The organism is Agaribacterium haliotis (assembly GCF_002312815.1).
GTDB classification, from domain to species: domain Bacteria; phylum Pseudomonadota; class Gammaproteobacteria; order Pseudomonadales; family Cellvibrionaceae; genus Agaribacterium; species Agaribacterium haliotis.
On sequence record NZ_NKQJ01000014.1, the window covers coordinates 57,672 to 115,342 of the forward strand.

Annotated in this window: 42 protein-coding genes (1 of these 42 only partly in view); 28 read left to right on the forward strand and 14 right to left on the reverse strand. The window is 49.7% G+C overall.

Going from position 1 to position 57,671, the window contains the following annotated elements; all coding sequences use genetic code 11:
- Positions 1–599, forward strand: the 3' portion of a protein-coding gene (locus tag CFK45_RS15730) for a hypothetical protein (protein WP_143247617.1). It extends 250 nt beyond the left edge of the window; only the last 599 of its 849 coding nucleotides appear in the window; its start codon lies beyond the left edge, outside the window; it ends in the stop codon at positions 597–599.
- Positions 600–673: 74 nt separating this feature from the next.
- Here CFK45_RS15730 and miaB read toward each other — a convergent pair whose 3' ends face one another.
- The 5 genes from miaB to CFK45_RS15755 form a co-directional block, all read right to left on the reverse strand.
- The gene (gene miaB, locus CFK45_RS15735) at positions 674–2,071 is read right to left on the reverse strand and encodes a tRNA (N6-isopentenyl adenosine(37)-C2)-methylthiotransferase MiaB (RefSeq protein WP_096087405.1); all 1,398 of its coding nucleotides are present in this window, start codon (positions 2,069–2,071) and stop codon (positions 674–676) included.
- Positions 2,072–2,273: 202 nt separating this feature from the next.
- Complete coding sequence (locus CFK45_RS15740; RefSeq protein ID WP_096087406.1) at positions 2,274–2,732, reverse strand: DUF2147 domain-containing protein; 459 nt, start codon at positions 2,730–2,732, stop codon at positions 2,274–2,276.
- Positions 2,733–2,745: 13 nt separating this feature from the next.
- The gene (locus CFK45_RS15745; RefSeq protein WP_096087407.1) at positions 2,746–3,117 is read right to left on the reverse strand and encodes a hypothetical protein; all 372 of its coding nucleotides are present in this window, start codon (positions 3,115–3,117) and stop codon (positions 2,746–2,748) included.
- Positions 3,118–3,135: 18 nt separating this feature from the next.
- Entirely contained in the window at positions 3,136–3,960 is an 825-nt protein-coding gene (locus CFK45_RS15750) for an outer membrane lipoprotein-sorting protein (protein ID WP_096087408.1), read from the reverse strand.
- Positions 3,961–3,972: 12 nt separating this feature from the next.
- Positions 3,973–6,267, reverse strand: a complete 2,295-nt coding sequence (locus tag CFK45_RS15755) for an efflux RND transporter permease subunit (protein WP_096087409.1) — start codon at positions 6,265–6,267, stop codon at positions 3,973–3,975.
- Between the two features lie 182 nt (positions 6,268–6,449).
- On the opposite strand from CFK45_RS15755, the gene CFK45_RS15760 reads away from it, so the two are divergent.
- From CFK45_RS15760 to CFK45_RS15845, 18 genes are all read left to right on the forward strand, one after another.
- Positions 6,450–7,160, forward strand: a complete 711-nt coding sequence (locus CFK45_RS15760; RefSeq protein WP_096087410.1) for a TetR/AcrR family transcriptional regulator — start codon at positions 6,450–6,452, stop codon at positions 7,158–7,160.
- Positions 7,161–7,373: 213 nt separating this feature from the next.
- Entirely contained in the window at positions 7,374–7,997 is a 624-nt protein-coding gene (locus CFK45_RS15765) for a thermostable hemolysin (protein ID WP_096087411.1), read from the forward strand.
- The gene (locus tag CFK45_RS15770; RefSeq protein ID WP_096087412.1) at positions 7,994–9,631 is read left to right on the forward strand and encodes an AMP-binding protein; all 1,638 of its coding nucleotides are present in this window, start codon (positions 7,994–7,996) and stop codon (positions 9,629–9,631) included. Before CFK45_RS15765 ends, CFK45_RS15770 begins: the two co-directional genes overlap by 4 nt.
- Positions 9,615–10,532 carry a TauD/TfdA family dioxygenase gene (locus CFK45_RS15775; protein WP_096087413.1) on the forward strand — a complete coding sequence of 306 codons (918 nt, stop codon included), beginning with the start codon at positions 9,615–9,617 and terminating at the stop codon, positions 10,530–10,532. The genes CFK45_RS15770 and CFK45_RS15775 overlap by 17 nt, the downstream gene beginning before the upstream one ends.
- Positions 10,533–10,537: 5 nt before the next feature.
- Complete coding sequence (locus CFK45_RS15780) at positions 10,538–10,870, forward strand: darcynin family protein (RefSeq protein ID WP_096087414.1); 333 nt, start codon at positions 10,538–10,540, stop codon at positions 10,868–10,870.
- 9 nt (positions 10,871–10,879) lie between these two features.
- Positions 10,880–11,794 carry a diiron oxygenase gene (locus CFK45_RS15785; protein ID WP_096087415.1) on the forward strand — a complete coding sequence of 305 codons (915 nt, stop codon included), beginning with the start codon at positions 10,880–10,882 and terminating at the stop codon, positions 11,792–11,794.
- Positions 11,795–11,796: 2 nt separating this feature from the next.
- Positions 11,797–13,245, forward strand: coding sequence for an MFS transporter (locus CFK45_RS15790; protein ID WP_096087416.1), 1,449 nt, complete (start codon positions 11,797–11,799; stop codon positions 13,243–13,245).
- Between the two features lie 37 nt (positions 13,246–13,282).
- Positions 13,283–14,536 carry an aminotransferase class III-fold pyridoxal phosphate-dependent enzyme gene (locus tag CFK45_RS15795; RefSeq protein WP_096087417.1) on the forward strand — a complete coding sequence of 418 codons (1,254 nt, stop codon included), beginning with the start codon at positions 13,283–13,285 and terminating at the stop codon, positions 14,534–14,536.
- Positions 14,533–15,900 carry a class-III pyridoxal-phosphate-dependent aminotransferase gene (locus CFK45_RS15800; protein WP_096087418.1) on the forward strand — a complete coding sequence of 456 codons (1,368 nt, stop codon included), beginning with the start codon at positions 14,533–14,535 and terminating at the stop codon, positions 15,898–15,900. The genes CFK45_RS15795 and CFK45_RS15800 overlap by 4 nt, the downstream gene beginning before the upstream one ends.
- Before the next feature lie 36 nt (positions 15,901–15,936).
- Positions 15,937–18,420, forward strand: coding sequence for an aminotransferase class I/II-fold pyridoxal phosphate-dependent enzyme (locus tag CFK45_RS15805; RefSeq protein WP_204378495.1), 2,484 nt, complete (start codon positions 15,937–15,939; stop codon positions 18,418–18,420).
- Complete coding sequence (locus CFK45_RS18515) at positions 18,338–18,586, forward strand: acyl carrier protein (protein ID WP_349677403.1); 249 nt, start codon at positions 18,338–18,340, stop codon at positions 18,584–18,586. Before CFK45_RS15805 ends, CFK45_RS18515 begins: the two co-directional genes overlap by 83 nt.
- Positions 18,586–20,241, forward strand: coding sequence for an AMP-binding protein (locus tag CFK45_RS15810; RefSeq protein ID WP_096087419.1), 1,656 nt, complete (start codon positions 18,586–18,588; stop codon positions 20,239–20,241). Before CFK45_RS18515 ends, CFK45_RS15810 begins: the two co-directional genes overlap by 1 nt.
- Before the next feature lie 14 nt (positions 20,242–20,255).
- On the forward strand, positions 20,256–20,663 hold the full coding sequence (locus CFK45_RS15815) for a gluconate 2-dehydrogenase subunit 3 family protein (protein ID WP_096087420.1): 408 nt from the start codon (positions 20,256–20,258) through the stop codon (positions 20,661–20,663).
- 121 nt (positions 20,664–20,784) lie between these two features.
- Positions 20,785–22,452, forward strand: a complete 1,668-nt coding sequence (locus tag CFK45_RS15820) for a GMC oxidoreductase (protein WP_096087421.1) — start codon at positions 20,785–20,787, stop codon at positions 22,450–22,452.
- A complete protein-coding gene (locus tag CFK45_RS15825) occupies positions 22,449–23,732 on the forward strand; it encodes a phytoene desaturase family protein (protein ID WP_096087422.1) in 1,284 nt (427 codons plus the stop codon). The genes CFK45_RS15820 and CFK45_RS15825 overlap by 4 nt, the downstream gene beginning before the upstream one ends.
- Positions 23,733–23,744: 12 nt before the next feature.
- Complete coding sequence (locus CFK45_RS15830; protein ID WP_096087423.1) at positions 23,745–24,482, forward strand: SDR family oxidoreductase; 738 nt, start codon at positions 23,745–23,747, stop codon at positions 24,480–24,482.
- Between the two features lie 376 nt (positions 24,483–24,858).
- On the forward strand, positions 24,859–25,188 hold the full coding sequence (locus tag CFK45_RS15840) for a DUF1820 family protein (RefSeq protein ID WP_096087453.1): 330 nt from the start codon (positions 24,859–24,861) through the stop codon (positions 25,186–25,188).
- 5 nt (positions 25,189–25,193) lie between these two features.
- Complete coding sequence (locus tag CFK45_RS15845; protein WP_096087425.1) at positions 25,194–25,955, forward strand: alpha/beta fold hydrolase; 762 nt, start codon at positions 25,194–25,196, stop codon at positions 25,953–25,955.
- Positions 25,956–26,029: 74 nt separating this feature from the next.
- Here CFK45_RS15845 and CFK45_RS18595 read toward each other — a convergent pair whose 3' ends face one another.
- The 5 genes from CFK45_RS18595 to CFK45_RS15875 form a co-directional block, all read right to left on the reverse strand.
- Positions 26,030–27,361: a hypothetical protein gene (locus CFK45_RS18595; RefSeq protein WP_192870770.1), complete on the reverse strand. Its 1,332-nt coding sequence runs from the start codon at positions 27,359–27,361 to the stop codon at positions 26,030–26,032.
- 216 nt (positions 27,362–27,577) lie between these two features.
- The gene (locus tag CFK45_RS15855) at positions 27,578–28,210 is read right to left on the reverse strand and encodes a bifunctional 4-hydroxy-2-oxoglutarate aldolase/2-dehydro-3-deoxy-phosphogluconate aldolase (protein WP_096087426.1); all 633 of its coding nucleotides are present in this window, start codon (positions 28,208–28,210) and stop codon (positions 27,578–27,580) included.
- A 245-nt stretch (positions 28,211–28,455) separates the two neighbouring features.
- On the reverse strand, positions 28,456–29,838 hold the full coding sequence (locus tag CFK45_RS18770; protein ID WP_096087427.1) for a LamG domain-containing protein: 1,383 nt from the start codon (positions 29,836–29,838) through the stop codon (positions 28,456–28,458).
- 289 nt (positions 29,839–30,127) lie between these two features.
- The gene (locus CFK45_RS15865) at positions 30,128–31,981 is read right to left on the reverse strand and encodes a carbohydrate-binding protein (protein WP_096087428.1); all 1,854 of its coding nucleotides are present in this window, start codon (positions 31,979–31,981) and stop codon (positions 30,128–30,130) included.
- A gap of 517 nt (positions 31,982–32,498) precedes the next feature.
- The gene (locus tag CFK45_RS15875) at positions 32,499–33,899 is read right to left on the reverse strand and encodes an OFA family MFS transporter (RefSeq protein WP_096087430.1); all 1,401 of its coding nucleotides are present in this window, start codon (positions 33,897–33,899) and stop codon (positions 32,499–32,501) included.
- A 336-nt stretch (positions 33,900–34,235) separates the two neighbouring features.
- Between CFK45_RS15875 and CFK45_RS15885 the strand changes: the two genes are divergently transcribed.
- Positions 34,236–35,285, forward strand: a complete 1,050-nt coding sequence (locus CFK45_RS15885) for a hemolysin family protein (protein ID WP_096087432.1) — start codon at positions 34,236–34,238, stop codon at positions 35,283–35,285.
- A gap of 29 nt (positions 35,286–35,314) precedes the next feature.
- On the opposite strand, the gene CFK45_RS15890 is transcribed toward CFK45_RS15885, so the two are convergent.
- Both CFK45_RS15890 and adhE read right to left on the reverse strand, forming a co-directional pair.
- Complete coding sequence (locus tag CFK45_RS15890; RefSeq protein ID WP_096087433.1) at positions 35,315–36,322, reverse strand: magnesium transporter CorA family protein; 1,008 nt, start codon at positions 36,320–36,322, stop codon at positions 35,315–35,317.
- Between the two features lie 278 nt (positions 36,323–36,600).
- Positions 36,601–39,294, reverse strand: a complete 2,694-nt coding sequence (gene adhE / locus CFK45_RS15895; protein WP_096087434.1) for a bifunctional acetaldehyde-CoA/alcohol dehydrogenase — start codon at positions 39,292–39,294, stop codon at positions 36,601–36,603.
- Between the two features lie 376 nt (positions 39,295–39,670).
- Between adhE and CFK45_RS15900 the strand changes: the two genes are divergently transcribed.
- On the forward strand, positions 39,671–40,501 hold the full coding sequence (locus CFK45_RS15900; RefSeq protein WP_096087435.1) for a formate/nitrite transporter family protein: 831 nt from the start codon (positions 39,671–39,673) through the stop codon (positions 40,499–40,501).
- A 373-nt stretch (positions 40,502–40,874) separates the two neighbouring features.
- A complete protein-coding gene (locus CFK45_RS15905) occupies positions 40,875–42,287 on the forward strand; it encodes an ABC transporter substrate-binding protein (protein WP_096087436.1) in 1,413 nt (470 codons plus the stop codon).
- 54 nt (positions 42,288–42,341) lie between these two features.
- Here CFK45_RS15905 and CFK45_RS15910 read toward each other — a convergent pair whose 3' ends face one another.
- A complete protein-coding gene (locus CFK45_RS15910) occupies positions 42,342–45,041 on the reverse strand; it encodes a hypothetical protein (RefSeq protein ID WP_096087437.1) in 2,700 nt (899 codons plus the stop codon).
- 349 nt (positions 45,042–45,390) lie between these two features.
- On the reverse strand, positions 45,391–46,932 hold the full coding sequence (locus CFK45_RS15915; protein WP_096087438.1) for a cellulase family glycosylhydrolase: 1,542 nt from the start codon (positions 46,930–46,932) through the stop codon (positions 45,391–45,393).
- A gap of 437 nt (positions 46,933–47,369) precedes the next feature.
- Here CFK45_RS15915 and CFK45_RS15920 point away from each other — a divergent pair, with 437 nt between their 5' ends.
- From CFK45_RS15920 to CFK45_RS15945, 6 genes are all read left to right on the forward strand, one after another.
- The gene (locus CFK45_RS15920) at positions 47,370–49,169 is read left to right on the forward strand and encodes a fasciclin domain-containing protein (protein ID WP_096087439.1); all 1,800 of its coding nucleotides are present in this window, start codon (positions 47,370–47,372) and stop codon (positions 49,167–49,169) included.
- Positions 49,170–49,535: 366 nt separating this feature from the next.
- A complete protein-coding gene (locus CFK45_RS15925; RefSeq protein ID WP_096087440.1) occupies positions 49,536–52,274 on the forward strand; it encodes a hypothetical protein in 2,739 nt (912 codons plus the stop codon).
- 400 nt (positions 52,275–52,674) lie between these two features.
- Positions 52,675–53,115, forward strand: a complete 441-nt coding sequence (locus CFK45_RS15930) for a DUF2780 domain-containing protein (RefSeq protein WP_096087441.1) — start codon at positions 52,675–52,677, stop codon at positions 53,113–53,115.
- Positions 53,116–53,469: 354 nt separating this feature from the next.
- On the forward strand, positions 53,470–55,869 hold the full coding sequence (locus tag CFK45_RS15935) for a cytochrome P460 family protein (RefSeq protein ID WP_096087442.1): 2,400 nt from the start codon (positions 53,470–53,472) through the stop codon (positions 55,867–55,869).
- 18 nt (positions 55,870–55,887) lie between these two features.
- Positions 55,888–57,018 (forward strand): hypothetical protein, encoded by a 1,131-nt coding sequence (locus CFK45_RS15940; protein ID WP_096087443.1) that lies wholly within the window; start codon positions 55,888–55,890, stop codon positions 57,016–57,018.
- Positions 57,019–57,095: 77 nt separating this feature from the next.
- Positions 57,096–57,419 carry a c-type cytochrome gene (locus CFK45_RS15945; protein ID WP_096087444.1) on the forward strand — a complete coding sequence of 108 codons (324 nt, stop codon included), beginning with the start codon at positions 57,096–57,098 and terminating at the stop codon, positions 57,417–57,419.
- The last annotated feature ends 252 nt before the right edge of the window (positions 57,420–57,671 follow it).

A 57,671-nucleotide genomic window follows, 5' to 3' on the forward strand; every position in this document is an offset into this window, starting at 1 on the left:
TGCGCCTGCTGCTCGATGGCAAAGTGGATGTGGCTGCCGAGAGTGTCTGGGCTAACGATGTGGCCGAGCTTGAGCTCTATGTCAGCAGCGCGGTGCTTGCCGAAGGGCAGATAGTCAAAGGCATATACACGCGTTTTGATCACCCGCTTAGGCAGCTGCCGGCCGAAAAAATTGATCTTAGCCTTTATCGCGGTGTCACCATGCAGAACTGGACCTACGACTGGCAGGCGGTCAGTGAGCTGACACCGCACGCTACGGGGGCCTTAAATACGTATTCTGTGCATAAGATTATCAACTCCGGCCGGGCCGACTTCACCTTGTCGGAATTTCCCTCGGGGCCCGGTTTGGAAATCAACTGCTCCGGTGAGAAGCTCTACCCGGTGCCGGGGCTTAAAGTGGCGATGCCCGGTTCACGCCATTTTGCGGTTTCCCAAAAATCTGCAAATGGCGCCGCGGTATATAGCATGCTCAATCGCGGGCTAGCGCTAATGAGCAACACAGGGCGGGTGCTTGCAGCCTATGAGAGCATCGGCTTTTTTAACGCATTGACCAATAACTGGGAGTTTATGACTGCGGAGCTTAGTCCTAATACTGACTAGCCCTAACACTGACTAAGCCCAAGCACTGAGTCGAGCTTACTGTGCCGGCTATTTACCTGGGTTTAAGCTCGGTTTTAATCAAGCTCTGAGCCAAGCAGGCTGCCGCGCAGGGAATTTGGCAGAGCCTCTTCAATCAAGACATCGGCAAATTTGCCTATCAATTCCGGTTGCTCACAACGGAAGTTGACCACACGATTGTTTTCGGTGCGACCGGCGAGCTGGCCGGGGTCTTTTTTACTGTAACCGGTGACCAGTACACGCTCGGTATTGCCAACCATGCGCCGGGCAATCGCCTGAGCCTGTTGAGTAATACGATCCTGCAGAATCTTTAAGCGCTGCTTTTTCACCTGCATCGGCGTGTCGTCTTCGAGCTCTGCCGCGGGGGTGCCCGGGCGGGCGCTGTAGATAAAGCTGAACGAGTTATCAAAGCCGATATCGGCGATCAGCTTCATTGTGGCTTCAAAGTCGGCTTCGCTTTCACCGGGGAAGCCAATAATAAAGTCCGAGCTGAGGCTGATGCCCGGGCGGATTTTCATCAGCTTGCGCAGCTTGCTTTTGTATTCGAGCGCGGTGTGGCCGCGTTTCATCGCCATTAAAATACGATCGGAGCCGCTCTGTACCGGCAGGTGCAGGTGGCTGACAAGCTCGGGTACTTCCGCATAGACATTGATGAGGCTGTCGCTGAACTCAACCGGGTGGCTGGTGGTGTAGCGTATGCGGTCGATGCCGTCGACCGCTGCGACCATGGTGATAAGCTCGGCCAGGTCGACAACCGCACTGACACCGTTGGCGCGCTTATCTTCGCCGCGATAGGCGTTGACGTTTTGGCCAAGCAGGTTCACTTCGCGCACGCCCTGAGCGGCGAGGTGTTCAATTTCCGCCATCACATCGGCCACCGGGCGACTGACCTCTTCGCCGCGGGTGTAGGGTACAACACAGAAAGTGCAGTACTTTGAGCAGCCTTCCATAATCGAAACAAAGGCGCTGGCACCGTCGACTTCGGGCTCGGGCAAGTTGTCGAACTTTTCTATTTCGGGAAAGCTGATATCGACCACAACGGCGCCGCTATCTTGTTTGCTTTCCATCATTTCCGGCAGGCGGTGCAGGGTCTGCGGGCCAAAAATCAGGTCGACGTAAGGTGCGCGCTCGGCGATGGCTTCGCCCTCCTGGGAGGCGACACAGCCGCCGACACCAATAACGAGCTCCGGGTTTCTCTCTTTCAGATGCTTCCAGCGGCCGAGCTGGTGGAAGAGCTTTTCCTGCGCCTTCTCGCGAATGGAGCAAGTATTGACCAGCAGCACGTCGGCTTCTTCAGGGTCGTCGGTGGCGACCATGTCGTGACTCTCGCCGAGCAGATCTTTCATGCGCGAGGAATCGTACTCGTTCATCTGGCAGCCGTGAGTCTGGATAAAGAGCTTCTTCGGGCCTTTGTCTAGCGCGGTTTCGGTGCTGGTGTTTTGAGTCTCGGACATGGTTACTGCTGGCTTGGTCAAAAAACGAGCGCGGATTATAGCTGCGCACCCGCGACTTGCCCAGCACTTCGCTCAGTTCCATGCTGTTGTGTTTCGCGCGCTTGGGTTTCTAGCTATTGAGTTTTAAGTCGCTCGATTTCTGTGCGTGTCTTAGCGGCGCACTCTGTCGCCTGAACGGTTCGGCGACAAAGTGCGCAGAGCGTTAGTTAAGCTGGTTTTGCTCTGCCCGGTGCCAGGTCTGGCTGCGCCCCAGCAGTGACACACCCAAATAACCTCTGAGTTTTAAACTTTGGCCGTCGTCGGACAGGCTGAGTTTGGCGCTGTAGGTCTTGCCGCTTTTGGGGTCCATAACGTAGCCATCTCGCCACTGCTGCTCTTGTTGGTGCAGGCCCCAAATGATCTCCATGCCCTCAATTGGCTGATTGTGCTTAGCGCCCTTACATTTGCCGCACAGTTTGCCGCTATCGGCCGGGTTTAACAGTTTGACGACTCTGCCTTTGAGCTCGCCTTGATCGAGCCAAAGCTCAACGAGGCTGCCTTTGTGTTCATTTTTATCGTCGACGGTGATCCAGGTGCCGACGGGTGAGCTAAGCGCTGAGCTGCTGAGCAAAAAGCTTGTTAGCGCGGCGAGAGTGACTAAAACATAAAATCGTATTTTCATGGTGAACTCCTTGTCATGGGCAGGTCTTTAGGTTGGCAAAGTGATTGGCAAGTAAAAATGCGGCGATGCCGATGCCGTAAAACGTGAATAGATACTTGCTTTTATGGCGCAGCCAAAAAAGCGCAACACTGCAAGCTAAGACAACCAGTAGTGCGCCGAGCTTAATATTTAGCCAGCACAATTGCCCGGGCCAGACCCCGAGCTGGACCAGCATATTGATAGCGCTGACAAAAAAAACGGCGAGGCTTAAGAAAAACACCAGGCTGAAACAGTTAACTAATTTAGCTTTATTAACAAAGCGGTAGCACGGGGCTGATAATAGGTACATTAGCGCAGCAAAACTGGCCAGATGCATATGAATGAGTTTCGCGCTTTGATAATCCATATCGTCGATTTTGCTTATTTATTGGCGTCGGGAAATTTTTTGCTTGCTGAACTGTTGCTGATTTAAACCCGCGTTTAGCGTGATTGAGCTTGCATCGAGCGTGGTGTATTTGCCGGTCACGTGATTGGTCATGGTCATGCGATAGGCTCTCCAGAACTTGTCGTGTAGCAGGCGATAGTCTTCGGCTTTCAGGGTTTTTAACAGGCTTTTTTTGCGATCGTAATACTGGGCTTGTACTAAACGAAAATTATCTTTGGCGACCCAGCTGATAATTTTGCTGTACCCCGAGTTTGGATATAGTGGCAGCAGTTCCACAACATACGTGCCAATGCCATCAATTTTTTCTTCGTTTAGATAATTGTGTTGATACTTTTCAAGCTCAAATGAACTTAAATCTTCATAGGCAAATTCGCTGCCCATAAATGGGCCCGACTTGCTCTTGGAAGAAATTCTTTTGGTGCGTTTTAATTTGGGCAAGTACAGCCATTGATCATCGGGCTCTAACAGGTGGGAATGATTTAAGAAGGCGGTGCCTTTGACATCGGCTGGCATTTGAAAAACCGTCAGCGATTTATTGCCATCATCATTGACTTCAATTTCGTCAATGCTCATCTCTCGTGTACTTTTACTGCCGTTGGGTTTAAACAGTGTCATTTCATAGAGGCTGCGGCTGCTCTGCCAGCCGCTGTTGGCGAGTTTGCGCTTGCTGGATATTTCCAGCCCCCTGGCGTTTGACTGCTCGTTGTTTATATCTGCATGTAACGCAGTTGAGCTAGCCACCGAAGTACAAGTGGCGATTATTAAAAGCAAAATGTTTCGATAAAACGGTTTGACCTGCAGCATAAGAGATGGCTCCTAGTTCGTTTGCAGCGATAGTTTGGTGGCCGTGTGTCTTTGTTTTTTAAATGCGATAAGAATAAGGGCTGGAATAAGGCTTAGGTCAATAACTAGGGCGACAATTAAAATGGCACTGGTTAGCAAACCCAGGTTTTGGTTGACCAGATAGCTCGATGCCGTGAGCACAAGAAAACCGCTGGCTAGTATAAATGTGGTGCAGATAAGCGCCCTGCCAACGCTGGCAAAGCTGTGCTCTATCGCCTGCTCAACACCGGCGCCGCTGCTGCGTTGCTGTTTGTATTTACTTAACAGATGCACAATATCGTCGACCACGATGCCAAGGGTCATGCTTGCAACAATGCTGAGGCCGAGATTGATTTCTCCGCTGTAAATTGCCCAGAAACCAAAGCAGATAGTCGAAGGCACCAGCATGCCCAGAAGTGCAATGGAAGCTAAACGCAGCGAGCGAAGTGGCAAGGTTAACAGTGCCGCGATCAAGATAAAGGCGATAAGTGTACCGATGGCAATGGTTTCTATATTGCGTGTACTTATATGAGCAAACATCAGGTTGGGGCTAGCGGCCTGTAGCTCTATGTCGGGTGCATTTTTTGTTATCCAGGCCTGTGCTTGTTGTTCGATATCAAGCAGTTCTTTTGAGCCAATGTTGCTAAAAATAGCACTGATGCGTGTTGATTGTTTGTCGATACTTATTCTGTTGTTCAGGTCAAGACCGTAGGGCAACGACATTTCGTAGAGCAATAAATACTGCGAGGCCAGTTCGCTGTTGCCGGGCAGTTGGTAAGCGCGCTGTTCGCCGAGCATCATATTTTTATTGAGCTCTTTCATAATGTCTGAGTACGTGTTGACGTAAGCGGTTTGTTTGAGTGTTCTAAGCCATGAACTAAAGTCGCTGGCACTTTGCATAAACTCGGTATCGGTGACACTGTCTCCAGATTTATGTTTAAGCTTAAAGTCGATAAAAACATAGCCGCTTAAATTTTTTTCCATATACGTCGATGACTGCCTAAAGGCGACATCTTCGGAAAAGTATTTGACGGCCACGTCGTTAATTTCATTTTTGGGGATAAGATAGAGGCTAAACGCCAGCACAACTGCGTTAATACTGACAATGCTGTAGCGGTGTTTTATTACTTGTCTGGCTAAAGCTTGTAGCTGTTGCCCCTGAGATTCGGGCGCAGGTTTAAGCGGCAGTAATTTCAGCACGGCGGGCAGTAAAAATAGAGATAACAGCGCCGCAATGATGACACCGAGCGCAACCATGTTGCCGAGATCCCGAATCGGCGGCACTTCCGATATATTAAAGCTGAGAAAGCCAAGCGCTGTTGTGGCGCTGGTAATAATGACCGGCCAAAAGGTGTTGACTAAACCTTGATGGATCGCGTTTTTTTTGTTCTTGTGGCGATACGCTTGCTGACTTGCAGAAATAATATGCACGCAGTCGGCAACCGCTAAGGTCATCACGATAAGCGGCACGTTGACGGTCGCCATTGACATATCAATGCCGAGCCAACCGGCAAGGCCGAGCGTTGATATCATGCTTAGAAAAACAACAAAGAGCGATGCCAGGGTGGCGCTTAGCGAGCGAAATACAAGCGCTTGCACAATAAAAATGACCAATAACATCAATGGAATTAGGCTTGTAATATCAGCGACAGACGCTTGGTTTAGGCTGTAGTTCAGCATCACCACACCACTTAAGTGGAAATCGATAGTGGGGTGCTGCTGTTTGGCCTCGGCGACTAACTGTTCCAGGTAGCGAGCGACTTCAGTAACTTCTGACGATTTGTCGAGCTCTGGTAAATTGATGGTAATGTGTATCGCCGTGACGTGGCCCGAGTTGGAAACCAGGGCCTTGACGATGCGCGGGTCATTGCTGGCTATCGTCCGCCTGGCTTGAATATTTTGCGAGTTAAGCGCAAGGTGCTCGGCAAATAAATCATCGACAATAAGCTCGTCTCCCCGAGCTTCGGTGTATTGAAAATTTGTAAGTGAATCGACACGTGTGGAGTAGGGCGTTTGCCAGGCCTGTTCGCTGAGCTGCTGAATAAGTTGCAGTACTTGGCGGGTGTAGACATTGCCAGATTGTGGGGCAATAAGTAGCACGGCGTTATCAGACTTTGAGAACTCGCTTTGCATGTCTTCAAAGGCGAGCAGCTCGGGGTTATCGGGGCCAAAAAAAACGCGATAATCGCCGCGGAAATTAAGCTGGCTACTTCCTAAGGCCATTAAAGTACAGAGAGCAAAAATAACAATAACCGTCAGCCACGGGCGGTTAATACTGAGTGTAAGCATGGCGCATCCCTTGCGAAACTTAGCTTGAACTTCCGTTAGCTGGCACGCATCATCACTCGCGGCCACGGCTAATGGAGTTTTGTGGCCTGGGATTATAGTGGATTAAATGACGATGTGTCATTTAATCTGTGTGAATAACTTGTTAAGACATAATTCAGTTTTGTCATATTTAAGAGGACAACATGGCCAGACCAGAGCTGACGCCGGAGCAAGCCGCCCGCAGAGAAGTGGAGCTACTGGATATCGCCTATGACATTGTCGAGCAGCAGGGGCTTGCCGCGCTGACTATGGATAAAGTTGTAAAGCGCTGCTCGTATTCAAAAGGTACTGTCTACAAGATTTTTTCCGGCAAAGAAGATTTACTCAGTGCGCTTTGTATTCGCGGTTTGGACAAGCAGCTGCACCTATATCAGAGTGTTGCCGACTTCTCTGGCTCATCCCGCGAAAAAGCGCTGGCCCTGGTCTACGCCTATCAGTTTTACGCCCGCCACTACCCTGTGTTATTTCGCTGTGTGCTAGATGGCCTGTCGTCCGTCGTGCTTGAGAAGACTCAAGCTCACCGCCTCGCTCAGCGCGCCAGTAAAGAACAGCGCATCGCCGCCATTTGTGATCAGGTGGTTGCGGAGGCACTTACACTCGGTGATATTAGCAGTAAGGATTTCACCGTTGCCCAGCTGACCTTTGCCAACTGGGCGATGAGTTTTGGAACCACGGCGCTGATGATGAGCGCGCAACGCGCTTACAATGTATCGCGTGTTCAACTTGAATCCGCACTGTTATTTAACGCCAGTTTGGTCTTGGATGGCATCGTCTGGCGACCGCTTTATAAAGACTACGATTACGAGTCTGCGTGGCTGCGAATTCAGCAATTCTTCCAATCTTTTAAACCCTGATCTCTCGCTTTTAAGACGGCGTTAAAACGCTTGAATGAATGTTTTGGCATTTAAACACTCATAAAATGACGCAGCGTCATTTTATTGAAGCATTTACATTGCTATTCTTGTCGCCACTTTGGCAGCCCCGGTAGTACTGCCCAGATTAGTACCGACTAGTTTTGCTTAACCTTGGTCGGAGAATTTCGTCGCTGAGCGAAGGAGTTGCTTGTTATGCGATTGCGATTGCTAGAACCTCAAAACCTTGAGTGGGGGCATGCTCAAGATCTTGTCAGTGAAAAATACAAAGAAGTTTTTGACGCCGAAGTTAGCCCAAACCCAGATAAATTCCTCGCGCTGTTTGATGAAGCCGATGAGCTTTTATCGTGTTGTGGTATCAGCTACGCAAAGGGAAACCCGTTTTTTTCCGAAACGTATCTAGAGTCACCGGCCGAGCAAGCCATCAGCGCCTGCGAGCAGCGGCCAGTGTCGAGAAACGATGTGTTAGAAGTCGGCTCGCTCGCAGCAAAAACCAAGCTAGGTGGTCTGGAACTTATTCGTGTTTTACCCGTTGTTGTCTGGGCACAAGGGCGTCGCTACGCTCTGCTGACGGCAACGTCGCAGTTGTCGCGCATGATGCGCGCGGCCTCGGTGCCGATGATAAAAATATGCGATGCCGATATTGCCCGAATTTCAGATGCGGAGCGCGAGCGCTGGGGGCGCTACTACGCAACCCGGCCCTTTACTGGTTACGTTAATGTTGCCGAGCTCGCTGGCGCATACTTTTCAACCGTTGGAACCTACTTATTTAGAAACCTAGATGTTCAGGTTTCTAGCCAGTCGAGGGAGATAGCGTGAATTTCCTCGAACAAATTTTAACATCGGCACAAACTCATGCTGAACAACCCGCGCTTAGCGTCATTGATGACGAAGGTGAAAACTTAGTTGTCTATAGCTACCAGGAGTTGATGCTAGCGGCCAGCGTATTACTTCGCCGCCTTAAAAAGCTGCCTAACAATGGTGAGGCTTCACTGCGTATCGGCCTGTTAGCCGGCAACGGGCCCGCCTGGGTTGTCGCTGATTTAGCTTTATTGCTGGCGAACATGGTCGAAGTACCGATGCCGCTGGCCTTTACCAAAGAGACGGCGGCAAACTTAATTGCCGCGACAGACTTTTTTTTGGTTGATGAAAAAGGCCGTGCCCGCTTGCAGCAGTGGGGTTTGGAAAAAGATAAAAAAAATGCACTGCTGGTTGATATTGATGCGCTTTTATGTGACGCCGATACCGATGCGCTCAGCTATTTGCAGCGCCAGCAACCGCCCAAACTTGTTGATTGGGTCTGCAAAATTATTCATACATCGGGGACGACAAATTTACCCAAAGGCGTAAAAATTAGGTATCAGGGGCTGGATTCTGTACTGCAATCACTGAGCGAGCGCAGTACTGCGTCGCATCATCAGCGTGCGCTGTCACTGGTTCCGCTCAGCTTGTTAATCGAACAAGTCAGTGTTGTTTATATGAGCTTAATGCAAGGCGGGACGCTGGTGTTTTCGTCGCCCAACGCGCGCCTGCTTGGTGAAAAAGGTATAAGTGCCGAGCAGTGCTTGCAGCGCATTGCCAACGCCAAAGCAAGTGTCTTGACTCTAACGCCGGCGCTTGTTGATGCTTTAGCGCAAAAAGCAAAAGAGCTGTGCTGTTCATTTATTGAAAATGAAAGTGCTGGTAATAGCGCTGATAAAAACACAACTAAACGACTGAATAAAATGCTCTTTGGTGTTGAACAAACACCACTTATTGCCTGTGGTGGAGCGCCGGTTAGCAGCGAAAGCCTCGCTTTTTTACAGAAGCACGGCGTCAGCATTTATGAGGGATATGGGTTGAGTGAAAATTCCTCGGTCGTCTGCTGGAACAGTGCCGAAGCTAATCGGCTCGGTTCAGTTGGAAAAGCTTTGAGTCATGTGCAGTTAAAACTGGCTGGCGACGGCGAATTGTTAGTGAAAAGCAGCTCGCTTTTTGCCGGCTATTCTCAACTCGACCCGAGTGCATGTGATGTCGACCAGGACGGCTGGTTGAGTACCGGAGATATCGCTTATATCGACGATGACGATTTTGTGTTTATTCGCGGCCGGAAAAAGCACGTCATTATTACTGCCAATGGCCGCAACGTCAGCCCCGAGTGGTTGGAGGTATCACTGTGCTGCCAGCAGGGCGTGAATAACGCTGTCATTGTTGGCGATGGCCTACAAAAACTCTATGCCTTGGTTGTCACAGAGCCAGAAACTGATTTAGCAGTTTTACATACCCAGCTTGAGCGCTATGGTCGTGAATTTATGTCAGATATTGAACGCCCCGACGAGTATGTGTTTTTGCGTGCCGACGACGCTCGCCTGAGTGAATGCTGGACCATCACCGGGCGACCTAGGCGGGACCATATAAAAGATTTAGTTATTAGTTTAACAAGAAAGGAGTCTGAAGATGCCGCTCATGCTTGATGAATGTATCGTCCACGAGGCAGACAATGTTGTTCGCAGCCTCGAGCACACAAGCCTGCGAGACTTAGATAAAAAATTTATTCTAAGCCTGTTGGCCGATAAGGGCTATTTGCTGTTCCGTGGATTTGATACAAATCTAAATGAATTTAATTGCTTTGTTGAGCGTTGTAGTTCAATAGTTAGCTTAGATCCGGCCCGGGAGTTTTTTGGCAAAGCGGCACAGAAAGTCGATGCCGGTTTTGATGCAGTTGGTCTGCACTGTGAAAATGGCAATTCGCCGTTTTGGCCAGACTTGGCATGGTTTTTTTGTGAGCTCGCCGCCAGTAAAGGGTCTCAGACAACCGTATGCGACGGCCGAAGTGTTTGGCAGGCGATGCCAGATTCATACAAACAACGATTCTTAAATGAAGATATTGTTTACTCGCGCCGCGTTGAAGAGCAGCAGTGGAAGCATTTTGTTTATCGCACCTTAAATCAGTTAGTTGAGTTGGGTGAGTTAAATGAAACTATTGCACTGGAAGATATTAATCTAAAACACTTAACTGACCTTGTACAACAGAACCCGTCAGCGAGTATCGAAGCCTTAGATAGAGGCGCTGTGCGTTATTATTTTTCTACGCCGGCGGCAAGAAAATCTGTTTTCTCCGAAGAGCTGGCTTTTGCAAATAGCATACTTGGCCCGTCTTATAACTACGAAGCGCCAAAAATTGAATTCTCCGATGGCTCTATGCTCGACAATGAGCTAATACAAGCGCTGAGCGAGTTAACCGAGCAGCACACAAAAAACATCGAATGGCAGTCCGGGGATGTTGTGTTAATTGATAACACCCGCGTTATGCACGGTCGCCGAAAAATTGAAGATACAAAGCGCTGTATCTATAACGCTCTGAGCTACATCTGACCGCTATGAAATACACCATTATTATCAAGTACAGTTTTCTTCCCGCTTGGTTTGCGCTTAGCCGGGCTGATCGACAAGGCATTGAGCGTGACGTACTTGCGCCGTTGCTGGCAGAGTTTAAAGACACTGTATCAATGAAAATGTACGACGCAGAAGCCTTTCACGCCGACTTTTCAGATTTTGCAGTTTTGAATGTTAGCTGTCTTAAGTCCTACGGTTTTTTTATAGACAAACTCAAAGACTCGATACTTTTTTCCCAGCAATACATGCAGTTTGTTGAGCTGTTTACCGGTGTCGAGTCGAGCTACAAACAATTTGATAAGGAATATCAGGTTTAGGTTAATACCATGACAAATACTTTGGATTTAATTACTGAAAAAGCTCATATCAATACCGTGCACCCCAATGCGCTAAATTGGCCAGAAAAGATTAGTCATGAAGAGCTAAATCACATGTCTCGTTTAACGTTTGAAGATGAGCTGCATCCACGCGAGGCGATGGTTTATGTGACCAAGGAGCTGGCGCAGCTCGCTGAGATTGAAAAGCATGTGACAGGTGTTATGTCTATTGTACTGTCCGAGCTTCAGGGCGATGCGGTGCAAAGCCTTAACGACGGCCACTCCTTGCACCACGCGCTTTCGTGTTTTGCCGCAGAAGAACTGCATCATGCCAATATGTTTTACCGCTACGTTCGCCTACTGAGCGGCTGCGATTTTAAATACGCCGACAACCTCTACGCCCAGCGTGTGGCGCTGTACCAAGGTGATGATTCACCCTGGATCAAATTAGCCGCTCTATGTTGCTCGGCCTATATCGGAGAATCGGTGATCACGGTGTTTGAACATCGCTGTACAGCACTCGACCCAGAGCGGAAGTTTTTTATCACCCAGTTGCTTGAAGCGCACGGTTTAGATGAAGCGCGCCATATTCAAATCGATCACTATGTCTTTGATGAGGTCATACCCAGGTTCAATGAGGCAGAGCTGCGCCGAATGAAACAAATCGTCAATGCCACCGAAGAGTTAAATACCGAGTTGTCGATGCGCTTTGGCAAACACGCGGCAGAGACCTTTTCATGTGACTTTGCCGCGGGCAATAAGGCGATGCAAACACAAATTGAGTTGACGTTGCTATTTCGCGAACTGGTTTTTGGCGGAGAGGGCATTCAAAAAGTTGATGCGGCTCTGGATGAAGTGCAGCAAAAACTCGTCGAAAATTTTAGTTATCAACAGCATATTCACACTCAGAAGTTGGCCGGTTAACTATGGATACTCAAGTTAGCTCCGAACTTAAGATTGACGCCGGGGTGGTTGCCACGCGTGCTATTGGCAAAGCGGCACCAGCTGAGCAAGCGCCGTCGAAGTTATTTGCCAATCTAGCGTTGATGTTTGCGTTATTTTTAGCGGCGATGGATGCGACGGTAGTCAGCACGATGTTGCCACTGATCGAGCGTGATTTTAATAACAGCGCCTTGTTAAGTTGGTTAGTCAGCGCGTTTTTCTTAAGCCAGATAGTCTCTGCAGCAACAGCAGGTACGCTGGCCGAAAGCTTTGGAGAAAAAGCTCTGCTCAGCTGTGGCCTTTTACTGATGATTGTTGGCATGGCAAGTGCGGTTTATGCCAATACACTTTCTATGTTAGTTGCATCGCGAGTTTTACAGGGTTTGGGTGCGGGTCTTGTTATAACCATGGTTTACGTGCTTGCTGGCCGCCTTTGGCCAGCACAAGAGCGCGGAAAAATGCAGGCTCTGCTCAGTTTAATATGGGGTTTAGCTGCGGTTATAGGGCCAGTGTTTGCCGGTGTTGTTCTAAGTTTGTATCAGTGGCCTAAGGTTTTTATTTTTTATTTGCCGCTGCTTATTGTCTCGCTTATTGCTGTGCAGTTGTTTTATCGCTCCAGTGAGCGTTTTGGCAGCAGCGGCGCTTTTGATATAAAAGTTTTAGCGAGCTTTAGTGTAGCCCTGGTTACTCTGCTGGTGGCGATAAGCAGTCTTGCCGAGGGTTTGTGGCTGAGCTCTTCGATTGCACTTGTGACTTCAGTTTTAGCTTTGTTGTTTTATCTGCGTTCAGTGTCGAAGCAAGCTGAACTTGAGGTAATTCCACGAGAGCTAATATTACGCTGTCCGCTGCGCTGTGCCTGGCAGTTGAGTTTTCTGGCTTCGGCCGTGCTGTTTGCATCGGCGACTTTTGTCCCTCTTTATCTTATGTCCCGTGTTGATGATGCGCTGACTTCGGTGGCAACGATTGTTTCGGCATCATCGTTGGGTTGGGTTGTTGGTGCGGCGCTTTGTGGTGCCTTGTACAAAAAAGTTCAGGCCCATAAGCTGGCATTTATTGGCGCCATTTTACTGTTTTCTGGTGCGGCCGCGAACGCCCTCTTTGCTGGCGAACTGAATGTGTTGGTATTTATTATCGCTCAGCTTTGTATTGGCCTGGGCATCGGCTTTTGCGCATCGATTAGCTTGGTGTTTATTCAAAATCGCGCCGGTGATCAATTGCTGGCTCGTTACACCGCTGCGGTTCAGCTCTCTCGCAACCTCGGTGCGGCTATTGGTGTCAGCCTCGCAGGATCCGTGCAAATATTTAGTGGTATATGGTTCGGGGGCAATGCCCCTTACAGCGCGGTTTTTATCCTTCTTGCCGTGTTGGCTTTCCTGTCGGTTTTTCCAGCCTTGGGTTTACAAAGGCAGCAAACAAAAGCGGTAGCGCAGTAAAAAATTCTACGAACATCTCAATGCTCAGGGAAGAAAAATGAATATTGATCAAGCCAGGGAACAGGAGCTGTATCAGCTTTTGCTTAAGCATGCGCCAAGTTCGGAGCATCACTTGTGGCAGAGTAACCTTTCAGTTTCAGCATGCTCATCGGTGATTTATTCCCACAGGGGTGAGCAAATACTCGACTTTCGCTCAGGCGGTTTTGGTTATCAGCATGCCGCCATTGTCGAGAAATTAGACCGGCAGCTAGATAAAGTCGGCCTTTCAAGTCGTTTGCTTATTAGCCGTTATTTAGCCGAGCTTGTCTACAGCCTGGCTAAAACGGCACCGGAGGGTCTTGAGCTTTCTTATATATGTAATTCTTCCGGTGAGGCGTTTGAAGGTGCGATCAAGTTAGCTAAGGGTCTGCACCCTGAGCGAAATAAAATCGTTGTGATTGCCGATATCGAAGCGTCAACCTTGACTTACGGCTGCCTGCTTCGGGGGCTCGGTGCTCAAGTGCTGAGCTCTTATGAGATAGAAGTGGTGAGCGTTGATGACAGCAATGTTGATCAGCTTCGCTCGACAATTGACGAGCAGTGTTTGTGTGTTGTGTTTGACGTGCTCAACCGTCGTCAAGGTCACTATCAATTACCAAGCCCGTATTTACAAACATGTATGCGTGAAAGAGCGGCGCAAGTTGGTGCTTTAACAATCGCCTCAGAGAGCTCAAGCGGATTTGTTGTCGCGGGAAGTTTGTATGCAAGCGAGCAGCTTAATTTTGTGCCAGACGTTGTTGTATTAGGCAAACAGATCGACGCGTCACTTATGCCGCTCGGCGCCTATATCACCAAAACAAGTATCAATGACAAAGTGTACGGGCGAAAAAACCCGACCTTGCACGGCAGCACAACAGCGGCCAACCCACTTGCTTGTTTAGCCGGCTGTGCGGCGTTGGCGCTGATGCAACAGGAAAATTATGTTGGTCACCACCGCTCAATGGCGAAGATGGCCGATGCCTATCTCGCGGCGCGCAGAAAGCAGTTCTGTTTGCCGATTAATTGGCACTTTCAAGGCAGCTTGCTTTCGCTTCAGGTGCAAGAGTGTTTATCGCCGCCTCAGTTACAAGAGCTGGAGTTAAGTTGCGAGCGTCACGGTTTATTGATCGAACGCAGTACAAGTTATTTTTATTTTAAACCGATGTTAACGGTTAGCGAATCCGAATGGGTGGCCGCGCTTGATATCTTTTTAAGCTGCCTAAAACGAGAACTCAGCAATAGCAATACCGCAACTCGGGAGTTTGAAGCATGAAGCTTGAGAAAAAAGAGCAGGTGATTGAGGCCTGCGAGCGTTTTTGGAGCCCGAGTGCAGCGCTTTTGTATCGCCTCAGCCATAAAACACTTGAATCACACGCAAAAGGCTCGTGGGTGTTTGATGAGGAAGGCGAGCGTTATTTAGATTTTGCCTGCTCCTACGGTGTATTTGTGGTTGGCCACGGCAACCCAGAGGTAAAACAGGCAGCGCGCGAACAGCTGTCAACAATGGCGGCCAAAGTACCGGGCTTAGCTAATGTACCGATGCTTAAGTTAATGCGTGAACTCAGCGCAAGTCTGCCCGCAGACCTTGAGCGCTGTTGGTTTACCAGCACCGGTGCCGAAGCTTGCGAATTAGCGGTGCGCGCCGCATTTATGCTGCAGCAAAGAAAAAAGCTCGTTGTTATTGAAAACTCCTACCACGGTAAAACCTTGGGCGCGCTTGGTTTTCTTGGGCAAAGTGCTCATCGCCTGCCGTTTGGCAAACTTATGCGCGATATTGAATACGTCGCTTTTGGTGATGTTGAGGCACTTGAGCGAGCCGTTGGTGATGGCGCTGCTGCTGTGTTAGTGGAGCCGGTGTTAGGCGGGCCGTTTTTACAAGTCGCGCCAGCGGGTTATTTGACAAAAATTCGCCAGCTCTGTGATCAAACCCAGACTTTAATGATTACCGATGAAATTCAAACCGGCCTCGGCCGCGCCGGTCGACTTTATGCCATTGATTATGAAAAGGTTGTACCCGATATGACCTTGCTATCTAAAGGCTTGACCGGTGGTTACTCACCTTTTGCGGCACTGGTTATGCGCCAGAAGACCTACCAGAATTTGTTGGATAGTGAGCTTTACGATGCGCGTTTGTTGCGCACCAGTAATGGAGCAAGTGCATATAGCTGTGCGGTTGCGCTGGCAGCACTTAGGTTTATTAAAAATAACAAGTTAGCCGAACGTTCAGCGTTACTCGGAGAGCGTTTGTTAACCGGCTTAAAACGCATTGCTAGTCGCTACCCAGATTTGATTGTTGAAGCGCGAGGCATCGGTTTAATGACGGGCTTGAAGCTTCGCAATAGTGCGGTTGAAAGTGCGGTCTCTATCATCATGAACAAAGAAGGTGTGCATACCGGGCACTCGCTAAATGAAAGCATTGATCAACCGATATTGCGCTTTTATCCACCACTGACTGTTAGCGAAGACGAGATTGATTTTTGCCTCGATAAGCTTGAGTTAGCGATGTCTAAATTAGCTAAGCGGCCGCTTTGGTTGCTGGATCTATTTGATAAGTTGGCGAGGCGCCAATACAAAATTCCGCCTCGCATACTTTATAAACTAAGTGGCATTAAACCGAGCAGAAGTTTAGCTCTGTAAATAATAGAGAACGGGGAAGGCCGGGGGCCAGTCATCATGGAAGTAAAACTGTATCAAAGCTTGGCACAGCTTGAGCCAAAACACTGGGATTACGCAAAACGATCTGTTGAAGGCCTGGACTATGACTTCCTGGCAACTGTTGAACGTTCAAAAATCAATGCGTTAAAACACAACTACGCGCTGTTTTTTGATGAGCCGGGTAACACTTGTGGCCGGGCTAATTTCTACCAAGTAGAAATGGACTTCACCACCATGGATAAAGATATGAGTGATGAAGTCAAGGCGAGTATTAAATCGTGGTTTCCCAATTTTATGAACTTTCAAGTTTATGAAATGGGCATGTTTACGATGATTGGCGACTCGTTGGATGTTGCGTCGGAAGAATATCTTGTGCCCTGCCTTGAACAGGTTGCTGTACATATGGATCACTACATCCGGGACCAAGGCGCTGATCTTTTATTAATGCGCGATGTGCCCTATGACAAAGCGGACTTGTACCAGCGCACACTTGAAGATCACGGCTTTGTGATGTGCTCGGGCTTTACCAATGCGGTCTTGCCGCTTAGCTGGAATAGTTTTGATGAATATCTTGCCTCACTTAACAGCAAAGATAGGCACAAACTTAAAACCAGCCTTAAGGTCGAGCAAAAATTTGGTATAGAAATTGAGATCAAGCGCGACTACGAAGAATTAGCAGGCGAGCTGGAAATGCTGTGGAACAAGGTTAATGCCAAAGCCAAAGACTACAGCCGGGAGAAACTGACAAAAGCATTTTTTGAGCAGTCAGCTAAAAATTTGGCGCAAAGTTCTGAGCTAATTTGTTTTCGCTATGAGGGTAAATTAGTTGCTTTTATGTACAACGTATTCAGTGGCGATGACTACACCATGCTCGACTGGGGCATCGATTACGACTTTGCCCTGTATAACCAAACAAGCCTGTATCGTACGGCATCAGTGTTATCACTTAAGCGTGCAATCGAGCTTGGTAAAAAGAATTTTGAGATGGGTATCACCAACTATGTACCCAAAAAGTTACTCGGCGCAAAAATGCGGCCGCTGGTTTATTTTGTCAAACACAAGGACGGTTTGCGTCAAACTAAAGCGATGGCGCGCTTATTAACTGAGAGTATCGATCACCCGGAAGTATTACATGTGAACGACTGCGGCCAGGAATTTGAGTACAACGCCGATGAGTGGCGAGCCTATATTGCCGATCGGCAAATTAGTCTGAGTGAAAATGATATTTTTAGCGATGCCGATAAAGAGTATAAAAAAGAGCTGCTGCGTATTGGCGGTATCTACGGTTTTTATCCGGAGTTTCACTCGCCCCAGGCGAGCTCAATTATCAGTGCCGATGGGCGCAAGGTCACTTTGCTTGGTACAAACTCGTATTTGGGTTTGAACAGTCACCCTCGGGTTGTGGCGGCTTGTATGCAGGCAACACGCGCCTACGGTACTGGCTGCAGCGGTTCACCTTTGCTAAATGGCACCTTGGATCTACACAACCAGCTCGAAGCTGAACTCGCTGAATTTGTTAATAAAGAAAGCGCGATGCTGTGCAGTACCGGCTATCAAACTAACCTGGCGGCAATTTCTGCGCTGTGCGACAGCGATACCCTGGTAATTATGGATGAGCGCAACCATCGCAGCCTCTACGATGGCGTAAGGCTTTCGGGGGCGGATATCGCAATGTTTCGACACCGCGACCTCGCTCACGCCGAGCGCATACTGCGGCGCAACCGCCACCGCAGCTGTCTGTGGGTCACCGATTCGGTGTTCAGCATGGAAGGCAGTGTTGCCGACCTGAAAACCATGTGCAAACTCAAAGAGAGTTACGGTTGCCGCTTATTTGTCGACGAGAGTCACGCTATTGGCGTGCTTGGCAACGGCGGCCGCGGTGTCGCCGAGGCTCAGGGCGTACTCGATAGGGTCGATATTATTATGGGCACCTTTAGTAAGTCACTGGCGTCGCTCGGTGGTTTTGTTGCGGCCAGTGCCGACGTGATTGATTACATCAAACACAAAGCCGGCGGCCATATTTTTTCTGCAAGCATGCCCGCCGGTGTAGTGGCATCGGTGCGCGCGGCGCTAAATATTATTCAAGAAGAGCCCGAGCGCCGCGTTCAACTTCAACAGAAATCCGCATATTTTGCCGAACAGCTGGAGCGACTTGGTTACAACATCAACTTCGACTCAACGCCAATTATTCAGTTAATACTTGGCGACGAGACGCTCGCACTGGCCGCTTATAAAAAGTTTTATGAAGAAGGGGTGTTTGTGAACCCCGTTATTCCGCCGGCTGTACCGGCAAGCGAATGTGGTTTTCGAATTAGTTTTATGTCCACGCATGAGTGGGAAGATCTGTATCGGGCGCTCGAGGTATTTGAGCGGCTGCGCAACGACTTAGTATTAGATGAAAATGCAACTGGAGTGCAACATGCAAGCGAACGTCCTGGAAATCATCAAGCAGTATTCGAAGTGGCCTCAGAACCTGAAGGAGAACTCACGCTTTGTGGATGACCTTGGTTACGACTCTTTTAATATGATGATGGCCATCAGTGATATTGAAGATCTACTTGATATAGCTATACCGTCAAAGCGTTTAGGGGCGGTGATCAGCGTGAAAGATCTTAAAGAAATTCTGCGTGAGTTTAATGCGCTAGCGTTAGAAGAGCAGGTGTCTTAATGAGGCGAGAAGGCAGTTTTGATCTAGCTTGTGAACTGTGGCACGGGCTGTTAGAGAGCGATGAGCGCGGCATCCATTTTTTTGATGAAGAGACACTAAGCTTCAGCTTTTACTCCTATCGTAGCTTGTTATTAAGGGCGGCCCAGGTGGCGCTTAGTTTGGAGCAGTTGGGTGTTAACGCCAAGCACCGGGTTCTTTTGTGTGCGCAAAATAGCCCTGAGTTTGTTTTAACCTGGCTTGCGCTGTGGATGCGAGGCGCAACACCTGTGCCAATGCCCCCATCGATGACGATGTCGGGCAATGGCGGTTTTAGTTCGCGGGTTGCACCACTGCTCAAGCATCACCAGTTCTTTATTTGTGAACAAAACGATCATGTGATTTGGCAGAGCCTTGAGCATGCAGCCGATGTTCAGTTTATTTCCATGAAATCGCTTTGCCGCTCTGCTTTGCGTGAAGATATCTCGAAACTTAGCGTACCTGAGCTTAACTCTACCAAGCACTGGGACGAAGAAGCATTTATTCAATATACCTCGGGCAGCACCAGTGCTCCGAAGGGCATTGTTATAAGTTACCGAAATGTTTTTCACAATGTTGATGAAATATTTAGGCGTATTCATCCGGACCCAGAGCGCGATAGCTATATATCCTGGCTGCCTACTTATCACGACTATGGTTTGATCGCTAATTTTATGCTTTGTTTGATGAAACAGGTAAGCCTGGTTTTGGTTAGCCCATTTTATTTTGTTAAGCGACCACTGAAATTCCTAAAGTTTGTCGAAGATTTTCAGGCTAGTTATTTATGCATGCCAAACTTTGCGCTGGAGATGATCAATCGAAGTTTGAGCCTTAAAGCGCCGGCACCGGAAAATTTAAATCTGAGTTCGCTTAAATGGTGGTCTGTTGCTGCCGAGCCCATCTCGATTGATGCAATCACCACGCTTGAGAAAAACTTAGCTTGTTATGGCCTGCGCTCGGGTGTTTTTAACCCGTCCTACGGGTTGGCAGAAGCGACCGTCGGTGTTTCGGGTAAAGGACCAGATGGCGGTATCTCGATTTACGGAGATAAACATAAATATGTATGTAATGGCCCGTTTTTAGATGGGTTTGATTACGAGATACGCGACCCCGACAAAGATGGCGCAGGGCGTTTGCATATCCGCAGTGATAGTGTTGCTCGCTGGGTTTATGTCAATGGCGATAAACAGAGCTTGGTTGACGAGCGAGGTTTTGTAGATACTCGCGATATTGCTTTGATGCACGATGGCGAGCTGGTGGTGTTTGGCCGCGGTGATGAAATGTTTTGCCGCAACGGCGAAAACGTTTTTCCCTACGATGTTGAGTCGTATGTGCGCAAGCAGCAAGCTCTGCAGGTTCGCCGGGTAGCTTGTTTTAACTTAGATGACGGAGCGCAGGGGCGTTTGGTTTTATTGGTTGAGAGCAGAATCAAAGATAAAAATGTGTTTCTAGATTTAGCTGAAAGTTTAAATCAAAAAATATTTTCGGAGATTGGCATTGCCGTTGACGATCTGGTCTTGGTGAAGGCGCACAGCATACCGGTGACTACCAGCGGTAAAATTCAGCGCTCAAAAGCTGCTGAGCTCTACCGCCTGGGTGAGTTTGCCAGTGTAACCCAGTGTGAACTAGATCTTAGTTAAGCAAAGAGGCACTTATGCAACAGCCACTACAAGAGCAGCACACATTAATTATTTCTGCGTTAGCACAAGGCTTATTGCCTCAGACCGGCTCCATTCCCGGTGCACATCAATTACCTGTGACACAAATGATTGCCGATGTTGTTGTGCAATGGGATTCCGGCCAGCGCGAAATCTTTGAGCAGAGTTTGTTATATGTCGACGGGCTTGCACTTGACTTACTCGGTGCAAGGCTTGTTGATCTGAGCGACGATCAAGCGGTTCATTTTGTTTCGCTTATTGCTCAGTCCGAAGAGCTCAGCGACTTTTGGGAGCCGATGCGAAAGCTATTGGTGCTTAATTATTACGCGTTGCCGCCGGTTTATAGCGAACTTGGTTTTCCCGGGCCAAGCATAGACAACGGCGGGCTTTCCGCGTTTGCTTAAGTGAAAACGCCAGCTTCAGTAATCGTGAATTGCGATATTGGTATTTGTGCTCAGGCGTATAGATATTTGGGTATACAGGTATTTTTGTATACAAGCATAGGGATATATAGGCATTATTATTATGGGCTTTACTTCGAAAATTCAATCGCACTACGACGTTGTAGTTGTTGGCGCAGGCGCTGCGGGCGCAGCCTATATTCAGCGTTTGACTGAAAGCGGTTTGCGAGTGTTGGCGATAGAAAAAGGTCCGTTTTTTAAAAATCATCGCGATGATTTTATTGAGAACGAGCTTGGCATATTTAATCACCTCTGGGATAGCAGCAGCTACGAAGTCGAAGGTGATGCGTTTCGTGCGACACCTAATTTGGGCCGAGCTGTTGGCGGAGGAACACTTGCGTGGACGGCTGTTGCACTGCGTTTTTTTGAGCGCGATTTTCACTTTAAAAAACATTGGAAAGTTCCTGCGCAAAGCTCGGTGACAAACTGGCCCATTTCGCTAAAAGATCTGGATCTTTATTATCAGCAGGCCGAGCTTCATATGGGCGTTTCGGGCACTGCCACAGTTTGGGATCAGCCAAATGCAGCGCTTCCTCCCAATCCCGCTTTGGATTTTTACCCCGGTTCAAATCAGCTAAAAACAGGCTTTGATAAGCTCGGTTATCGCTGGGCGCCCGGGCGAATTGCAACAAATTCCAGGCCTTACAACAACGCATCGGAATGTTTGCACTGTGGCTTTTGCCGTTCTGGTTGTCGTGTTGACGCTAAATATCAAGCCGATAAGGTATTAATCGAGCCGGCCCTGGCGAGCGGTTTTCTCGATTTGGCCTACGAGTGTACGGTTGTTGAACTGTTAACAAGTGGTGACGGCAAACAAATTACTGCTTTGCGTTTTGTTGACGATCAAAGTGGTGAAGAGTTGAAGGTTTCGGCTGAGCACGTTGTACTGTGTAATAACCCGTTTGAAACCACGCGCTTGTTATTAAATTCTGCTAACGATGCCCACCCCAATGGCATTGGGAATAAATTTGATCAAGTCGGCCGTCACTTCTTTTGCCATTTAGGTGTTGTCGGTTTGGGTTTTACCGAACAGGATTTGCGTGCTAGCACAGGCCATAATATGGGCAATATTATGAGCCTTGACCCGTGTAATCAGGGGCGCGATAAAAACTACGTTGGTGGTTTTACCCTGCTGTCACTAAATGGTGCCGGCGCAGGTGTTGCTGCGATTGACCCGCTTGAGCACTTCCAGGGGCCGGAGCTTCAGGAAAAAATGTCGCGCTTTAACAGAGCCTTATTTATGGTGTCGTTTATTGAAGGGCTTCCCGCTGAACACAATCGTATTCGCCTCGGCCAAAGCTTGGATAGTTATGGGCTGCCACAAGCGAAAGTAGAGTATGACTACCTGGAAAATGACCTGCTTGCACTTGCCGATGCCAGACAGGCGATGGCCGATGTGATGACTGAAGCAGGCGCTGGTGATGTACATGTTTCGCGTGAGTTTGAAGCACATCCGATGGGGGGCATGCGCATGGGTAACTCCCCATCACAATCTGCGACGGATAAATGGGGCAGGGTGCACGGCTTAAACAACTTATGGGTTGGCGGTGCTTCGCTGTTTGTTTCTGGAAGCTCGGTAAATCCAACGCTTACGATTCACGCTCTGGCACTGCGTTCAGCTGAAAAGCTAGCGAAAACTTTTGCCCAACAAAAGAAACAGAAGCAGCAACAGAAAAAAGACCAAAAAAAGAACAAACAATCCAGTCTTAACAGCGAGCGAGCTTACGCATGAAAACAGTCGTTATTGGCGCCGGCTTGGCCGGTCTTATCTGCGCTTTGCGTCTACAAAAGAGCGGTTGTGATGTGCTGCTGGTTGAAAAAGCACAGCGCGTAGGCGGCTTGTGTGGCACCTTTTTTCGGGACGGTTATGAATTTACCATTGCATGCAACGATTTTGGCTGGGGTTTGGTTGAAGAGCTCAATGAGCTCGGTGTGAACTGTGAGTTTGAAAGCAAGAAAACCCAGGTGTTTTACCGCGATCAAAAACCGACTAAAAAGCAGCTAACGATACAGCTGCCGCCGGGGCCCGGGCTTTTAGCTAAGTTACTTGGCCGCCAGCCACTGCAGTTTTTGGCGTTTATCTGGGGCATTGTTAGAGCGAACATGGGGCTTCAAACAGGTAATCTTCAAAGTTTTGCCCAGCGTTTTTTAAAGCCGGGGCCTGTGCGCGATTTAGTGGAGTTGCCTGCGTATCTGATGGGGGTTGCTCCGTACGACTTGGCAAACAGTTACGCTTTGTATGATAAAAAATTTGGTTACAACTACGCCAAGCCCGCCTGCCCGGTTGGCGGGCCACAGAAAATGGCCGATGCCATTGCCGAGGCGTTTGTACAGGCCGGCGGTGAACTGGTGTTAGCTGACGCCGTTGATAAGCTGGATTCCTGTGATGGCGGGCACACACTGCAGCTAGCCAGCGGCCGCAAAATTCTCGCAGACAAACTTGTCGATACACGTGAGCGGCCGGCTCCTTGTGGAGTAAAACGCGGTGTGGCGCTAAGTATGTTGTTACTTGTGGTCGACAAGCGCTACAAATTCCCCGAAGGGGTACACACCCTTATTCACTATCCAGAGTGTGCTGAGCAGTGGGCCGAAAAAATTGATCAGGGTCTGTTGCCCACAGATTTTGCTTTTCATATTTTTAAAAGTGACTTAGATGCAAAAGCAGATCACTACAGCTTAAATTGTTTTTTTTATTTTCCCCGGGGGCAAGAGCAGCCAAACCAGCAATGTCGCGACTTTTATTTGGACTATATCGATCAGCATCTGGAGCAGTTACTGCCAGGAGTGAAAAAAAGTCTGATTTACCAGCAGCTGTTCAGCGCTGCGGATTTTGCTGAAGAGCACAAGATGAGTAGCCGGGTTATGCCGAGTATTGGTATCGACAAGGTTAGGCAGCACGATGCCGAAGCGAAACTGTGGTGTGCCGGGCACAGCGTGTGGCCGCCCGGAGATCACGCCGGTGCGGCAGCGCTTTCTGGGCGTTTAGTCGCCGAGGCAATTTTGGCAGATTAAGGCGAATGAACAATGGATTTTAACAACAAGCGTGTGTTGATAAGTGGTGGCAGTTCGGGCATCGGCCGTGCGTTGGTAGTGAACTTGTTAAATCAAGGCGCGAGCGTTTTTACCTGTGCTCGCGATGTTTCTACGCTGGTAGAGCTACAAGATCAGTACCCGCAGCTACATGTTGTGCAGGCAGATATTTGCTTGGCAGAGCACCGGCAGAGAATCTTTAATGAAATTTTACGCAGTGGTGAGACGCTGGATGCGCTGTTTAACAATGCCGGTGTTCAATACGCGGTTGAGATTGGCACTGCTGGCGATGAGCTCACTCAGCAAATAGAGCAAGAGCTGCAGATCAATCTATGCGCACAGTTGCAGATGTGCGACAAGTTTTTACCCTTATTAAAAAAATCTGAGCGCGCTTTAATTGTCAATGTCAGCTCGTGTTTGGCTTTGACGCCCAAGCGCAGCGCCCCTGTTTACTGTGCTAGTAAAGCTGCTATCTCGAGTTTCAGCCGCGCTTTGGCGTATCAGTTGGAGGGCAGCAATGTTGCCGTTGCGGTTATCTACCCGCCGCTGGTTGATACTTCAATGACCGCCGGGCGCGAAGCAAAGACTATCAGTGCTGAAAGCTGTGCTGAGGACATCGTTGCCCAGCTTGGTCGGGGGCGCAGGCAGGTTTTTGTTGGCAAGGCACGCGCACTTAGACTTATCCACCGCGTGTTCCCCGGTTTGGCGGCAAGGATTCTAAAGAACAGTTGAGGTAACTATGCGTAAATGTGAATATTTTTTGTACACACGCCGCGCTTTTTTGCGCAAGAATGCTGAAGTTTTAGCATCTGGTATTGGGCTTGCTTTGTCGGTAAATGCTTCAGCCACCGTGAAGCTGGCTCCGTCTGAGTTGCGGCCTCTCGGTGCGGGGCCCATGCGGGCGCTGGATTTAAGCAAGTATTTAGGCCCGAGCGGCGCGAGCTCCTAAGCGTTCACTCTGTACTAGCGCCTTGGGTATCGCACTGCTCTTGCCTTTCATTACAGGCCAAGAGTGTTGAGCGCGGCGCGAATTGCGCTGCGGGGCTTGATTATTGCCAATTTGCCCCCATTGTGGCTAGGTGATAATCAGCCGCACGTGAGATGTTTTATGGCCTTGACGCCAACCTATAAGGTTGTGTTCTACAACCAAAACCAAGTTTACGAAGTGTATTGCCGTGCTATCTACCAGAGTGAGATGTACGGTTTTATTGAAGTTGAAGAGTTTGTCTTTGGTGAAAAAGCCCAGTTGGTGGTGGACCCGGGCGAAGAAAAACTCAAAAACGAGTTTGCCGGGGTAAAGCGCTCTTATATTCCGTTGCACAGCATTGTGCGCATTGACGAAGTTGAAAAAGAGGGCTCCGGTAAAGTTGTTGATGTGAAAGACGGCAACAAAGTCACGCCGTTTCCTGTTCCTGGTATGGCGCCGAAGTCCGAATAATTTTTATGGGCATAGATTACAGTGTTCGCGGCCACGGTGAGCCTGTGGTGCTTATCCACGGCTTGTTTGGCTCGCGTGAAAACCTTGGCGCGCTGGCCAAGTTGCTCAGCGAGCAATTTAAAGTTTATTCCATCGACTTGCCAAATCACGGCCGCTCGGAACATATCGACAACTTTGATTTGCACTCGATGGCCGAAGCAATCAAAAACTGGATGCAGCGTGTCGATTTGCCACAGGCGCATTTTGTCGGGCACAGCTTGGGCGGCAAGGCAGCGATGGAGCTTGCGCTGTCTCACCCGGAGTGTGTCGTAAAATTGGCCGTTGCTGACATCGCTCCGGTTGCCTATGGCCACCGCCACGAAGATGTTTTTGCCGGTTTGCTTGCGATTGATCTGGAGAGCATCAGCAGCCGGGTAGAGGCTGATCGTATATTGCAGCAGCGTGTGCCCGAGCCCGCCGTGCGCAGCTTTTTATTAAAAAACCTGCAAAAAACGGCTGACGGTAAGTTTCAATGGCGCATGCATGTAAGTGCAATCCATAAACACTACGCCGATCTTATAAAAGCCAATAGCGAACTATGTATCGATAAACCAGTGCTGTTTTTAAAGGCCGAGAACAGTGACTATATTAAGGCCGAATACAAAGAGGCGATCTTAAAGCGCTTTCCCAAGGCAGAATTAAAAGTGGTTAGCAATACCGGCCACTGGCTGCACGCAGAAAAGCCCGATTTGGTTGCGCGTTTATTAACGCGGTTTTTACTAGCCTAAGTTTGTTTGTTGCTATCTTACGCACAATAAAAAGCCGGCATGAAGCCGGCTTTTTATTTTAAGGTGCTTAATACTTACTGAATCTCAAACAAATAGATATTGTCGATGTAGTAAGCGTTTTCACCGTTCCAGTCGTGTTGAATAATACGCAGATAGCTGGCGTTACTGTCCCAGTCGTAGTCGGCGCTACTTTCGTTGTCGATATCAAAGATCAAGTTAACGCCTGCCCAGCTGCCGTTGGCCAGAGGTGAGTCGCCGTTACTCTCAATAGGAGCGGTTTTGTGTCGGCCATTGCCTACACTGACTAAGCCGTCACCGCTAACAATCGCCGCTTCAAAAACAGTCGCACCACAATCACCAGCAGGGCACTGATAGTTAAAACTCAGGCCATAGCGTTTACCTGCTTTAATTGCGCCGGGTGCGAGTTCGCGATCAACGCGTACAAGTGTCTCGGCGGTTTTGCCTGCAGTATTGATGTAGAGCCCGTAAGTGCCGGCGTTTGCGGCTTCGGCGCGAACCTCAACAATGGCTGTGCTGCTGTCATCCTGACCGGTGCTGGTCCAGCCGCCTAGTTCTCCGTCTTCAAAATCGCTGTATAACAACGAGTCGCTAGCAGGGTCATAGCTGACAATACGAACATTGTCGACAGCGCCACCGGCGACACCGAAAATATTCAGGCTGACATCACTGGCGCCAGTTACTTCGTCACCGGCAAGAAAGAATGCCGATACGGTGTGGAAGCCGGTTGTTGCTCCGCGGTTTGGATACCACGCGTCACTAATTTTGCTGCCACCTTGTTCAACGTAGACATTCCACCACTGCCACTCAGAATATTTGTCAGAGTCTGGCGCAGCCGCTTCAAAACTAATGGCGTAGTTTTTACCTGAGGCAAGTGCGTCTTGTGGCAGCGTAACGCTGATGGTTGCGTTACTTGGGCCCATTGCTACGCCGTAAACCTGGTCGGTAACGTACTTCGCGTCCATAGAAATCTGTGCAGCGTCGGCAGTGCTCCATTCACTTGTTGCAAAGTCGCCGCTTTCAAAACTTGCATCGGGAACAGCAACTTCGTTATCCACAGCAGGCGAAGGACTAACTTCAGGCGAAGGACTGGCTTCAGGTGAAGGACTGGCTTCAGGTGAAGGACTGGCTTCAGGCGAAGGACTGGCTTCAGGTGAAGGACTGGCTTCAGGTGAAGGACTAACTTCAGGTGAAGGACTAACTTCAGGTGAAGGGCTGGCTTCAGGTGAAGGGCTGGCTTCAGGTGAAGAACTAACAACTGGGCTAGGGCTTGGTGATGATTCCGGGTCGGAATCATCATCGCCGCCGCCACAGGCAACAAGGGTTGTGATTGTGGCGCACAGAAGGCTGCGCGCTAACCATGAGTAGCGTGAGTCTTGGGTAGTCATGCTTATACCTATTCTAATACTGCAATTTTTAGGATGAGGCGTCCATGCCGAGCTAAAACCGGTAGCGGGGCTAAGCCCTAAAGCACTACTAATTTAGGCCCGTTCGAGATTAGTGGATGCACTAATATACCAAAGTATTAGAAGATGTGGCACAAAAATTAACCTTTTTTCGTAAAAACAAACAAATGTTTGATTTTGGTATTAGAAAGCTAAGGTTTATAACCTGCTTAGATAATCTTGGGCTAACTTTTGCTGTTGTTTAAGCTCGCTTTCGTTTGTGCACGCATAAGCCAGGCAGTTGCCAACGGCAACACCCGCAGCGCCGGCTTTGAGCCACTGTGTCATGCGCTCGGGGCTCATATTGTCGACGGCCATGATAGCGACGTCGTTAAACGGGCCGAGCAAGGATTGAAAGTAGGCAATACCAAATACTTCGGTTGGAAACAGTTTGACGATATCTGCGCCATAGTCGACGGCGTCGGCGACCTCGGTTGGCGTCAGCGCACCCATTAACACTGGCAAGTTATTGCTGTGTGCGACATCAACAACGTCTTTATTGGTATTGGGGGTGACTAAAAACTGAGCGCCTGCGCTGGCGGCTTCTTTGGCGAGCGCGGCCGTGCGCACCGTGCCCGCGCCGACAAGCAGCTCGGGGTGCGCAGCGCGCGCATTGTGAATTTCCTGCTGCCAGCCCGGTGTATTACTGGTGATTTCGAGCGCCTGAACGCCCGCATGGGCAAGGTTGGCAACAATCGATGCGACTTGCCGCTGCTCAGTACAGCGAATAATGGCGATAAATTTATTGTTAAGTAAGCGCTTGCGGAGCTGTTCGCGCGTAGGGTTAGTCATGTGCTGCTTATCTCTGCTGCGTTGTTGATATTGCCGTTATCTGAAGAAGCTAGTCTGTTTAAATAAATTGACAGCTATCTGCAGCACAGAGTTTAGCGTGTTGAACTTAGGCTTTATAGCGAGAGCGCGTATGCTTTTTAGCAGCTTGATGTGTGTTTCGCGGTTTACTGCCGAGCGCCAAAAGCAAGCTTAGAAGTATACTCAGCCCTGGGAAAACAGGGCTGAGCTAGCGTCAGTTAGGTCTATTAGCTGCGCAGTTTGCGTGTTCTGAGCCCTAGTAGAGACGCCAGTAATAGTAACAGAGGGCCTGAACCACTGCCGCCGCCGCTGTCTTTATCGTCCGAGTCGTCACCACTATCCGGTGTCGGAGTAGCTGATGGGCTAGGGCTTGCACTGGCTATCGGGCTTGGCGATGTGCTCGGGCTAACCGTTGGGCTTGGTGATGGGCTAGGACTTGGCGATGGGCTTGGGCTCGGCGATGGGCTTGGACTTGGCGATGGGCTTGGGCTCGGCTCTGGCGAGGAAGTCGCTACGGGTTTGTAAAAGCGTACCCAATCGACAAGGTACTCAGCACCTTCTTTGGCGAGGTCGTAGTCCGATGGTGTCAGAGCTGTCTCCGGGTTCACAATGGGGCCGCTACCGTCGTTTGTTGCACCGGCAAACGCTCGCCAATCCTGATCTTCGAGGCTGATAAGCACGTTCATGCTTTCATCGAGCCCGGCGCCATTGGTGTGGTTGGGTTTGTCCATTGGGTTGTAGTCGAAGTACTGTTCGCGCGGAGTACCCGAGCCGTCGAGGTAGTAGGAGTAGCCAGCGCGGCTCGGGTCTTCAGCGCTGCTATCGTAGCTGATAATGCGCACGAGTTTGCCGTTGACATAATATTCAAGGTGGAAAGGGCTCTTCCAGTAGGTGCCAACGGTTACAAATTCTGAAACCCAGCTTGCGCGCCCGTCTTCTCTGTACCAGGTGCCCTGAACGTCGACGCCTTCACCGGCACCGGGCTGGTAGTCGGTAAGCGGGTCGCGAATAAATGTGTGGTTGCTAAGGTGCAGTGCACCGGCTGTCCATGCGCCGATATCAACGTTGCCGTCGCCATCGCGATCAACCCCCGCACCACCATAGGCCTCGATGGTGTCGATTTCTTTGGTGTCGTTGTCGCTCAGAAACCAAAAGGTGCTGGCGAGCACGGTATCGCTGAGCTTTGCGCGTGCTTCCATATACACCGGGTAGGCAATGTGCTCCGCTGAGGTGATACTGCCCATGTACAGAAGGTGGCTGGCATTGTTTATTTTGTTGGTATAGCCGTCCCAGATATCGTTGACGGCAGACTCCGGAGCGCGGCTGGCAGTAATGCGCAAGTTGCCACCGGTGACTTCGACATGATCTTTATCCCAGATGGTTAGGCCAGGGCCTATCCACGGGTTGTGATAACCAAAGGTCCAGCGGGCATCAAAATCCGGGTAGGAGCCGCCAGCGGGCATTTCGTAGTTAAAATCATCACTTTGATTTTGAAGCTGCCACTCCATGCCTTCTCCGGCATCGGCGGGCACGGGGATATCGTCCCAATCTGCGGCGAGCACAGGGCTGCTGGCCAGCATTACGGCAAGGGCAAATTTGCTTTTTATCATCGTTATTTGTCTGTCGATTAAGAATACAAAGCGGGTATTATATAGACGGTTTTTGGCAGAATGCGAGGGCTGTGGCGTTTAAAACTTTGTTTGTTGATTTGTTTCAATGCATCATTGTGAGTGCTTACTACTTTCCCGGGCCTCTGTTTTGTTGAAGCTCTGGTGGGGATATAAGCTTTGTAAATAAGAACAAGATTATTTTGTTTAGTTAAACAGGCGTTTGGTCTTCGCTGGGAATAACGAGGGCCTTAAGACCCTCGTTCTGCTTACTATAACGGTGATTTAAAACTCAGTTGCTGCTAAAGCTGAGTTTGTCTAAGTACCACTGCCAGATATAGGTCGAGCCTGTGCTTTCAACACGTACGGTATGTTTACCGGCGCTAATATTTAGCCCAGAGCCAACACTGGTTTCGTTAAACTCATTCCAGCTGCTGCCAAGTATGGGGCTTTGCGCGACAAGTTGGCCGTCAATATAAACCGCCATATTGGCGTCGCCGTCATTTTCGTTGGTTGAGGCAAAAGCGCTAAGTGTATAGCTGCCGGTAGCGGGGAACTCGACTTCAAACTCGGCCCAGTCGCCAGTTTGGTTGTTGCCGAGGAAGCTTGTTGTTCCCCACCAGGTCTGAGTGTCCAGGCCGCTCATTGCGGTATAGGACTCTGCTTCAACAACAATCTCTACACCGGGGCCGACAGGCGGTGTGCTTGGGCTCGGTGACGGCTCGGGGCTGGCCGACGGAGAGGGGCTGGGGGCTGGCGCCGCATCGCCAACTTTAATAAAGCGAATTTCATCGCCGTTCCACTGCCAGGCGCTGCTGCCGGCACTTTGCACTCGCACACTGTGTGTACCGGCACTGAGCGTTACCGTGTTGTCGAGGCGGTGGCTCTGGTAGCTTTCCCAGCCACCGGTATTGCTTAATTCAGCTGATGCAATATAGATATCGTTGATGCTGACTTCGGCGCCTATGCCACCGTTAATGGGCGATGCGGTGACAAGTTCAATGGCGTATTCGCCGTCTTCACTTAAGCTCACGCTGTAGTCTGCCCAGTCGCCGACGGTGTTGTAATTGATGTTGTCGATGCCGTTGGCATTAAAACCAATAAAGTCATCGCCGCTGATGGCACTGCCTTGTTTACCGGTGTTGATAAAGTGCGCCATTTCTGTTGTCACGCTTGTGCCTGGCGCAGGGCTCGGCGAGGCGGATGGCGACGGGCTCGGGGTGCCACCGCTGTTGTCGCTGACAGGTTTGTAGATGCGAACCCAGTCGACGTAATAGGTATTTTGCGCAGGGTTTGCAAGCTCGGCATCGCTTGGCGTGATGCCCGCGTCCGAGCGCCAGTTTTGGTCCTCGGTGTTGAAGATCAGGTGCATAGGTTTGTTGAGCCCGGTACCGCTGGTGTAGCCGCGCGGGTCTATCTCTTCGGGGCGGGTGATGCGAACAAGTTCGCCATCGATGTAGTATTCGAGGTTCCACGGGTCTATCCAGTGCACGCCGATGGTGTGCCAGTCGTCGCGCCACACCGTGCCTTTGCCGTCGGCATACCAGGTTAGGTCTTTGTCGCCGCCGTAGGAGAACTCGTCATTGTCGCTGGGTTGATAGTCCTGAAAAGGCTCGCGCACAAACACGTGGTGACTTAAGTGGATGCGCTGGGCAAACCACTCCTGGCCGGGGCGACTTGAGCCGTAAGCCTCGAGGATGTCGATTTCCTGAGTGCTGTCGGCGCTCAACAGCCAAGCGTCAGAGGCGAGCACAAGGTCGCTGATTTTGGCCCGGATTTCGACATAGAGCGGGTAAGTCAGAGCTTCATGTGAGGTGATGGAGCCGGCGTAAACCTGGTTGGTGCCTTCCTTGCGGCCGGCGACAATATTGAGTTTGCCGTCGCTCATTGAGCTGTAATATGGGTGCCACTCGGTCAGGCCGGGGCCCGTCCACGCGTTGACAAAACCTTCTTTCCAGCGCTGGTTAAAGGTGGTGCTTTTGCCGACGGCGGGGGCGTCGTAGTTAAAGTCGTCACTGAGGCTGTGCAGTTCCCACTTCTGTCCGGCGCCGGCGTCTGCGGGTACTGGCAAACCGTCCCAATCGTAAGCAAAGCTGGCGCTGCTCAGGCTCAAAGCGATTGCGCTGCATAAAAGGCGTGTATTCATTTCATCCTCGATATTTATTTTTATGTAAGCGCTTAATATTACGAAGCTTGTTGCTCGCTTGGCTGTCAGGAATATGACGTCTTGCGCTAAAAATTGGCGCGGCGACCAGCGCAGAGCTGCTTAAAGTTCAACAGGGGAAGTGAGTATTGATGGGCTCTGGCGATGTATTTTAAGCATAAAGTCTGAGCCTGTTCCGCTGCTTAAAATGTGCGCTTGTTGTCTTTTGGGGTGTTCATTTAGTCGTGTTGTTGCGCTACCGCCAAGGCGCTTGGCGTAGACTTGCGTAACACAGTGAGCAAGCTTGTTTTTTTTAAGTTTTATTTTGATATTTTTGTGTGCGCAGACGCGGCGATATATCGAGCGGAAGCTGGGCGAATATGTCAGCTTTTTGTCTTTTTTATTAAATCTGGTACTAAATTCTGTATAAAAAAAGCCCCGCATCTATGGGGCTTACGATGGGGGGCAGGGTTTCTATTCGAGCTTTCTCTAGTTTGGCGCCGCAGCGCCAAAGCTTAGATTATGCAGTTTGTGCTGCCAGCGCATTGCGTGCGCGATTGACGTAGGCCTTCATCAGCAACGAGGTAATCAGCGCAAAAATAAAGACCCCGGCGAAGATGTACAGAGTCATCTCGTAGCTGCCGCTGACAGTGCGCACATAGGCCGCCAGCTGAGGGCCGGCAAGGCCGGCAAGCGCCCAGGCAGTCAGCACATAGCCGTGGATGGCGCCGAGTTGCTTGGTGCCAAACAAATCGCCGATAAAGGCCGGCAAGGTGGCGAAACCGCCGCCGTAACAGGTCAGAATGAGGTACAACACAACCTGGAACAGAATCACCGAAGTGATATTCGGCAGCAGGTAGAACGCGACAATCTGAATAATAAAGAAGGTCATATAGGTGTTGGCGCGGCCGAGTACGTCGCTCATCGAAGCCCAGCCGATGCGGCCGAGACCGTTAAACAAACTCATTAAACCAACCACTGCAGCGGCTTCACCTGCAGTCAGGCCGATGCTTTCCTGGGCGAGTGGCGAGGCCGAATAGATCACCGCAATACCGCAACTGATATTGATAAACATCATCAACCACAGGCCGTAAAACGGCAGGGTTTTAATCGACTCGTTGGCAGTCAGTTGAGTCAGGTCTTCAACTTTTTTAGTTTTACCGGATGCGATCGCATCTTTCATGCCTTCAGGCATCCAACCTTGCGGTGGGCGCTCGAGGTAAGAAGCCGAGGCAAACATAACCACGAGGTAAATCACACCCATGATAAACCAGTTTGCGTAGATGCCTTTGGCGGCAACAATCGCGGCAATCGCCTGGTTTTGCGCGGCGGCATCACTGATGCCGGCAATTTTTGCTGCCACCGCAGGGTTCAATGCCGCTTCAGCGAGCGAGGCCACCTCGTAATAAGCCAGGCCAAAACTTGTCATCAGCTTCTGGAACAGCGGGCCACCAAAAAAGGCGCCAAAACCAAAACCCATGATCGCCAGGCCGGTGGCCAGGCCGCGGCGGTCCGGGAACCACTTAACCAGAGTACTGACGGGCGTGATGTAGCCAATGCCAAGGCCAATACCGCCGAGCACGCCGTAGCCGAGCCAGATAATGTAGAGGTTTTCTAACATCGCGCCGAGACCGGCAACCAGCAGACCACCGCCAAAAAATGATGCTGCGAGCATGCCCGACTTGCGCGGGCCGTGTTTCTCAACAAAGTGCCCCATAATTGCCGCGGAGATGCCGAGGAAAAAAATCGCAAAACTAAAGGTCCATGCAATTTCGTTGTCGCTGACACCGGGGAGCAGTTTGGCCAGGGGCTTTTTGAAGACACTAAAGGCGTAAACGGAACCAATCGAGGCGTGCACACCGACCGCACTCGCGGCGATGAGCCACCTGTTTTTGGTAGCTTGAGAAGTTGCTGCGTTCATAATCTTTGCCTGAGATTTTGATGGTTAAAATTTTTCTCCTGTAGATTATCGAAGTCGGTCAAGCGGCCTTTGACTGGTGTCAACGACCCTTGCAAAGGCCGCCGGGCAGTTGAACTTTTTATCATCTCTGTTGTAGCAAGGTCGGCGCCGCGTTGGCTGCACTTTTGTTCTGCTTGGTTTTGCTTTGTTTCGCCGACAACAAGGCTTATCTGGCTTCTAGCTATGAACACAAACTGCTATGCTCTGAGCCGGCAATATCGGCAGCGTTTGAACGCTTGTCTGCTAGTGCCAGCGGGCACCCGGCCCTTGTTTGAGATGGACTAAGCTAAAAACACTATGACCTTATTGATTCTTTACCTGTGCCTGGCGATAGGCGTTTCTTTTTTGTGTTCTGTGCTTGAGGCAGTTTTATTGTCGGTAACGCCGAGTTATTTGCAGGCCGCACAGACCGACGATCCGCGCCGGGCAAAAAAGCTTAAAAAGGTCAAAGAGCGGCTCGATGAGTCGCTGTCTAGCATCCTTATACTCAACACCTTTGCCCACACCATGGGCGCCGCCGGAGTTGGTTCTCAGGCCTTGCAGGTTTTTGGCCCGCAGTGGGAAACACTCATCGCAGTGTTGCTGACCCTGGCGATTTTATATTTATCTGAAATTATTCCTAAAACCCTAGGCGCTACTTTTTGGCGTCAGCTGGCGATGCCGGCAGCCTATATTATTTCGTGGCTGGTGAAGCTGGTGTATCCGCTTGTGTGGCTGTCTTCGGGTTTGACAAAGATTTTTAGTCACAGCCAGGAAAATGAAATTACCCGCGAAGAAATTATTGCGCTGGCCTCGTTAAGCCACAAAGAAGGTGCACTGTTTCGCCAGGAAAATGAGTATTTATCGAACCTGCTTAGCTTGCGCGAAATAAAAGTTGAGCAGATCCTGACGCCGAGAACGGTTGTGCATATGCTCGATGGCAGCTTGAGTGTAAGCGAGGCATTGGATGAACCGGGCACACGCCAGTTTACGCGCATGCCGGTTTTTGCAGGCGGGGTTGACGATATTGTCGGCATGGTTAATCGCTCTGATCTCTATGATGCGGAGCGTTCGGGCCAGGGTAATGATGCCCTGCAAACACTTATGAAAGACATATTGCGGGTATCGGAAAAACTGCCCGTTCAGCAATTGCTCGATATGTTGATTAAACAAAAAGCTCACCTGGCCCTGGTTGAAGATGAATTTGGTCAAACCGCCGGGGTGGTCTCTCTTGAAGACGCCATTGAAACGCTGCTCGGGCGCGAAATTGTCGATGAAAGTGATCAGGTCGCGGATATGCAGGCCCTGGCCAAGGACAAATATCGAGGCCGCTTGCGTGAAGAGAGTTCCAGCAAACAGCCTAAATAGCCGCCTGTTAAAGCAAGACTAAGCAATAACTAAAACCATTTCTTAAATTTAAAGAACACAAGCAGGCCCGAGCTTAAACAAAGCATGGCGCCAAGCAGATAAAAATAGGCGTAGTGGTGTTTGAGCTCGGGCATGTAATCAAAGTTCATACCGTAGATGCCGGTTAAAAAACTAAGCGGTACAAAGATAGTTGTGATCAGCGTTAATAAGCGCATAGACATATTTTGCTGATGGGTTGATATTGAAATATGCCCTTCAATTAGATTGCTGCAGATGTCGTAATACAAGTTGCTTAAACCGTAGAGGTGTTCAAACCTGTCGCCGAGCTCCTCTAGGGCGTAGCTGGTTGATGCTGTTTTAGCCTCAAGCTCGGCGTAGACTTCTTTTAACTCAGACAGCATTAACCTGTTGTAATTAAAAATACGTCTTAGCCTTAGCAGGGCAATGCGGTGGGCGGCGATATCGGACAAGCTCTGGTCGCCTTCACCGCGCTCGTGGGCATCTTCATAAGCCTCGAGGCTGGCTTCAAAATTAAGCAGGTTTTGTAAATAATACTGTGACGATGCGCGCATGATAAAAAGGGCGAGCTCAAGCGGGTGCTCGATTTTTTCGGCAAGGCTTGGGTAATTGCGCGCGGCGTTTGTGCCCTGGCTCGGGCGACGGTGCAGGCTGATTAACAGGCGCTCTTTAATAAAAAATGCCAGTTGTTGATGTTCAAAACGCAGTTGACCAATTTCGTGGCCGACCCCGCGATAGGAGAGAAAAAGCTGCTCTTCAAATTGATCTAGCTGCGCCGGGTGATGATTTACAAAGACATTTTCACTGAGCTTGGCGTCGCAACCGAGTTCGCCCAGCAATTGTTTAGCCTGGTTTATATTGTGCTCGTCAAATTCGATATCGAGCCACAGTTTGCTATTGTCATTATTTTTCCAGTTTTCAATCAGCTCGGTGTGCCCCTGCTGCATGACACCGTCACAGAGTAAGTAGGAAAAGAACATAGTTAGAAGCTTGCCATCGTTGTCTAGACAATTAAGCATACTGTTTTGTTTTGGCGCGCAGAAGGGGCGCCGTGCAATTTGTTGAAGATGGGATAAAAGCGCTCAGTATGACCGCCATGGGCGGCGGGAATGTAGAAACAGCATTGCCACATGGAAGTGCTTAGTAGAGCCTTGCAGGAAAACAAGGCCGGGGAGCAAGTTTCTGCCTACATCCTGTGGCACCGCTCTTTTTCATCCATGAAACCGCTCAGTACCTACATCCTGTAGGCAAAAAAAAGCCCCGCGGGGCGGGGCTTGAAGCTGGTGCCTAAGTTAACTTAGGCGTTTTCAGCTTTTTTTGCTGGTGCTTTTTTGGCCGGTGCTTTTTTTTCAGCTTTTTCTTCGGCCTCAAGCTTTGGGGCATTTTCACCGTAGAAGGCTTGCAGGTACAGGCCTTTGATCTCGGCTACCAGAGGGTAGCGTGGGTTCGCAGGTGTACACTGGTCATCGAAGGCCTCTTCAGACAGCAGGTCAACTTTGGCGAGGAATTCACGCTCGTTAACACCGGCGCCTTGAATAGTGCTCGGGATATCTAGTTCTGCTTTCAGGCCGTCAACGGCTTTAACTAACAGATCCACTTTTTCGTCAATAGTGTTACCACCTAGACCTAAGTAGTCGGCGACTTTGGCGTAGCGCGCTTTCGCTTGTGGGTACTTGTACTGCGGGAAAGTACCCTGCTTAACAGGCACGTCGGTGGCGTTGTACTTGATCACTTCGCTGATCAACAAGGCGTTAGCTAAACCGTGCGGCACGTGGAAGTGTGAGCCCAGTTTGTGCGCCATGGAGTGACATACACCGAGGAAGGCGTTCGCAAAAGCGATGCCGGCCATGGTTGCAGCGTAGTGAACTTTCTCGCGCGCTTTCGGATCGTCTTTGCCGTTTTTGTAGCTGCTTGGCAGGTACTTAAACAGCAGGCGGATGGCTTCGAGCGCTTGGCCGTTGGTAAATTCGTTGGCGAACAGGCTGACATAGGCTTCTAAAGCGTGGGTCAGGGCATCAACACCACCGAAAGCACACAGTTTAGGCGGCATGTCCATGACAAAGTCAGGGTCGATAATCGCCATGTTTGGAGTCAGCTCGTAGTCGGCAATGGGGTACTTGATGTCAGTTTTTTCATCAGTAACCACAGCAAACGGAGTAACTTCGGAACCAGTACCTGAAGTGGTTGGAATCGCGATCAGCTGCGCTTTTTCACCCATTTTCGGGAACTTGTAGATACGCTTGCGGATATCCATAAAGCGCAGTGCTAAGTCTTCGAAGCGAACTTCTGGGTGCTCGTACATAACCCACATGATCTTCGCAGCATCCATCGGTGAGCCGCCGCCGAAGGCGATAATGGCATCGGGCTGGAAGGCCTTGAGCTTGTCGACACCTTTGTTAACAACCTTCAAGGTTGGGTCTGCTTCCACTTCGTAATACACATCGGTTTCGATGCCGTAGTTGTGCAGGGTATCGAGCACATTGTCGACGTAGCCGTTGTTGAACAGGAAACCGTCGGTAACAACCATTACCCGGCGCAAGTCTTTCAGTTCTTCAAGCGCAACAGGCAGGGCACCTTTGCGGAAGTACACAGACTTAGGCACTTTGTGCCACAGCATGTTTTCACGACGTGAGGCTACAGTTTTGGTGTTGATCAAGTGCTTCACTCCCACGTTTTCGCTGACTGAGTTACCACCCCAGCTACCACAACCCAGAGTCAGTGATGGAGCCAGTTTGAAGTTGTAGAGATCGCCAATCGCACCCTGGGACGCAGGCATGTTGATAAGGATACGGCCAGTTTTCATGTTTTTGCCGAACTCTTCGAGGCGATCTTTGTTTTTGTCCTGGTCGGTATAGAGCACAGAGGTGTGACCCATGCCGCCCATTTCGATCAGTTTTACAGCTTGTTTAACTGCATCGGCAAAGTCGCTGGCGCGGTACATGGCCAGAGTCGGGCTCAGTTTTTCGTGGGCAAACGGCTCGTCGTCGTTGATGTGCTCACACTCACCGATCAGAACTTTGGCTTCTTTAGGAACGGTGATGCCACCGATCTCACCTACGCGCCATGCTGGCTGACCAACAATCTCAGGGTTCATTGCACAGGCGGGGCCGACGAGGATCTGGCTGCCAACTTTCTTTTTCTCTTCGGCGTTTAGGATATAAGCGCCGCGAGCTTGGAACTCGGCCTTAACTTCTTCGTAGACGCTGTCGACTACAACAACACTCTGCTCAGAAGCACAGATAACGCCGTTATCGAAAGTTTTACTCATCAAGATAGAGCTAACCGCTTGCTTGAGATGAGCAGTTTCGTCGATAACTGCAGGCGTATTACCCGCACCAACACCGATAGCAGGCTTACCGCTTGAGTAAGCAGCTTTAACCATGCCCGGGCCACCGGTCGCAAGGATCATGTTGATGTCTTCGTGGCCCATCAGGTGAGCACTCAGAGGTACTGAAGGCGCTTCGATGCAAGCGACGATGTCTTTCGGTGCGCCAGCTGCGATAGCTGCGTCCAGAACAATCTTAGCCGCCAGAGAAGTACAACCTTTGGCACGTGGGTGGGGGCTAAAAATAATGCCGTTGCGAGTTTTCAGCGCCAACAGAGATTTAAAAATCGCAGTAGAGGTTGGGTTGGTAGTTGGCACGATACCAGCGAGAATACCGACAGGCTCGGCAACTTTCATAATGCCAAAGGCTTTGTCTTCTTCGAGGATGCCGCAAGTTTTTTCGTCTTTGTACTTGTTGTAGATGTACTCAGAAGCAAAGTGGTTTTTGATGGCCTTATCTTCGGCGATGCCCATGCCAGTTTCTTCAGCGGCCATCTTCGCGAGCATGATGCGGTTGTCGTTTGCGGCCAAAGCTGCTTGACGGAAAATCTCGTCAACCTGCTCTTGGCTGAACTGAGCATATTCACGCTGAGCTTTTTTCACTCGTGCGATCAGCTCATCTAGCTGTTTGATCTCGACAGAATTGTCGTCTTTTTTATCGACCATGGTCGGTCTCCTTACAATGTTAAAGCTGAAAACAGGTGCTACCTTGGCGCCCAGTGTGTGACTTGCCGTAGTACTCTTGGCGAAGCTCTGATTCTTTTTGTCACGCTGGACAGGAAGCTTGGGAATAAAGGTAACGAAGTCTGTAGCGGTGGTGCTTGTCATTGATCAAGAAAACTAAAGTCCGTAAACCTCGCGATAGTTAGAGTAGACTGCCTTTGTAACGGAAATGAGAACGAATGTGAATATCATGGCGCTTCATTGATGTGGCGCAATACAAGCACGGAGGCTTTTCAGGAAACTTGCCGCCAGCAAAAAGGGGCACAGGAAGCCCCCTGCATCGCCTTCAAAACTCTAAAACTACTTTTGGGAAGTAACTATGTCATATCGCAATCCAAGCGAATTTGTGGCGTTGATGATCGACGCTGGTGAATCAAAAATCTCCATGGCGAACCGCGATGTTCTTATTCGCGCCATTATGGCTGGCGGCACGCTTGCCATTGCGGTTGCGCTGGCTTTTACCGCCACGGTTCAAACTGGTTTGCCAATTGTTGGTGCGCTGGTGTTTCCGGTGGGGTTTTGTATTTTGAACCTGATGGGCTTTGATTTGTTAACCGGTGTCTTTGCGCTGGTGCCACTGTCGCTTATTGACAAGCGCAAAGGGGTGACGCTGGGGCGCGTCTTTCACAACTGGGGCCTGGTCTTTATTGGTAACTTTATTGGTGCCTTGACCATTGCCTTTCTTGTTGCCGTGGTTTGGACCATGGGTTTTCAAAAAGATCCCGGTGCAGCCGCTCAGGCAATGGTAAAAGCCACCACTAGCCGGGTTATTGGTTATGCAGACTACGGTGTCGCAGGTTGGATGACTTGCCTGGTCAAGGGTATTTTGTGTAACTGGATGGTTAGCCTCGGTGTGGTTGGGGCAATGCTCAGCACCAGCGTAGGCGGGAAAGTGATCGCTATGTGGATGCCCATTCTTATCTTCTTTGCTTTGGGTTTTGAGCATGCGGTTGTGAATATGTATTTATTCCCTTTGGGCATGATTTTTGGCGCTGAGTTTACTGTTGGCCAGTGGGCTTTCTGGAATCAGTTGCCAACCATACTCGGCAACTTAATCGGCGGTTTGATTTTTACCGGTTTCTCTTTGTATGCCACTCACCACAAGACTGCGCCACCTAAGTCGCTTGACGAGCCCGCAGTGAGCCAGTAACTAGCTGCACGCTTATAAAGCTAAAGCCACCGTTGTTTGTTAAGCGGTGGCTTTAACTTTTGCACACCTCTCTCTTTGTTAGTCTTTCACCTATTACTTCTCGTTGTTCCTGTTCCACACTACAAAGTCTGCGCCAGCTAACTATTGTTTAGCTAAATTTAAATCGCGTTAGCCAGTTCACTTAACTGAACAGTGTTTGCTCAGAACCGTTAGTCAGGCTTATCTAGTTGTCGTAAAATATCCCTGATAAAGGATAAATGGGCCGCGTGAAAGGCCTTATGGAATTGGGGCAGACTATGGCTATAGGGCGTTTGAGCCCGGCTATAGCATGTTGCACCTCGCTATAGATGGCCCTGTCAGGAGAGCAGCTAAGTTGAAGTTATCGTGTTTTTTCTTTGTGGTACTGGCGACGTTAAAACCGCTTATCGCTTTGGCTGGGGACCTAGCGCAGGGCAAAGATCTGCAAAAAGATCAGCAAGTTATCAAAGCCGAAGCTCATATACAGCGTGAGGCTTCTTTATCCGCTGAGGGCTCTTTACCTGCCGAAGGCTCCTCACTCGCTGAAGGCTCTTTACCCGCTGAGGGCTCTTTACCCGCTGAGGGCTCCTCACTCGCTGAAGGCTCTAACCTAAGTATCGGGCTTTATATTGTAAACGGTGATCACCGCCGTGCGATTGTTGAGCAGATGAAAAAGTTTCGCAATCAGTATCCCGAGCTCGATCTAGACCTTAAGCTTTATCACGGTGAACAGTACGGTAAAAAAGTTGATCAATGGCTCAAGCAGGGCGAGGGCCCGGATGTGTTTTATTGGCACGGTGGCCAGCAGGTAAAGTACTACTCCGATCAAGGTTTACTAAAAGATATAAAAAGCTTTTGGCAAAAACATAATCTTCAAGAATTTTACTCTTCCGCAGGCCAAAAAGCCGTGAGCTTTGATGGGCAGATTTATGGTGTGCCTATTTCAGAGCAGCTTTGGGGCATGTTTTATCGTATTTCGACGATGCAAGAAGCTGGTATCGCTGTGCCCAAAAACTGGCCGCAGGTATTACAGGCCTGCGCCCAAGCCAAACAACAGGGCGCAAATTTATTTGCGTTTGGCGGGCAAACTGCGTGGATGGCGCATGCCTGGTTTGACTATTTTAATTTAAGAGTTAATGGCCTGGATTATCATCAGCGCCTGCTCGACGGCAATTTAAGTTTTTTAGATAAAGGCGTGTTAGCAGCTCTGGAACACTGGAAGCAGTTGTTAGATCACGACTGTTTTAGCGAAAATTTCGATGAGTTTTCAAAAGATACGGCCTTTCCTTTGTTGTTTCACAGCCGCGCATTTATGATGCTGACGTTTTCGCGCGCGCGCCTGCCGGAAAAACTCGACCAGGATTTTGCTTTTGCGCCGTTCCCTATTATTGATGAAAACATACCGCTTTATTCCGTTGCCCCGGTGGAAGTATTTATTGTGCCGGCCTACGCCAAGTGGCGCCCGGAGTTAGAACTGTTGATGAACTTTTTAGCCTCGGCAGAGTTTCAACAGGGTTTTAACGAAGTGCATAGGCTGACGCCGGCTCATAGGTTGGCGAAAACCTCGTCGGATCAGCTATCTATTACTCAAACTTCCTACCTGCGAAGCGCCCCCGGCGGCATTCAGTATTTTGACCGGGATACACGCTTTGATTTTGCCCGCCATACGCCCGCTATTTTTATCGACTTTATGCGCGATAGAGATGTTAAACGCTGCGCCCAACGGCTAGAAAAGCTGCGGCTAGAGGTATTTAAAAGTGAGCAATAAAAAAGGCGAGCAGCGCTTAAGCGATGCTCGCCTTTTGCTCACTTCTTGCAGTGATTAACCTGAGCGTTTACCGCTTTGGCTAATATTTACCGGGCTTTGTGTTCCTGAACTTGTTCTGGCATTTGAGCTACCAGTGCTTTGCAGGCTCTGTTCTTCGATGGCCTTGCTGAAGTCTTTTTCCCGCGCGGGTAAAAATGCTTCTTTCAGTGCAGGTGAGAGAATATAGCGCTGATTGTTGTCGAGCACTTCATCTATCTGTACAAAACCGTCAAGGTTTGAGCTCGATGGCCAGCTTTGGCCCGGGCCTATCGCATCGGAGTGCGTTAGATTAAAGCGGCCCGGCATATGGCAGCCGCCGCAGGTCATTGCGGTTGCGCGGTTGAGTACTTGCTCAGCCGTGAGTTCGCTATTTTTTGCTTGCAGTACGGCTTCGATGTCGGCAATAAAACCACTACTGGCCTGCGTCAAATAACGGTTTTCGTTGATAGCGCCCGAGGCGTGGCTCTGGCCGTTATTAAATCTGTCTTGTGTAACCGTTAAGAAAAACTCGTCAATGGGCAGTAATAAGCTGTCAATTTCCTGCAAAAAACTACTGCGGAAACTTACCGCAGTGCTGCTGCGATCACTTTCATTAAACAGGCCACCAAAGGGGTTGCTCTTTACTGTGACTGGAATAACTTTAGGGAAGCTAAGCGGGTTGAGCTTGAACTCGTGTAAGACCCAGCCCTGGGGGTTGGGAATGCCGGGTTGGTTGTCGCTGCGGAACTGATTGCTGCGTATCTGCCCTGAGTTACTAACAAAGTTGCCACTGCTAATTACCGGGCTAATATTGGCTGAACTTATACCGTTTAAGTAAAAGTCGCGCAGCATATTTGCTCTGGTTTGCGGCATGTCGTCTTCGGGCAGGGAGGCCCAGAAATCTACGATTGCCTTACAGCCCTCGGCACTGCCGGGAGTAGGGTTGGCCAGCTGAGCCTCAAAAATCATCAGCGAGCGATCAAAGGCATCGTCGGCAAGGCCGTGGTTGCCGTTATTGTCGTTGCCGTCACCAAAGGCATAAATAATGCGCGCCTCACCACAGTTTTTAAAATCTTTCCGGTCGCGCAAATCGTAGCGATTAATTAACGCGATAGGGTGGTAATTATTGATAAAGCTCGATGACTTGCTCGGGTCTGCCTGGCTGCCGTCCGCTTCGCGACACTCGTAGGGGAAGCCGTTAAAGCTGCCGGTGCAGTTGTGAGCGGCAACACTTAAAAAACGCTCTGGGGGATTTTGTGTATCCCACAGACTTCTAAACAGGCTTTCACCGCTGGTGTTCATTTCGCTGCCAAGCTGGTTCAGCACAGTTGAAAGCGGCATTGCCAGTAAATCTAAGGTGGCTTTGTCGTGTACCACCAGTGAATTAAAGACGCTGTTTGATTCAACCTCAAGCTTGAAGCTTTGTGAACTACTGACTTCAGTATCGCGAGCGCTAATGGTGATATGTGTTGTACCAATCATATTGTGTGGCGCTTTAAACACCAGACTTTTCTGATCGCCCGAACCTTGAATTTGAATATCGTCCGAGCTTAGCAGGCTTGGATTACTGGAGCTTACACTGATCCCCAAACTTGAGCTTGACTGTTGCCCGTCACTGACACTGAAATCGATACTGACAGCTTGCGCTTGTTGTACTTTTTGATCTGTAATTGGGCTTATTTCTGGGGCGGTATTGTCTTCAATGGTAATTAAAAATGACTCGCTGGCGCTGTGGCGACCGTTGCTGATTTCCATATTTATCAGGCTGCTGCCGGTTTTATTCGGCGGCAAATTAAATAACATTACCTGAGCTACATCCGGTGGCGGGCTATTGCCCGGCTCAAGTAGTTCGCTGTTACTGGAATTAAAGCTAAGTTGTAGTTCGCTAAAATCACCCGGATACGTCACTTCATAAAATACGGGGTAAATTATGCTGCTCGTACCGGTATTGGTTATGCGAAGGTGGTCATTGATGGGCTTGATACTGGGTTTGGCTATGACTTCAACAGTAAATGTTTTTGTTGTTGAGTTTTGACCGTCGCTTACAGTGATACTGAGTTCGGCCGTACCCACGGCATTGGGCAGTAAGTCAAATAATGCAACGCTGGCGATATGTGGCGGTGGGCTAGATCTCGGTATAAATAAATCGTGGTTGGATGAACTAACGGTTGTGCTCAGTTCATTCAACGCGCTATCCGGGTCTGTCACGCTGTAGCTAAACGGGGCTGTTTGGCGACTACTGCCTGGCAGATAGTCCATCACCGTATCTTGCAGGCCGCTGATGATCGGCGCTTCAGTGGGCTCTGGGCCTACACGTACCTTAAAGCTCTGAGTGCTGCTGTCTGTGCCGTCGCTGACGGTAGCGGTAACCGTTACCAGGCCACTGGCATTGGGCATAATGTCAAATAGCATAACTTGCGCGATATGTGGCGGCGGGCCGCCGCTGGTGCGCAAGATCGAGGTATCGCTCGAGCTGTAGCTAATGCTCAAACCACTGAGCGGGGTGTCACTGTCGGTGACAGAATAGTCAAATGCGGTGCCGCTGACATAGGTGCCGGTATTAATATCGCGCTGTTGATCGGCAATCGGCGCAAGTACGGGCGCCGCTGCGTGGCTAAGGCCTGAAAAAAATAAACAAGCGCCGATAATCGCGCGTGTGAAAACTATTAATTTTGATAAACGCGCGGGCCTTGTTGTCGCAGCTGGCCGCTGTTTTAGTTTCGATAAATAATACATCAATTATCCTTATTAACTTATTGATTGGGTGCTCCTGGCGCCGCAGTACTGCGTATAAAACAGGCCTTAAGCCAGCTAAAAATAAGTGAATAAGAAAATAAACTGAAGCTTATTTATAAGTGTTAACGAAAGCTTAAAGAAGATTGTCGCGCCAAATTATTATTCTGCGCTTAAGTGCATTAAGGAATGCATTGTGTGTGATTTGCGTGCTTCTTTATTGCTCTGTGTCGTTGCTCTGTGTTATTGCTCAGTACTGTTGTGTTGTGTTTATTTTTTAATTCATACCGACATAAAAGTGGGGCCTCTGGGGCCTCTGGGGCCCCGCCTGCTTTAGTGAACGGGACACATATCAGTCGCAACCGCTATTAAAGCGTTGACCTGAACCCTGCCACTCACAAAACCTGTCAATACACAGGTGTAAGTTATTGGCAAATGTTTGGCTGCTGTGATCAAAAATTTTAAACCAACCTCCGTCGTCCCAAACGGCGGTGGGCTGGCCTTTTAGCGATGCGTATTGAGCATCAAATTTTTGATACCAGTGGCGGATATTGTTGCACTGCATTTTCTGATACCGCGAGCCCCAGCCTGTACCCCACTCACCGATATAAATCGGCATGCCGTTGCCAACATTATTTGCCCACTCGATCATGGTGTCCATGGGTGAGTAGATATGGCTGTCATTCCAGTTATCGTTAAAGTCGCCCTGGTGGTTGCCGTGAAAACTCCACGGGTTGTAGTGGTGGAAAGTCGCCATTAGGTATTTATCCCGACCTTTGCCAACTTGATCGAGGTGGGGCCAGGTCTCTGCCATTTCGTGTGCGTTAAACCAGCGATTGCCGCCAATAATGATAATGCGCTCGGGGTCGAGTGCACGAATATTGTTGTAGGCAGCTGCAGACATATTGCGCAGTGCGGCAGCGGGCATTGCTTCGTTAGCCCCGGTTGATTTGTGTGGCTCGTTAAGTAATTCGTAAATCAGGCGATGTTCGCGATCGAGGTAGAGCTCGGTGATGTTTTGCCAGAGCCTTGCCAGCATTGCGGCATCCTCGTTGTCTTTTAATTGCTTTTCATGGTGAGCGTTGATAACAACAAAAAGCCCAGGCAGAGATAAGGCGTAATCGATGGTGGCACTGATCTCGTGTAAGTGAGGGTGGGCAAGATTTATGTCACCGTTGTTGCTGTCGCTTAATAAACTGGAACCGTGCAGGCTTTCCGTCCAGGTAATGGGTATGCGAACATTTCTGTGGCCGAGCGCGTAATAGGCATCAATTTTGGCTTTGGCACTGGCAAATGTTGGTGCATGCTGTTCGCTTTCAAACATCTGCCCTAAGTTAAAACCTTTGCCCATTGCATTGGCCGCTGCCTGTGCTGTTATAGCTGAGCCAGGTGATGACGGCGAGGGGCTGGGGGAAGGGCTTGGAGAAATACTAGGAGAGACACTTGGTGTCGGGCTAGGCCTGAGCGAGGGCGATGGGCTCGGCAGCTGTTGTGTTGTGCACCGCTCGCCATTTAACAAAAACTCGGTAATGACGGCGGCGTTGCCCTGGCTATTTAAAATAAAACCGAAGCTTACTTTGGCGCCGGGGGCAATATACCCATTCCAGCTATCGCCGGGGTTATTTGCGGTTATTTGCTGTTCGCTGTGAGAAAAATTGGCATTCCAGCCGCTTGCAAAACTTTCTCCTGGGCCCAGCTGCCAGCGCAAGTTATAACCGTCGATGCTACTCACACCGACATTGTGGATGCTCAACTGAATCTGGGCGCCGCCTTGCCATTGATTATTTATATCGTATTCGACTTTACAGTTGTTTGCTGAAGCTAGAGCGCTTATTAGCGCACATATAAAAAACCAAGCAAGGCGGCTGAACAGAGTGATACATTTATTTTTCATTATTATCTTCCTTGTAAACGTTATTAAGTTATTGTGTTTTTTGCTTCGCCAGCATACTCGCCTGCGTATGCGTTGTGGCGACGTGAGATCAAATAACAAAAAAATGAGTGCGCAGGAAAACACGCATAGCAAGATTAAGCCCAGTTGAAATAGCTGATACTACAAAAAGACATGTGTGGTTTAGCGGGCTCGAAAAAACCAGCAGGGGTAATTACAGCAAACAGCAAGGCGCGCCGATTTTTGGGGTTGGGAAATAACAGACAATAGCGCTTAGAGCGAAATTAGCTATGGCGGGTGACGTTTAACCAGGCTTGTACGTCGTTTTGTTGGGCCTAGATCTACTCATGAAAAAATAAAGATATTTCGGTTTTTTTTATCATCTGCTTGTAAATACAAGCCGTAAGCGCAGACATCCGCGAACAATGAGGAGCTGCGTGATGAACTTTCCAATAAAATTAATTGCCCCCGCATTTCTAAGTGTACTACTCGTCGCCTGTGGCGGTGATGACGATGATGACCCTGCACCCGAGCCGACGCCTGAAGCGATGAGTGTCTTTGACGTCGCCCGTGACGACGGCGGTTTTTCAACTTTGGTGACAACACTTGAAGCCACCGGTCTCGATGAGACGCTCGACGATTTAAATTCCACGTTCACTGTTTTTGCTCCGACCGACGCGGCCTTTGATGCGCTGGGCCAGGATACCCTTAACGCTTTGCTTGCCGATACCGATACCCTTAGCGATATTTTGCTTTATCACGTTATTTCCGGCACTGAAGTTGACGCCGCAGCTGCTACGGCCGCCGCCGGTAGCTCTGTGGCAATGGCCAATGGCGACAACGCCGCGATTAGCGCGATGACAGGCATGCTCTACATCGACGGCGCACTTATTACGATGACCGATATCGAAGCCGATAACGGTGTTATTCACGTGCTTGATGCAGTGATGAGCCCGCCAAAGTCTATCGTTGATGTTGCTGTCGAAAACGGAAGTTTCAACACCTTGGTTGCCGCACTGCAAGCGTCCGGCCTGGATCAAACCCTGGCTGATTTAGATACTAACTTTACCGTGTTTGCACCGACCGACGATGCTTTTGCCGCGTTGCCCGATGGCACACTCGATACTTTGTTAGCCGATGCCGAAGGTGCGCTGACGGACGTACTGTTGTATCACGTGTTGGTAGACAGTGTTGTGGACTCAAGCGCGGCCATCGCGGCAGCGGGTAGCTCCATTGAAATGGCCAGTGGCGAACAGGCAGCGTTAGTACTCGATGGCGGCAATTTGTTTATCGCCGGTGCTCAAGTGGTGCTGACCGATGTTATGACAGACAACGGCTTAATTCACGTTATTGATGCTGTGATGTTGCCCCCTGCTGAAGCAGAGCCCGAAGCCATGAGCATTGTTGACGTCGCCGAAGAAAACGGCAGTTTCACGACGCTGATTGCAGCGCTTGAAGCGACCGGCCTGGATGCTGTGCTCGACGATGACAGCCGCGACTTCACTGTATTTGCGCCAACCGATGCGGCCTTTGAGCTGCTTGGCAGCAATACCATCAACGCGCTGTTGGCCGACACCGAAACACTCAGCGATATTTTGCTCTACCACGTTATTGCCGATGCTGAAGTCGACAGTGCCGCTGCCCTGGCCAGTGCTGGTTCTACCGTGACAATGGCCAATACTGACGCTTTGGCGCTGTCTTATGTTGACTCTGTGCTCTACGTTAACACGGCGATGGTAACCCTCGTGGATGTAGAAGCTGATAACGGTGTGATTCATGTCATCGACGCAGTGTTGATGCCGCCTGCCGCCATGGCCACACCGAGCTTAGATATTGTCGATACCGCTATTGATGCCGGTAGCTTCACAACCTTAGTGGCTGCGCTGCAAGCGGCTGGGCTCGATGGCATCCTGCGCAATACCGAGCGCGACTTCACCGTCTTTGCGCCAACCGATGCGGCCTTTGCGGCGCTGCCTGAAGGCACACTTGATGCCTTGCTGGCTGACCCCGGCGGCGATCTAACGACCATTTTACTCAATCATGTAATTGCCGATGCCAGTATCGATAGCATTAGTGCGATGACTCTGAACGGTCAGCAAGCTGGAACCGCGGCCGAGCAACTGATAGACATCAGCATTGTTGATGGCCAGCTGACGGTTGGTGGAGCGACCGTAACAGGCGCCGATGTATATACGACAAACGGTGTTATTCATGTCATTGATGCCGTGATTGTCGACTAACGCCATCTCCCCCACGTTGAGAACAAACTGTTCTCGCACTTTGCGCGGTTTAGCTTTGGCTTAGCCGCGTTTTTTTGTTTTTCTTTTTATTTGTTTCTTTATTTGTCGCCACTGCCACTTAAGGCATTGTTGGGCATTCTAAAGCGCTAGTTGGCGCCAAATACCGCCGCAAGACAAATTGTTACAAAATGGTGCGTAATCAAGATAGCGGCACAGGTTTCTGGCGTGTTAGCCTTCGCGCGCAATGTATGCATTGATTTGGTGGCCTTCCCCTCAGCGACACTCAGAGCGCATCTGGCTAGCCCGTTTATACAGCTGCATACCCACTTTCTTTTTTAAGTTTGCAAGTGAAAGGAGTACTTGTTTATGCCCGCTTTTCAGCTTTCGGCTTTGTGCCGTACGATCGTTTTTTCCAGCGCGGCCCTGTTAGCCGCATGTGGTGGTGGAGGAAGCGATTCGTCCGAGCCCGAGCCGGGCGGCTCTACAACACCGCGCCCGGGTTTTTCGGGCAGCCCAACGCCGGGCAGCTCGCCAGCGCCTTCGCTTAATGCTCTGAATGAGCAGCGCTGTAGCGCGATTGCCGAGTACGAATGGTTAGATGAGCGCTGTTATTTAATTGGCAACCACGCAGTGGCCAACCTTCAGTATATTGAGCTGTTGCCAGCCAAAGACCGGCAAGACCTACTTAGCTGGTTGACTAAGCTGGAGAAAAAAGTCGCGTTTCGGGAAATCTTCCCTAATTTCAGTGACAGCGACAGCCTCGGTCGTATTCCCGATGCGCAGCCGGTACTGGCGCTCGATAACAATTTATTGCTCGACCGGCTCGACGATGCTGCGGTGGTTAAAACTGACAGTGGCATGGTCAGCATTTCTAAGCTCGGTTTAAGTGACGAGAGCTATTCACAAGAAGTCGGTGTAAATGTCGCGATTGATCAAAATGTTGTTGAAAACAAGCGTGTGCAATTGCGACTCGGCGGTGGGCGCATGCGCTTGTCGCTGTTTGGCGCCGAGGTATATCGCTTTGATATGGTTGATGCGCTGTTTTTGCAAAGCCATATTGCCAGCGGCAGAGAAGGTGACTTGAGTACACGGCCGAGCGTTAAGCTGCAAAGCCGGCGCGAGACAGAGCTCGATTATGCAAGTTTGGCTGCCGGGCCTCTATTTGAACTGCTGACTTTGCATTTTGCCGCCGCGGGCGACAGTGTCACTGCCGTTCAACAAAAGCTGGCCTTAAGCCAGGGCTACGCCGATGCTCATATAAAACTCGACGGCGAGCAGCCTAAACTGGCGATGCAACTGCAGTTGGGCGAGCAGCGTTCGGCGCTGCTGAGCAACAGCCGCAGTGACAGCGGTGATACTGCAAGGCCTGCAACCGCTGCTAACCTGTACTTTCCTAAGTTTGCCCTCGGCACGCATTTACATCAGGACTCGGTCAGCTTGGCGCTTAAGCTTTATTTGCGCCCGGCCCAGTTCAGCGGTGCCGCAAGCAGTTTGATAACACTGCCGCTTGAGCTGCAGCTCGAAGAAGCCGAGCCCCTTGACGATCAGATTTTTGTGCGCAACTACAGTTATAAAAATCCGAAGTTTGTGCAAGGTGGTGATGCTGAACTACACCGCCTGGCGGACAGCGAAGCTTTGTTTGATATCACCATGGGCATGTCTGAGCGTCTTGATGCGATGCAAGACAGCGCCGACAGGCGAAGTTATTCAAGTGCGCAGTGGCGCTATTTCCCAAGTTTTACTCAGTGGTCGTCGAGCTTTATTACGATTGCTGAAGACGAGTACCAGCTGCCAATGGCGGTGTTGGACGATGTAAGTTTGCAGCAGCAGGCTATTAATCTTGCGGCGCCGAAACATGCCGGTGGCGCCGTACCGAATCGACAAGAGTGGAATAACAGTCGCCACTGGGCGGATGATCTGGGCTGGATTCTGGGCCGGGCTTTTGAGCACGACGCAGATAGCGCACTGAGCAAACTGCCTACTTGGTTGAGCTCAGAGCAAAGTCATGCCGCGTTTACCGAATTAAGCCAGCACTTAAGCGCGGTACTTGAACCGCTCGATGATGATTTGCGTGAGATTTATGTTGATTATCTGCTCGATTTTTATATTCGTATGGCCTATCTCGGCCAGCTCGGCAGCAGCCAGGTACCAAGCCCGGAGCAAATGCTTAACGCGCTGAATCAATCCGGGCTGGAATTTTTTGCCGCGTTCCAGGCCCAGTTATTAAACCTTACTAATGTACGTTATTCCGAACCGCGCCAGTGGCTGGTGGACGACGATGCTTTGAGTGTTGTTGCGAATATTTCAAATATTCTCAGCGATGACAACGTCGCTCTGATCAAAGCTCACGACAACAAAGCCTTTGCTTTTTCTTCGGTGCCGGCGCTGAACCTTGCGGTGTTTCGTTTGTATGTCGACAGCGACAAAGACTTAGAGCTTTTTGCTGAAACGATGCAAAAGCGCTCGGCAGCCGTTAGTCACCTTGTCAGTTTTATTGAGAGTGACGAGCCGAATAAACAAGATGATTATGACTTTGAAAACGGCGCAGATGATCTCGCCAAGCGCGCCTATGGCGAGCTGTGGTCGGAACAAACGTATCAAGACTTGGTTGAGGTAATGAGTTTTGCCTACGATCGCAGCAGCAGCTCAAACGAGCCTATGTGTACTGCCGCATCAGTTGTTGAAAACATTTACTGTACCGACAGGTTTAACTCAAAGATCTTTAACTTATATTCAACGAATGAGGGTTATTTAGCTAGTTACGACAATACAAAACCCTATGTTGAAAACGCAAAAACACTGGCAGAGATTCACGCTGCTATTTTAGAGATGGATGAACTTAAAGGCCATATTCTGTTTTCTGTGCACTCGGATTATTTTCGCGCCATCGAAGATGGCTTGTGGCTGGATTGTGAAGCGCAGCAGATCGTCGACAATATTGGCAACAGCAAAACTCTGATTGACCAATATTTAGCGCTGGTTAAGCTTGAGCCGCGCCCGCGCTTATATTCCGATGCTCATGAAGCTCAGCAAGCCGTCGAAAAGGCTTTTGTTGAGCAGCTAAAACAGTGTGAGTTAGTAGTAATGGATGCCAATGCCTCGTAGCTAATAGCTACAACCAAGGTCTACTAACGCTTACTTAAACTAAGCTTTAAGATGTGTTTTACAGCCAGGTGCTCTGCCGAGCCCTGGCTGTTTTTATGGCAGCTCATAGCATGTTTACGATAGCTAACAGTTTTGGGGGCGCTAGTGGCTCGTTCTGCTAGCTAATCGCTTTTTTCGCGAGCTAAAGGCTTTCCCTGTCGCTAATGGCTTTTTCCGCTAGCTAATGGCTTTTTTCCGAGCTATTAAAAAGCCAGGCGCAAATGTTGCCCTGTTTTTATAAAGCCTGAAGTTATTTTAATGAAAGGCGCGCCAATATTTTTTGTGATGTATGCACTGCTTCGTCGTTCCTTCTTACAATAGCCCTTCGAAGCTCTTTTGTTCTTTTGATAAGGATTGATCAATGAAAGGTATAATTTTGGTAGTGGCAGTAGCCGCGCTTGCGACGGCATGTTCTTCTCACGACAGCAAACACGCTGACAGCGCTAAAGACTTAATGGGGCAGCAAGGCCAGCTGGTTGGCATGGACCTGTTTGACAATCTCAGTTCGCAACTGGGGGTCAGCGACAAACAGGCTAAAGGTGGGGCAGGAGCGCTGCTCGCTCTGGCAAATAATAAGCTCGGGGATTCCGGTATGAGCGCTCTTGCAGGCCAGTTGAGCTCTGGTCACGGCAGTTCAGCGTTAAGTTCTATCGACAGCATGGATTCGGTTTACAAAGTTTTCGACAGCCTGGGTATGGATTCGTCGATGGTCGGTAAATTTATTCCGGTGATGACTAAGTATTTTGGTGGCAAAGGCGGCTCGAGTGTTGCCGGTGAGCTAGCAAAAATCTGGCAAGCATAGTTTTATGTTTCAGGCGTGCCTTAGCAGTGGCTAAGGCACGCTTTTCCCGCTACCTTTTAGCTTGATCGTCTTTGCCTAGGTTTGTGATCGTTTACACGCTGCCCGTAAAAATCGACGTCGTTAAAAAATAAATATTCTTACTTTATTTTTTATCTTATTTTTGTTTTTATTGTCCTGTCGTCTTATTCCCTCTTAATTTCCCATACAGAATATTCACTTGATCAATCACGGATTGTCTGTGATAAAAACGTGATGGTTTTGTTATAAATTTCCAGCCCCCGATTAGTAGACTCTCAGTATTCCACCCAATTAATTATAAACATCGTTACCTAAGATTCCTCGGGGGAGGCTTCGATGATATTGAGACAAAGCTTATTTAATCGCGTGCCAAACAATTGTTTTAGCTGGTTTTCTGTGGCGGCTTTTAGCCTTGCTTTAAGCGCTTGCGGAGCCGGAAGTGGTGATGGTCTGGATAAAAATGGTCAGCCTCTTACTGGTGTTATCGCAGGTCCCAGCGACGATCTGTTTACTCAGGTGCAAGAGGTCTTTACTGCAAACTGTATACGCTGCCACTCGGGGCCATCTGCGCCGCAGGGCATGAGTCTTGCCGCCGGTGTTTCTTACAATCAAATTGTTAACGTTGCGAGCAATCAAAAGCCCGACTTGCTGCGCATCAACCCTTCAAACCCAGACGATAGTTATTTACTGCAAAAAGTACTCGGCTCGCCCGGTATTTCAGGTTCACAGATGCCTCTAGGAGGGCCGTTCTTAAGCAGTGAAAATATTCAAATTATTCGCGACTGGATCGCTGCAGGTGCACCACAGGCACAAGCGCCCGACCCAGAGGCTGAAGTTATTATCGATATTTCTGCGTTAGCGAATTATCGCAATTGGCAAACGGTTGATTACAGTATCGGTGTGAGCAGTGGTTTCCTTACCGATGGCATTCACAGCAGTGGCAGCGATGAATTTGTTCGCCGGGTTTACGCCAATGACATCGCACTTAATTCAAGTGGGGATGAATTTGCCAACGGCTCAATTTTGGTAAAAGAAACCTTTAGTTACGCCAACGACGGTAAAAGTATCGAATTTGCCGAAGCCGGTGGTTTATTGGCAATGGTTAAGCGCGGTGGTACTTACTCTCCTGACGGCGGTGGCTGGGAGTGGTTTAACGTCAAGCCCGACTTATCCGGTTTTAATGCGCGTGGCATTGATGTGCGCCAGGGCACTTGCCTTTCTTGCCACAGCGCGGCAGAGCTCGATGATGCCGGTGAGGCGATTGGCGGGCACGATTATGTATTTGCGCATTCATCTGAAGTGATTGCCGATGATACAAGTTTTGCAAATTATCGCGACTGGCATTTAATCGATACCTTAACTTCAAGGCCAGAGCTTCTTGGCGATAAAGCTCACGGTGCCGGTGTCGATGCCAGCCGGCGCCTGGTTTACAAAAAGCAGCTCTATGCCAACCCAGACAGTACGGCTCAAGGGTATCCAATTGGTACGGCGATCGTTAAAGAGGCCTATGACAGCGATGGCAACATTATTGATGTTACGGCAATGCTTAAGCGCGGCGGCGGTTTCAGCCCGATGTTTGGCGACTGGGAGTGGTTTTTACTCGAGGCTCAAAGCGGCAAGATTTTAGTCGATGAGGCCGGTGCGCCACGCCGGGGAGCGATGCTTAATAACGGTGGCTGTGTTGGCTGCCACGCTGGAGCTAAGGCCCAGGACAATACTGGTATCGACTTTGTCTTTAAGCACGCCGGCGACCCGTTTAACAACCACCAGGAATTTGTCGCCGAGCTCAGTGACTTTCAAGGTTTTGAAAACTGGGCTTTAGTCGATTACACCATTGGTGCCGCCAATGCCGCGATAGCCGGTGGTGCCCATCAGGGCGCAAACGATACATTTTCAAGGCGGGTTTACGCCAACCCAACGGCGCTTAATTTTGACGGCACAAGTTATGCTCAAGGCTCAATTATTGTCAAAGCGGTGACAACACGCGCAAGTGGCAGTGACCAGTTTGCACCGCAAGATGGGCTGCTAGCGATGGTTAAGCGCGGTGGTAGTTTTAATCAGGAAAATGGCGGCTGGGAATACTTTGGTTTAGAAACGGATTTAAGCGGCATTATTAAGCGCGGCGCCGATGTCAATAACGGCGGTTGTAACGCCTGCCACCAGGCGGCCAATGGCTCTTCGGCCAACTCGGGTAGCGATTATATCTTCCCGACACCGACAGTGTTTGTCGCCAACAACGACAGTTTTCAAAACTACACAAGTTGGCTTCTTGTCGACGAGCGCAGTGATAGAAACCCTCAGCTCGGCGCCATGGCCCACGGTGCCGCCGTGGATGCTTCGGTGCGCAAGGTTTACAAAAAACAAGACTACGCCTACCCGATCGATAACGCTCCCGGTTATCCGGTCGCCACGACTTATGTTAAAGAAATATTTGCTGCCGATGGCACGACCTTAACCGGCTTAGTGGCAATGGTGAAAATGACTGAGACGAGCGAGCTGGATTCGGGCGCGCTGCAAAGCGGTTGGGAGTTTTTTGTACTCGACCCTGCCAGCGGCAATATTTTACTGAATGATGATGGCAGTGAGCGCCGGGGAACGATGCTCTCGGGCAATGGCAGCATGACCGGGGGCTGTGTTGGTTGTCACGCTGCGGCAAACAGCGCTGGCGGGACAAGCAAAGACTATATCTTTGATCACCCCGACGATCCGTTTGTTGGCAGTGTTGGCTCTAATTAGGGAAACAAGGATTAAAAAATGAAAATGTCTATATATATAAAAGCTTTTTTACCGCTGTTAGTGCTTGTTGTTGCCTCAACCCTGTCGATAAACAGCGCTGTGGCCGAACCCTACTTAGCTCAGCGCTACGGGCAAAAGTGCATGGCCTGCCACACGAATATGACAGGCGGTGGCAAGCGCAATGCTGTCGGGGTTGGTTACGCGATGGCCTTGACCGATTCGCCACTGCAAACCACGTTTTCACCTGCGTTAACCGATAAAATTTCAGCCGGCGCCAACTTGCGTGTCGATTACACCTATACGGATTTTTCAGATCCTAAGTCCAATGCCGAAGGCATTACCGGGGATGAAATAGAAGATACCAGCAGCTTTGATATTAATACTGGTAATTTGTATCTGGAGTTTGCGTTAAGTGATGAGATCATTTTTTATCTCGATCAGGAAGTTGCGCCGGAAGGTGGCCAAACACGCGAAGCCATAGCAATTAAAAAAGGTGTTTTGGGGGATCACGACTATATAAAAGCTGGGCGTTTTTTCCTGCCCTTTGGCCTTCGCTTACAGGATGACAGCGCATTTATTCGCGAGGTGTCAGGCTTTAACTTTGACAATAGCGATAACGGTGTTGAATACGGCTACGATAGAAACAAATTATCGTTTCGTTTTTCCGTTAGTAACGGCACTCAGGGTTCGGGGGAAAACAATAAAGACAAGCAGGTCTCGAGTTTACTTGAGTGGGTTGATGCAAGGTATCGTGTCGGTGTGTCGGCGTCGGTAAACAACGGGCCAGAGCAAAGCTCGCGCAAAGCTTACGCTATCTACGGCGGCCTCACCCTTGGCAAATGGGTCTTTCTTGCCGAACTCGACAAAATTGACGATGAAGACAAGACAACTGAGCAGAGTAATCTTGTTGCATTTCTTGAGGCTAACTACCTGCTGACGACTTCGACCAATGTCAAGTTAAGTTACGACTACCACGATCCAAACGATGACATTGATGAAAACCAGCGCATCCGCTACAGCTTGCTTGGCGAGACTTTTCTTGATCAGTTTTCGCAGCTTCGCTACGGCCTGAGGTGGGCCGATGGTATTCCGCAAAATACCTTGCAGAATCAAACTCAGCTATTTACCGAGTACCACGTTTTTTTCTAGCAGGCTGTTTATAAAAAATAGCACTAATCTATCGGCGCCTTGGCTGGCCGATAAATGGCGTAAATGAGTAACAAGATATGACTGATATAACTGATTCAAAAGTGGCCGCGTTAAAGCTAGCTGGTGTGCTGACTATAGTTGTTGCGAGTGTTTTTCTTAGCATCGAGGCAAGCGCCAGTACTCCGCCGGAGGCGGCTGCCTGCGCCGCCTGCCACGGCCCCGGAGGCAAGTCGACGGTAGCGCTGTATCCGGTGCTGGCCGGCCAGCACGAAGCTTATATAAAAAAGCAGTTGCTGGATTTTAAATCGGGCGCGCGCAAAGACCCGGTGATGAGTGCGATGGCTAAACCGTTGACGGAAAAGCAGATAGATACCTTGGCCAAATATTTTTCCAAGCAGTAGAACTTCCCAGTGAAACTGCCCTTTACCCCGGTGTTTCTGTGAATAGGGTGTAAGTACAGAAGCGCCGGGGTGTTTTTATTCCTATTTAGCTTTTAACTTAAGCTTTGCTTGACCTGACTCTGGCGTTTTCCAGGGGCCTGGGCCCTAAGGAAAAAGCATTCGTCAAAATTTAGACTAAACTTATAGCTTTTGGGGCGGGGTTTGGTCTTTTATTATGGTGTTGTCGAAGGGGGGTGTTTACCGATATCTGTT

Bases quoted from the DNA above. Each gene is read 5' to 3' on its own strand.
- CFK45_RS15885 (WP_096087432.1), top strand. From the start codon at position 34,236: ATGACCTTATTGATTCTTTACCTGTGCCTGGCGATAGGCGTTTCTTTT.
- CFK45_RS15925 (WP_096087440.1), top strand. From the start codon at position 49,536: ATGCCCGCTTTTCAGCTTTCGGCTTTGTGCCGTACGATCGTTTTTTCC.
- CFK45_RS15785 (WP_096087415.1), top strand. From the start codon at position 10,880: ATGACAAATACTTTGGATTTAATTACTGAAAAAGCTCATATCAATACC.
- CFK45_RS15935 (WP_096087442.1), top strand. From the start codon at position 53,470: ATGATATTGAGACAAAGCTTATTTAATCGCGTGCCAAACAATTGTTTT.
- CFK45_RS15750 (WP_096087408.1), bottom strand. From the start codon at position 3,960: ATGCTGCAGGTCAAACCGTTTTATCGAAACATTTTGCTTTTAATAATC.
- CFK45_RS15930 (WP_096087441.1), top strand. From the start codon at position 52,675: ATGAAAGGTATAATTTTGGTAGTGGCAGTAGCCGCGCTTGCGACGGCA.
- CFK45_RS15825 (WP_096087422.1), top strand. From the start codon at position 22,449: ATGAAAACAGTCGTTATTGGCGCCGGCTTGGCCGGTCTTATCTGCGCT.
- CFK45_RS15855 (WP_096087426.1), bottom strand. From the start codon at position 28,210: ATGACTAACCCTACGCGCGAACAGCTCCGCAAGCGCTTACTTAACAAT.
- CFK45_RS15810 (WP_096087419.1), top strand. From the start codon at position 18,586: ATGAGGCGAGAAGGCAGTTTTGATCTAGCTTGTGAACTGTGGCACGGG.
- CFK45_RS15900 (WP_096087435.1), top strand. From the start codon at position 39,671: ATGTCATATCGCAATCCAAGCGAATTTGTGGCGTTGATGATCGACGCT.
- CFK45_RS15840 (WP_096087453.1), top strand. From the start codon at position 24,859: ATGGCCTTGACGCCAACCTATAAGGTTGTGTTCTACAACCAAAACCAA.
- CFK45_RS18770 (WP_096087427.1), bottom strand. From the start codon at position 29,838: ATGATAAAAAGCAAATTTGCCCTTGCCGTAATGCTGGCCAGCAGCCCT.
- CFK45_RS15800 (WP_096087418.1), top strand. From the start codon at position 14,533: ATGAAGCTTGAGAAAAAAGAGCAGGTGATTGAGGCCTGCGAGCGTTTT.
- CFK45_RS15875 (WP_096087430.1), bottom strand. From the start codon at position 33,899: ATGAACGCAGCAACTTCTCAAGCTACCAAAAACAGGTGGCTCATCGCC.
- CFK45_RS15890 (WP_096087433.1), bottom strand. From the start codon at position 36,322: ATGCTTAATTGTCTAGACAACGATGGCAAGCTTCTAACTATGTTCTTT.
- CFK45_RS15940 (WP_096087443.1), top strand. From the start codon at position 55,888: ATGAAAATGTCTATATATATAAAAGCTTTTTTACCGCTGTTAGTGCTT.
- CFK45_RS15775 (WP_096087413.1), top strand. From the start codon at position 9,615: ATGCCGCTCATGCTTGATGAATGTATCGTCCACGAGGCAGACAATGTT.
- CFK45_RS15920 (WP_096087439.1), top strand. From the start codon at position 47,370: ATGAACTTTCCAATAAAATTAATTGCCCCCGCATTTCTAAGTGTACTA.
- CFK45_RS15845 (WP_096087425.1), top strand. From the start codon at position 25,194: ATGGGCATAGATTACAGTGTTCGCGGCCACGGTGAGCCTGTGGTGCTT.
- CFK45_RS15780 (WP_096087414.1), top strand. From the start codon at position 10,538: ATGAAATACACCATTATTATCAAGTACAGTTTTCTTCCCGCTTGGTTT.
- CFK45_RS15820 (WP_096087421.1), top strand. From the start codon at position 20,785: ATGGGCTTTACTTCGAAAATTCAATCGCACTACGACGTTGTAGTTGTT.
- CFK45_RS15745 (WP_096087407.1), bottom strand. From the start codon at position 3,117: ATGGATTATCAAAGCGCGAAACTCATTCATATGCATCTGGCCAGTTTT.
- CFK45_RS15755 (WP_096087409.1), bottom strand. From the start codon at position 6,267: ATGCTTACACTCAGTATTAACCGCCCGTGGCTGACGGTTATTGTTATT.
- CFK45_RS15765 (WP_096087411.1), top strand. From the start codon at position 7,374: ATGCGATTGCGATTGCTAGAACCTCAAAACCTTGAGTGGGGGCATGCT.
- CFK45_RS18595 (WP_192870770.1), bottom strand. From the start codon at position 27,361: ATGACTACCCAAGACTCACGCTACTCATGGTTAGCGCGCAGCCTTCTG.
- CFK45_RS15910 (WP_096087437.1), bottom strand. From the start codon at position 45,041: ATGTATTATTTATCGAAACTAAAACAGCGGCCAGCTGCGACAACAAGG.
- CFK45_RS15760 (WP_096087410.1), top strand. From the start codon at position 6,450: ATGGCCAGACCAGAGCTGACGCCGGAGCAAGCCGCCCGCAGAGAAGTG.
- CFK45_RS15915 (WP_096087438.1), bottom strand. From the start codon at position 46,932: ATGAAAAATAAATGTATCACTCTGTTCAGCCGCCTTGCTTGGTTTTTT.
- CFK45_RS15945 (WP_096087444.1), top strand. From the start codon at position 57,096: ATGACTGATATAACTGATTCAAAAGTGGCCGCGTTAAAGCTAGCTGGT.
- CFK45_RS15790 (WP_096087416.1), top strand. From the start codon at position 11,797: ATGGATACTCAAGTTAGCTCCGAACTTAAGATTGACGCCGGGGTGGTT.
- CFK45_RS15795 (WP_096087417.1), top strand. From the start codon at position 13,283: ATGAATATTGATCAAGCCAGGGAACAGGAGCTGTATCAGCTTTTGCTT.
- CFK45_RS15805 (WP_204378495.1), top strand. From the start codon at position 15,937: ATGGAAGTAAAACTGTATCAAAGCTTGGCACAGCTTGAGCCAAAACAC.
- CFK45_RS18515 (WP_349677403.1), top strand. From the start codon at position 18,338: ATGCAAGCGAACGTCCTGGAAATCATCAAGCAGTATTCGAAGTGGCCT.
- CFK45_RS15740 (WP_096087406.1), bottom strand. From the start codon at position 2,732: ATGAAAATACGATTTTATGTTTTAGTCACTCTCGCCGCGCTAACAAGC.
- CFK45_RS15865 (WP_096087428.1), bottom strand. From the start codon at position 31,981: ATGAATACACGCCTTTTATGCAGCGCAATCGCTTTGAGCCTGAGCAGC.
- miaB (WP_096087405.1), bottom strand. From the start codon at position 2,071: ATGTCCGAGACTCAAAACACCAGCACCGAAACCGCGCTAGACAAAGGC.
- CFK45_RS15815 (WP_096087420.1), top strand. From the start codon at position 20,256: ATGCAACAGCCACTACAAGAGCAGCACACATTAATTATTTCTGCGTTA.
- adhE (WP_096087434.1), bottom strand. From the start codon at position 39,294: ATGGTCGATAAAAAAGACGACAATTCTGTCGAGATCAAACAGCTAGAT.
- CFK45_RS15830 (WP_096087423.1), top strand. From the start codon at position 23,745: ATGGATTTTAACAACAAGCGTGTGTTGATAAGTGGTGGCAGTTCGGGC.